Raw genomic sequence first — 51694 nt, forward strand, 5'->3', positions numbered from 1 at the left:
CCATGCTCATAGGCGTACCCGCCGAAACACTGGCGGGCGAGACCCGTGTGGCCGTCACGCCCGAGACGGCGAAGAAGCTGGTGGCCCAAGGCCACGTGGTGCGCGTGCAGGCCGGTGCCGGCCTGGCGGCCAGCGCCACCGACGCCGCGTACGAGGCGGCCGGCGCGCAGATCACCGACGCCGCCGGCGCCCTGGGTGCCGACCTGGTGCTCAAGGTGCGCAGCCCCCAGGCCAGCGAACTGCCCTTGATGAAGGCCGGCGCCACCCTCGTCGGCATGCTCAACCCCTTCGACGCCGAGGGCCTGCAGGCCCTGGCCGCGGCCGGGCTCACCAGCTTCGCGCTGGAAGCCGCGCCGCGCACCACGCGCGCGCAGAGCATGGACGTGCTCTCCTCGCAGGCCAACATCGCCGGCTACAAGGCCGTGATGCTCGCGGCCAACGCCTACCCCAAGTTCTTCCCCATGCTCATGACGGCCGCCGGCACCGTGAAGGCCGCGCGCGTGGTCATCCTCGGCGTGGGCGTGGCCGGCCTGCAGGCCATCGCCACGGCCAAGCGCCTGGGCGCGGTCATCGAGGCTTCCGACGTGCGCCCCAGCGTGAAGGAGCAGATCGAGTCGCTGGGTGGCAAGTTCATCGACGTGCCCTACGAGACGGCCGAGGAGAAGGAAGCGGCCGAGGGCGTGGGCGGTTATGCCAAGCCCATGCCGCCGAGCTGGCTGCAGCGCCAGGCCGCCGAGGTGGCCAAGCGCGTGGCGCTGGCCGACGTGGTGATCTCCACCGCGCTGATCCCGGGGCGCGCGGCGCCCACGCTGATCACCGAAGAGATGGTCAAGAGCATGAAGCCGGGCTCGGTGATCGTGGACATCGCGGCGGGCAAGGGGCCTGTCCGCGCCGATGGGGGCGTGGGCGGCAACTGCCCGCTCACCGAAGCGGACCAGACTGTCGTCAAGCACGGCGTAACGATCATCGGCGAGACCAACCTGCCCGCGCGGGTGGCGGCCGATGCCTCCGCGCTGTACGCGCGAAACGTGCTCGACTTCCTCAAGCTCGTGCTGCCCAAGGATGCGGCGGCCGTGCAGGTGCCGATGGACGACGACATCGTGGTCGCCTGCCTGATGACCCAAGCCGGCGAGGTCAAGCGCAAATGAGCGACACCGCCAGCCGCGTGATGCTGCGCGCCAAGCTGCACCGCGCCACCGTGACCGAGGCCGACCTGCACTACGAAGGCTCCTGCGGCATCGACGAAGACCTGCTGGACGCGGCCGACATGCGCGAGTTCGAGAAGATCGAGCTCTACAACGTCAACAACGGCGAGCGCTTCTCCACCTACATCATCAAGGCGGCGCGCGGCTCGGGCGCCATCTCGCTCAACGGTGCGGCCGCGCGCAAGGCGCACGTGGGCGACCTGCTCATCATCTGCACCTACTCGCCCGTGGCCGACAGCGCGGTGCCGACCTGGAAGCCGCGCGTGGTGTTGCTGGGTGAAGGCAACCGCATCAACGAGATCAAGAAAACCTAGGAGCCGCCCATGGACGCCGTCTCTCCGACCCTCATCAACCTGATCATCTTCGTGCTGGCCATCTACGTGGGCTACCACGTGGTGTGGACGGTGACGCCCGCGCTGCACACGCCCCTGATGGCGGTGACCAACGCCATCTCGGCCATCGTGATCGTGGGCGCCATGCTGGCCGCCGCGCTCACCGAGACACCGCTGGGCAAGACCATGGGCGTGCTGGCCGTGGCGCTGGCGGCGGTCAACGTCTTCGGCGGCTTCCTCGTCACGCGGCGCATGCTGGAGATGTTCAAGAAGAAAGAGAAGAAGGCGCCGCTCGCCGAGGGGAGCGCCAAATGAGCATGAACCTCGTCGTCCTGTTGTATCTCGTCGCCTCGGTCTGCTTCATCCAGGCCCTGAAGGGCCTCTCCCACCCCACCACCTCCATCCGCGGCAACGTCTTCGGCATGACGGGCATGGCCATCGCCGTGCTCACCACCGCCGCGCTGATCGTCGAACTCTCGGGCGGCAAGGCCCAGGGCATGGTCTACGTGCTGGGCGGCCTGGTGGTCGGCGGCGGCGTGGGCGCCTACATGGCCAAGAAGGTCGAGATGACCAAGATGCCCGAGCTGGTGGCCTTCATGCACAGCATGATCGGCCTGGCCGCGGTGTGCATCGCCGTGGCCGTGGTGGCCGAGCCCTGGGCTTTCGGCATCGTGACCCGTGGCGAAGGCATCCCCGGCGGCAACCGCATCGAACTGGCCCTGGGTGCCTTCATCGGCGCGGTCACCTTCAGCGGCTCGGTCATCGCCTTCGGCAAGCTCAGCGGCAAATACAAGTTCCGCCTGTTCCAGGGCGCGCCCGTCACCTTCGCCGGCCAGCACAAGCTCAACCTGGTGCTGGGCCTGGCCACGGCCTTCTTCGTCTTCGGCTTCTGGCACTCGCAGAGCTGGATCGACATCGTGCTGGTCATCGCCCTGGGCTTCATCCTGGGCGTGCTCATCATCATCCCCATCGGCGGGGCGGACATGCCGGTGGTGGTGTCCATGCTCAACAGCTACTCGGGCTGGGCGGCCGCGGGCATCGGCTTCAGCCTGAACAACCCCATGTTGATCATCGCGGGCTCGCTGGTGGGCAGCTCGGGCGCGATCCTGAGCTACATCATGTGCAAGGCCATGAACCGCTCGTTCATCAGCGTGATCCTGGGCGGCTTCGGCGGCGAGGCCGGCGCGGCGGCCACCAGCGGCGTGCAGCGCACGGCCAAGAGCGGCAGCGCCGACGACGTGGCCTTCATCCTGGGCAACGCCGAGACGGTGGTGATCGTGCCCGGCTACGGCCTGGCGGTGGCGCGTGCGCAGCACGCGGTGAAGGAGCTCGCGCACAAGCTGGGCGAGAAGGGCATCACCGTGAAGTACGCCATCCACCCGGTGGCCGGGCGCATGCCGGGGCACATGAACGTGCTGCTGGCCGAGGCGGAGGTGCCCTATGACCAGGTGTTCGAGATGGAAGACATCAATGGCGAGTTCGGCCAGGCCGACGTGGCCATCGTGCTGGGCGCCAACGACGTGGTGAACCCGCTGGCGCTGCAAAAGGGCAGCCCCATCTACGGCATGCCGATCCTGGAGGCCTACAAGGCCAAGACCGTGATCGTGAACAAGCGCTCCATGGCCGCGGGCTACGCGGGTCTGGACAACGAGCTGTTCTACATGGACAAGACCATGATGGTCTTCGGCGACGCCAAGAAGGTGGTGGAGGACATCACCAAGGCGGTGGAGTGAGGGCCTCCTTGTGAGCCGTCGCCCGCTCGGCGAGCGTTTGCGCAAGGCCTGGGACGATCCCCGGGCCGTGGGCGTGAAGCTGCTGCAGGGGGCCATCGACAGCCTGCGGGGTTACTCCTACGACTTCGACAAGAACGGCGAACGCCGCCTGCTGGAGGTGCTGTCCGCCCTGCCGGTGAACACGGTGTTCGACGTCGGCGCCAACGTGGGCGACTGGTCGCTGGCGGCGGCGCGGGCGCTGCCGGCGGCCGACATCCACTGCTTCGAACTCTCGCCGCGCACCTTCGAGACCCTGAGCGCACGCGTGCAGGGGCCGCGCTTTCACCTCAACAACTGCGGCATGGGCCGCGAGAGCGGCAGCGTTGGCTTCAAGGACTATGGAGAGAACTCCACGGTCAACACCCTCCTGACCACCGCCACCTACCACGACGCCCGCCTGAGCGCTGTCACCTCCACGGCGCGCATCGTCAGCGGCGACGACTATTGTCGCGAGCGTGGCATCCAGGCCATCGACCTGCTCAAGATCGACGTGGAAGGCGCCGACCATTGGGTGCTCGAAGGCTTCACGCCGCAGTTGCGCGCGAAGGCCATCCGCGTGGTGCAGTTCGAGTACGGCTACACGCATGGCGACGCGAAGTTCCTCATGCGCGACTTCCACGAGCTGTTCGCGGGCCACGGCTACAGTGTGGGCCGGCTCTCGCGCCGCGGCGTGGCGTTCGCGCCCTGGAACTACAAGATGAACGACTTTCGCTCCGGCCCCAATTACGTGGCCGTGCGGCAGAACGACGCCGAGATCCTCCGACTGCTCGAACGCTTCCACTGACAAGATCCCAGATCTGCTGACACAGGAGACATCGCATGCCGACCGCCACCGCCGACCGCCCCTGGCTCGCCGCCTATCCCGAGGGGGTGCCCGCCGACATCGACGTGAACCAGTACCCCTCGCTGGTGCACCTGATGGAGGAGAGCTTCCACCGCTTCGGCGATCGCACCGCCTACAGCTTCATGGGCAAGGACGTGAGCTTCGCGCAGACCGACGCGCTGTCGCAGGCCTTCGCGGCTTACCTGCAAGGCCTGGGCCTGGTGAAGGGCGACCGCGTGGCGATCATGATGCCCAACGTGCCGCAATACCCGGCGGTGGTTGCAGGCATCCTGCGCGCGGGGCTGGTGGTGGTCAACGTCAACCCGCTCTACACCGCGCGCGAGCTGGAGCATCAGCTCAAGGACTCGGGGTCCAAGGCCATCGTCATCATCGAGAACTTCGCGCACACGCTGGAGCAGTGCATCGCAGCCACGCCGGTCAAGCACGTGGTGCTCGCCGCCATGGGGGACCTGCTCGGCTTCCTCAAGGGTGGCCTCGTCAACTACGTGGTGCGCAAGGTCAAGAAGATGGTCCCGCCCTTCAACCTGCCGCAGGCGGTGCGCTTCAATGACGCCATCGCGCGCGGCTCGCGTGGCTCGTTCAAGAAGCCCGAGATCCGCGCCGACGACATGGCAGTGCTGCAGTACACCGGCGGCACCACTGGCGTCAGCAAGGGGGCCGTGCTCCTGCACCGCAACATCGTCGCCAACGTGCTGCAGTCCGAGGCCTGGAACGACCCGGTGATGCAAAAAGTGCCGGCCGGCGAGCAGCCCACCTGCGTGTGCGCGCTGCCGCTGTACCACATCTTCGCGTTCACCGTGAACATGATGCTGAGCCTGCGCGTGGGCGGCAAGACCATCCTCATCCCCAACCCGCGCGACTTGCCCGCGGTCCTGAAGGAACTGAGCAAGCACCGCTTCCACAGCTTCCCCGCGGTGAATACGCTGTTCAATGGCCTGGCCAACCACCCCGACTTCAACACCGTGGACTGGAGCCACCTGAAGGTCTCCGTGGGCGGTGGCATGGCCGTGCAAGGCGCGGTGGCCAAGCGCTGGCTCGAAAAAACCGGTTGCCCGATCTGCGAGGGCTACGGCCTGTCCGAGACCAGTCCCTCGGCCACGTGCAACCCCACCACCAGTACCGAGTACACCGGCACCATCGGCGTGCCGCTGCCGAACACACGCCTGAAGTGCCTGGACGACGACGGCAACGAGGTGCCCCTGGGCCAGCCCGGCGAGATCGCCATCCACGGCCCGCAGGTGATGGCGGGCTACTGGCAGCGCCCCGATGAGACCGCCAAGGTCATGACGCCCGACGGCTACTTCAAGAGCGGCGACATCGGCATCATGGACGCGCGCGGCTACTTCAAGATCGTGGACCGCAAGAAGGACATGGTGCTGGTCAGCGGTTTCAACGTCTACCCGAACGAGGTGGAGGACGTGGTGGCGCAACTGGCCGGCGTGCTGGAGTGCGCGGTGGTGGGCGTGCCCGACGAGAAGACCGGCGAGGCCGTGAAGCTCGTGATCGTGAAGAAGGACCCGGCGCTCACCGAGGAGCAGGTGCGCGAGTACTGCCGCGCCAACCTCACGGGTTACAAGCAGCCGCGCGTGATCGAGTTCCGCACCGAACTGCCCAAGACGCCCGTGGGCAAGATCCTGCGCCGCGAGCTGCGCGACAAGTGAGGAACTGAGGCGCCCATGACGCTCGCGCTGGTCAGCGCCATGCCCGAGGAGCTGCAGGCCGTGCTGGACCTGCTGCCCGACGAGCAGCGCATCAGCCTGGGCGGGCGCAGCTACTGGCAGGGCCATCTGCACGGGCAGACCGTGGTGGCCGTCCTCTCGGGCATCGGCAAGGTCGCCGCGGCCACCACCACCGCGCTGCTGATCCAGCGCTTTCGCGTGAGCCGCGTGCTGATGACAGGCGTGGCGGGTGGCATCGGCCCGGGCGTGAAGGTGGGCGACGTGGTGGTGGCGAGCGAGCTGCTGCAACACGACCTGGACGCCTCGCCGATCTTTCCGCGCCACGAGGTGCCGGGATACGGCCTCTCGCGCTTCAAGACCGACGCCGCCCTCAGCGGCCAACTGGCGCGCGCCTGCGAGGCCACGGTGCGCGAGGCGGCGGCCACGCTGGGCGCCGAAGCGATCGAGACCTTCGGCCTGCAATCGTCGCGCGTGCACCGCGGCCTGTTGGTCACGGGCGACCGCTTCGTCTCGCGCACCACCGAGAGCGAGGCCCTGCAGCGCGAACTGCCCGACGCCCTGGCGGTGGACATGGAGAGCGCGGCCGTGGCCCAGGTGTGCGCCGACTTCGGCGTGCCGCTGGCGGTGGTGCGCACCATCTCCGACCGGGCCGACGACGCGGCCCACGTGGACTTCCCGCGTTTCCTCACGCAAGTGGCCAGCCGCTACAGCGTGGCCATCGTCGAGCGCCTGCTCGGCGGCTCAGCGTAGCCAACCCCTTTTCCTGAAGTAGAGCATCGGCACCACGGCCGACAGCACCATCAGCCCGATCGCCAGCGGGTAGCCGAAGCGCCAGTTGAGCTCGGGCATGAACTGGAAGTTCATGCCGTAGCTGCTGGCCACCAGCGTGGGGGGCAGCAGCGACACACTCGCCACCGAGAAGATCTTGATGATCTTGTTCTGGTTGATGTTGATGAAGCCGACCGTGGCGTCCATCAGGAAGTTGATCTTGTCGAACAGGAAGGCGGTGTGGCCGTCAAGCGAGTCCAGGTCGCGCAGGATCTGGCGCGCGTCCTCGAACTGCTCGGCGCTCAGCAGCCGGCTGCGCATCATGAAGCTCACCGCGCGGCGCGTGTCCATCACGTTGCGGCGGATGCGGCCCGACATGTCTTCGTGCTGCGCGATGGCCGACAGAGCCTCGCCAAGGGCCGAGTCGCTGGCCTCGCTGGAGAGCACCTTGGCGCTGACGGTCTCGAGGTCGTCGTAGATGTTCTCCAGCGTGTCGGCGCAGTACTCGGCGTCAGCGTCGAACAGCATCAGCAGCACGTCCTTGGCGTCATCGATCAGGCCCGGCATGCGCCGCGCGCGCATGCGCAGCAGCCGGAACACGGGCACGTCCTCGTCGTGGATGGAGAACAGCACGCCGCGGCTCTTGAGCGTGTCGTTGTGCTCGTTGAGGATGAAGGCCACGCGCACCGCGCGCGGGTCCTCGTCATCGTCGATGAGGAAGTCGCTGCGCACGTGCAGCTCGCCGTTGTCTTCCTCGAAGAAGCGCGCGGACTCCTCGATGTCCTCGTCCATCGCGTCTTCCGGGATGGACAGGCCGAAGTGCTGCTTGACCCAGCGCCGCTCCTCGGGCGTGGGGTCTTCCAGGTCCACCCAGATGGGCTTGAACTGGGCGAGTTCCTCCAGGGACTCGATTTCTTCCTGGAAGAGGCGGCCGTTGGCCAGGGTGAAGACGTTGAGCATGGCGCGCTCCTGCGTGTCGATGGCGGTCTGGCGGTGGCCGGGTGATCCGGCCGGCGGGTTCGGTGGCGCTTTCAGCCAGCCGCCCGTCCAGGCCGCAGCGGCAAGGCGCTGCTCAGACGGTCGCGGAGAGGGCTGAAAGCACACGACTGGGGGGTGTGCTGTCCATCAAGGGCTCCGTGTGAAAACGGGAGCGATTATCGCACCGGGTCCGCGGCGGCGGTCGCGCCCGCAGGGGCGAGAAAGGCCTTCAATTCGTCCTGTCTTCGCCAGGCGTCGTGCTCGCCCAGAGCCATCAAGGCGTGCACGAATCCGGGCTCGAACAGCAAGTAGCTGGCCAGCGCGGCGGCGCTGGCGTTGGCGCCGCGCCGCGTGTCCAGCGCGCCCAGGCCGATGAGCGTGTGCCGCGTGGTCACGGGCAGCTCGTTGACGTGCTTGAGCGCGAGTTCGTCGAGCGACACGCTGGGCTGGATGGCCATCACCTCCACCGGGTGATAGGGCAGCAGGGTCGACACCTCCGGCGGCAGACGCGCGAGCGTCTGGCTCACGCGCAGGGTCTGCTCCACGTCGGCCTGCAGGGTGTCGTGGAACACGCTGGCCATGGCGTGGCCGGCGATGGTGCCGGCCGTGAGTTCGGCGGTGTCGTGCCGCCCGGTGAGGCCGGCGCGCTGCGGCTGGCCCACGCCGACGACGAGGATGCGGCGCGCGCCGAACTGGATGGCGGGCGACAGCGGCGAGAGCTGGCGCATGGAGCCGTCGCCGAAGTGCTCGCGGTGGCCGCTCACCCACAGCGGCACCGCGGGGAACAGAAAGGGGATGGCGCTGGAGGCCATCAGGTGCTCGATGGTGATGGGCTGGAACTCGGCGCGCCGGCCAGGCCGATGCCAGGCCGGCACGGTGCTGTCGGCGCGGGTCTGGCAGAAGGTCCAGTGCTCGCCCGTGGAGTAGCTCGAGGCGGTGACGCCCAGGGCGTCGATCGCGCCGCGCTCCAGCGCCGCCTCCAGCCCCTGCAGGTGGATGTGGCGGTGCAGGGTGTTCACCAGCGGCAGGGTGTCGAGCAGGGCGCGGTGGCGCTTGACCTGGCGCGTCAGCGTCCAGCCCGCCAACACCCGGCTGGCGCGCACCCAGGTGGGCGCCTCCAGCCGGTAAACGTGCTCGGAGCGCAGCTTGAGCCAGAACTCGCCGAGCGCGGGCAGCGCGGCCACTCCATCGCCCGCGCGGCAGGCCAGGAAGCTGGCGTTGAGCGCGCCGGCCGAGGTGCCGAACAGCCAACGAAACGGAAAGGCCGTGGCGCTGGCGGGCAGCATGGCGGCCACGGCCTTGAGCACGCCGGCCTGGTAGGCGGTGCGCGCGCCGCCACCCATGAGCACGAGGGCGCAGCCATCGGCCGGGGTGGCGCCCGGGTCGCGCAGCTGGATGCTGTGACTGAGGACGGTGTCGAGCGACATGCGGGTGGGCGTGATGGGTGTTGCCGAGGCCCGTGACGCTATCACGCCGGCCCGGGGCCGGTGGGCGTGGGGCTGCCGTCGATGAAGCGCAGCAGGCGCTCAGGGTCCACGGGCTTGTGCAGGCCCGTCACGCCTGCGGCGCAAATGGACGCGAGCGCCTCGGGTCCGGTGTCTCCCGTGACGACGGCCAGGCGGATCCGTGGGCCGAGCCGCTCGCGCAGGCACTCCGCGACCTGCAGGCCGTGCTCGTTGCTGGCCAGGTGCAGGTCGATCAGGGCGAGTTCGGGCACCGCGCCGGCGTCGAGGTGGGTCAGCACCTCGTCCAGGGTACCCGCCAGCAGCGGCTCGTGGCCCCAGCCGCGCAGCAGGTAGGACATGGCGGCAAGGATCTGCTCGTCGTTGTCCACCACCAGCACGCGGCGGCCTGGCCGGTGTCGAGCCGTCCCGGCCGGGCCACAGGCGTCCTGCGACGCGCCGGGATGGGCCAGCGGCAGCTCGATCGCGAACACCGATCCCCGGCCCGGACGCGAGCGCACGCGCAGCGGGCTGCCCAGCAGATCGGCCGAGCGCTTGACGATGGCCAGGCCCAGGCCGAAGCCGCGCGACTGACTGGCGTCGCGCTGGCCGCCTTCGGCCTGGAAGAATTCGTCGGTGATGCGCGGCAGGTCTTCGGCCGAAATGCCGATGCCACTGTCCCAGACCTCCAGCCGCACGCGATCGCCGCGGCGGCGCGCGGCCAGCAACACGCCGCCGCGCTCGGTGTAGCGCACCGCGTTGCTCGCCAGGTTGCTGAGGATGGTGTGCAGGATGGCGGGGTCGGTCTGCACCATCAGCGCGGCGTGGTCGCGCACGCGCAGCTTCAGGCCTTTGGCCAAGGCCTGCTGCGCCACCTCGTCGGACACCTTGTGCAGCAGCGCGTGCAGGCTCACCGGCTGCGGGCTGGGTTGCAGCGCCCCGGCGTCCAGCCGAGAGATGTCCAGCAGGCGGTTGAGCAACTGGGCCATGGTGTCCAGGGCGGCCTGCAGGCGCTCGGCGATGTTGCCCACCACGCGCGGGTTCATCGTGGCCTGGGTGGCGAGCGCCTTGAGCGCCGGCACGAACAGGCTCATGGCGTGGATGGGCTGGCGCAGGTCGTGACTGGCCGTGGCGAGAAAGCGCGTTTTGGCCAGACTGGCCGTGGCCGCGCGCTCGTTCTCCATCGTGAGCCGCGCCACCAGCGACTCGTTCTCGAAGCGCAGCCGCAGGGCGTCTTCGATCGCGCGGGCGATGCGCAGCGCGAACAGCTCGGTCATGAGGAGGTAAACCAGTGTGAGTGCGCCCAGCGTGATCAGTGAGCCCTGCCCCGACCACAGGCAGCGCGCAGCAAACGGCAGGACGCAGGGCAGCGCGAAGGCCAGGTGGGCGGGAAAGAACGGCCCCAGCGACTGCGTGGCACTCGACAGGATGGACATGAGCACGATGGCCACGATGGCCAGCATGAGCGGTGCATCGGGCGTGAAGAACAGCCAGGCCAGCGCGCCCCAGCACAGGCCTGCGACCGCGGAGGCGAGCACGAACGCGGGGGCCCAGCGCTCCGGTGTCTTGCTGGCCGCGCGGCGGAACCGGCGCAGCAAGCCCAGGCGCGCCGCGCACAGCAGCACCATGGCCACCAGCCAGCCGGCCACCGGCCAGGGCGCCTGCCCATGGGCCCACAGCAGCGCGCCCGTGCCCGTGGCCAGGATAAGCGTGCCCACGATCAACGCGGGCACGTTGTTCGCGAGCAGCCGAACCTGTTCGCCGCGCAAACGCTCGGCCGGCGCAAGGGAATGTTCCATCCGCACAAGCATAGGGGCGCCCCGGCGGGGGCAAGCGCGATCGGCGACACTCGGCCTCCCCGATTCGATCGCCGCTCCGTGACCACTCCCATCACGTTCAGTCCCTCGCGCGAACGCTGGCTGCTGCTGACCGTGGCGGGCATCCAGTTCACCCACATCCTCGACTTCATGATCATGATGCCGCTGGGGCCGCAGTTCACGCGGCTCTTCGGCATCAGCGACGCGCAGTTCGGGCTGCTCGTCTCGGCCTACACCCTGTCGGCCGGTGCCTCGGGTCTGCTGGCGGCCACCTACGTCGACCGCTTCGACCGCCGCACCCTGCTGCTCTGGCTCTACGCCCTGTTCGCGCTCGCCACGCTGGCCTGCGGCCTGGCACCGGGCTATGGCTTCCTCATGGGCGCGCGCATCGCGGCGGGCGTCTTCGGTGGCGTGCTCTCGGCGCTGGCACAGACCATCGTGGCCGACGTCGTCCCGTTCGAACGCCGTGGCCGTGCCATGGGCATCGTCATGTCGGCCTTCTCCTTCGCCACGGTGGCCGGCGTGCCGCTGGGCCTGTGGCTGGCCAGCGCGCTGGGGTGGCACGCCACCTTCATCGGCATCGCGCTGCTCTGCGGGGTGTTCCTGGTGGGCGCCACGCTCACCCTGCCACCGCTGCGCGGGCACCTGCAGGCTGGTGCGCCCGCCATCTGGCGCGGCCTGGTCGAGGTGCTGGCCGAGCGCAACCACTGGCGCGCCTTCGCCATGTCGGCGCTCATGATGTTCACCGGCTTCACGGTGATTCCCTTCATCACCATCTACATGCAGGCCAACGTGGGCCTGGGCGACGCCGACATCCCGTTCCTGTATCTGGTGGGCGGGGCGGTCACGCTGCTCACGGCGCGCTGGGTCGGCCGTTTGACCGACCGGCACGGCAAGGTGCCCACCTTCAGCCGGCTGGCCCTGCTGGTGGTGCTTCCCATCATGGCCACCACCCTCATGCCGCCGATTCCACTATGGGCGGTGCTGATCGTGTCCACCAGCTTCTTCGCCATCATGTCGGGCCGCATGATCCCCGGCATGGCCATCATCACCTCGGCCGCCGAGCCACGCCTGCGTGGCACGTTCATGGTGCTCAACGCCGCGGTGCAGTCGGCGGCCATGGGACTGGCCTCCCTCGTCGGTGGCCTCATCATCGCGCGCGACGCCGCCGGTCGGGTCGAGCACTACTGGGTGGCGGGCCTCATCGGCGTGGTGGCCAGCTTCGCCAGCATCGCCATGGCCCGGCGACTGCACCTGCACGGCGCACCCGGGCCGAGCCGTCAATCCTGAGCGGGTGCGAGCGCACTTGTTGACGCTGGTCAGATCGTCACGATTTCTGACGCTTTCGGCTTGCGTGGGCCGGGCATCGTCGGCATAGTGGGTCGCAAGCCATCCCGTGGTCGCCGGATGGTTTTGCCACCGGCGGCCTGTGTCAACCCGGAGCAAATGGAGGCTCTCTCATGAACCTGACGATCAACGGTCACGACCTCGAGGTCACCCCCGCGCTGCGCGGCTACGTCACCAGCAAGCTCGAACGTATTTCCCGGCATTTCGACCAGGTCGTCGACATCCGGGTGCTGTTGAAAGTGGACAACCTCAAGGAAAAAGACCTGCGACAACGCGCGGAATGCAACATCCACGTCAAGGGCCGCGACCTGTTCGCCGAGAGCGCCCATGCCGATCTGTACGCCGCCGTTGACGACCTCGCCGACAAGCTCGACCGCCAGGTGCTGCGTTACAAGACCAAGACGCAGGAGCACAACCACGAAGCCGTGAAACGCCTGATGTGAAAACGGTCACAACCCGCGCCGTTCGTGGGTTTGCGACCGTGCTGCACTGCAACAAGCCGCTTGAGTTGTCAAGCGGCTTTTTTGTCTTTTTCATCTAGGCGTGGGAGATCAGAAGCGCATAATTCGCGCCCGAAAGGGCCCCCATGAACCGACTGTCTGCCATATTGCCCGCCGCGCAGGTGCTCGTCCGCGTTGACGCCACCAGCAAGAAGCGCGCCTTCGAGGAAGCGGGCCTGTTGTTCGAAACCCTGCACGGCCTCAATCGCGCCCTCATCACCGACAGCCTGTTCGCGCGTGAGCGTCTGGGCTCCACCGGCCTGGGCCATGGCGTGGCCATTCCGCACGGTCGCATCAAAGGCCTGAAGCAGCCGCTGGCGGCGGTCTTCCAGCTCGACAGCGCCATCGGGTTCGACGCACCGGACGAGTTGCCCGTTCAGCTCATGATCTTCCTGCTGGTGCCCGAGGCGGCCACGCAGAAGCACCTGGAAATCCTGTCGGAAATCGCCGAGTTGCTCAGCGACAGCGCGTTGCGCGAGCGCATGAAGGGCTCGACGGACGCCGCCGCCCTGCACGGGCTGATTTCCAACTGGCAGTCGGCGCACGCCGCAGCCTGAACACCGTTTTCCATTGAAACCCACCGTCGTCAGCGCCGACGTCCTCTTCGAGGACCACCGGGACACGCTGAAGTGGCAGTGGATTGCCGGCCTGGGCGCCTCCGAGCGCCGCTTCGACGAAGTGGCGATCCGCGCGGCGCGTTCGGGCGCCGACCTGGTCGGCTACCTCAACTACATCCACCCCTACCGCCTGCAGGTCATCGGCGAGCGTGAGGTCGCCTACCTCACCAGCCCCAGCGTCGAAGACAACAAGCGCCGCGTGGCGCGCATCGTGACGCTGGAGCCGCCGGTGCTGGTGGTGGCCGACGACAAACCTGCGCCCGACGAGTTGCTCGCCATGTGCGAGCGCGCCCAGATCCCGATGTTCGCGACCCACGAGTCCGCGGCCTTCGTGATCGACGTGCTGCGCGCCTACCTGTCGCGCCACTTCGCCGACCGCGCCACCATGCACGGCGTGTTCATGGACATCCTCGGCATGGGGGTGCTGATCACCGGCGAATCGGGCCTGGGCAAGAGCGAACTGGGGCTGGAACTCATCTCGCGCGGCCACGGCCTGGTGGCCGACGACGCGGTGGACCTGTACCGCATCAACCAGACCAGCGTGGAAGGCCGCTGCCCCGAGCTGCTGCAGAACCTGCTCGAGGTGCGCGGCATCGGCCTGCTCGACATCAAGGCCATCTTTGGCGAGACGGCGGTGCGCCGCAAGATGCGGCTGCAGCTCATCGTGCACCTGGTGCGCCGCGAGACCATGGAGCGCGACTACGAGCGCATGCCCTACGAGCCGCTGTACCAGGATGTATTGGGTGTACCTGTTCGCAAGGCGGTGATCCAGGTGGTGGCGGGGCGCAACATCGCCGTGCTGGTCGAGGCCGCGGTGCGCAACACCATCCTGCAGCTGCGCGGTATCGACACCTATCAGGAATTCGTGCAGCGCCACCGCGCGGCGATGTCCCGCGACGAGTAAAAGGCCCCCACGCTCCGCCGCTGCGCGGGTCGCTGCCCCCCGAGGGGGCTGATCCGGCTTGGGGCGGCCCGGCGCCGGATCCGGCCGCGCGCGGCTGCTTTACTTGAGGTGACCGCCCCTGCCGGGCACGCGATGCGGGCAGTCGCCCTTGGTGCAGTTGGCGTAGAGCGACAGCGCGTGTTCCTGCAGCGCGAAACCGCGCGACTTGGCCACCATCTGCTGGCGTTTCTCGATCTCGGGGTCGAAGAACTCCTCGACGCGCCCGCAGTCCAGGCAGACCAGGTGGTCGTGGTGCTGGCCTTCGTTGAGTTCGTAGACGGCCTTGCCCGATTCGAAATTGCTGCGCGTGAGCAGACCGGCCTGTTCGAACTGCATCAGCACGCGGTAGACCGTGGCCAGGCCGATGTCGCTGCGCTCGTCGAGCAGCACGCGGAACACGTCCTCGGCGGTCATGTGGCGCTGCGTGGCATTCTGGAAGACCTCAAGGATCTTCAGGCGCGGCAGCGTGGCCTTCAGGCCGGTGCTCTTGAGGTCTTCGATGTTGGACATGGTGCTGGCGTCGGGCTCACTACAATGGCCGACCGATTATCGTCCGCCTTGCGCCGGCCGCGCCAGCGCAAGGCCAGCAGGCCCATCCGGGTTTTCGCCATGTTTCTCTTCAAGCTCCGAATCCCCCTCGCACCGGCGGTCCTGCTCGTCGCCGTGCTGGCGCTGGGCGGCTGCAGCACGGTGGCCAGCTGGGTCACGCCCTACAAGATCGACATCCTCCAAGGCAACGTGATCACCCGCGAGCAGGTCCAGGCGCTGCAGCCCGGCATGCCGCGCGAGCAGGTGCGCGACATCATGGGTTCGCCCCTGTTGGCCAGTGTGTTCCACGCCGACCGCTGGGACTACATCTTCACTCTGCAGCGCCAGGGCCAGGAGCCGCAGAGCCGCCGCGTGTCGGTGTTCTTCAAGGACGGCGTGCTGGCCCGCCACGAGGCCGACGACCTGCCGAGCGAAGCCGAGTTCGTGGCCTCGCTCGACGCGCGCCGCGGCCAGACGGGCAAGGTGCCCCCGCTGGAGGCCACCGAAGAGCAGCTCAAGAACTTCGCCGAACGCAACAAGCCGCAGGCCCCGCCGCTGCCCGCCAGCGCCGCGCCCGCGCCGTCCACCACCCAATTCCCGCCCCTGGAGCCCGCGCGATGAGCCATGTTGGCACCGGTCCCCGCGTCTGCGTCGCGGGCGCCAGCGGTCGCATGGGGCGCATGCTCATCGAGGCCGTGCAGGCCAGCGGTGATTGCGTGCTCGGTGGCGCGCTCGACATCGCCGCCAGTCCCGCCATCGGCCAGGACGCTGGCGCCTACGCTGGCCAGTCCACCGGCGTCATCATTACTGCCGACCTTGCCGAAGGCCTCAAGAGCAGCGACTGCCTGATCGACTTCACGCGCCCCGAGGGCACCATGGCCCACCTGCGCGCCTGCGTCGAGCACGGCGTGCAACTCGTCATCGGCACCACCGGCTTTTCCGATGAGCAGAAGGCCGAGATCGCCGAGGCCGCGAAGCGCATCGCCATCGTCATGGCGCCCAACATGAGCGTGGGCGTCAACGTCACGCTCAAGCTGCTGGAGATGGCGGCCAAGGCCCTGTCCACCGGTTACGACATCGAGATCATCGAGGCCCACCACCGCCACAAGGTGGACGCGCCCAGCGGCACCGCGCTCAGGATGGGTGAGGTCATCGCCGGCGCGCTGGGCCGCGACCTGAAGGACTGCGCGGTCTACGCGCGCGAAGGCGTCACCGGCGAGCGCGACCCGTCCAGCATCGGCTTCGCCACCATCCGCGGCGGCGACATCGTGGGCGACCACACCGTGCTGTTCGCCGGCACGGGCGAGCGCATCGAGATCACGCACAAGTCCGCCAGCCGCAGCACCTACGCGCAAGGCAGCCTGCGCGCGGTGCGCTTCCTCGCGGGCCGTCGCAACGGCCTGTTCGACATGTTCGACGTGCTGGGGCTGCGCACCTAGCATGTGGCAGGTGTTCCTCCAGGCCGACCCCTTCGGCCAGGCCATCGGAACCCTGCTGCTCACCATGTCCGTCGCCACCTGGGTGGTGATGATTTGGAAATATTGGCTGCTGCGCCGTGGCGCCCTGGCGCTGCCGCGCGCCACGGCGGCTTTCTGGCTCGCCCCGGACATCGACGAGGCCGAGCGCCGCCTGGCCCAGGCCGACACCGCCGCGCTCGCGCTGCCGCTGTTGCAGGCCGCGCGATCGCTCGACGCGGTGGACACCGCCAGCCTCGCGCGCCAGGGTGAGCGGGCGGCGCAGGTCACGCGCTTGCTGCGCGGTGCGCTGGATGGCCGCCGCGCGCACCTGCAGTTCGGCCAGACCCTGCTCGCCAGCGTGGCCGCCACCGCGCCCTTCGTGGGCCTGCTGGGCACGGTCTGGGGCGTGCACCACGCGCTGGCCGCGGTGGGCTTCGGCGATGGCTTCCAGATCGAGCGCGTGGCCGGCCCGGTGGGCGAGGCCCTGGTCATGACGGCCGCCGGCCTGGCCGTGGCCATTCCCGCCGTGCTGGGCCACAACGCGCTCGGCAGGCACATCGCGCGCCTGGAGGCCGAGCTCGAAGGCTTTGCGCACGACCTGCGCGAGTGGTTCGCGGCGGGGGCACATCCATGAGCTTCGGCCGCCTGCCTGCCGCGCAGCCAGCACGCGCCATCGGCGACATCAACGTCACGCCCCTGGTCGACGTGGTGCTGGTGTTACTGGTCATCTTCATCGTGGCCGCGCCGCTGATGGCCCGGCAGATGGCGCTGGAGCTGCCGCCGGCGAAGGCTGCCACGCCCGCGCCCACCGCGTCGCCCGTGGTCACGCTCGAGTTCGACGCCCGATCGGGCCTGCGCTGGAACGGCGAGCCCCTGCCCGAGGCGGCGCTGCCCGATCGCCTGCGCGAGGCCGCGCAACGCGACCCGGCGACCGAGCTGCAACTGCGCGCCGACGCATCCGCGCCCTACGGCCGGGTGCTCGCGCTCATCGGCGCCGCGCAGGCCGCGGGGCTGCGGCGCGTCGGTTTCACGGCCCGCCAGCCCGCTTCCCCGCGCTGACGGCGCGCCGCCGGGGCCCCGGCCTAAAATCCCCGCTCCCACGGGCGCGCCACGCCCGTCCGGCCCCCTGGTCTTCCCCGTCCCCATGCAAGACAAATACGCCCACCAAGACGTCGAGCGCGCCGCTCAGGCCCACTGGACCGCCCGCGACGCCTACCGCGTCACCGAAGACGCCGGCAAGAAGAAGTTCTACGCCTGCTCCATGCTGCCCTACCCCAGCGGCAAGCTGCACATGGGCCACGTGCGCAACTACACCATCAACGACATGCTCACGCGCCAGCTGCGCATGAAGGGCTACAACGTCCTCATGCCCATGGGCTGGGACGCCTTCGGCCTGCCGGCGGAGAACGCGGCCATCAAGAACCAGGTGCCGCCCGCGAAGTGGACCTACGACAACATTGCCTACATGAAGCGGCAGATGCAGGCCATGGGCCTGGCCATCGACTGGAGCCGCGAGGTCGCCACCTGCTCGCCCGACTACTACCACTGGAACCAGTGGCTGTTCCTCAAGATGCTCGAGAAGGGCATCGCCTACCGCAAGACCCAGGTGGTGAACTGGGACCCGGTGGACCAGACCGTGCTCGCCAACGAACAGGTCATCGACGGCCGCGGCTGGCGCACCGGCGCGCTGGTCGAGAAGCGCGAGATCCCGGGCTACTACCTCAACATCACCGCCTACGCGGGCGAGCTGCTCGACCACGTGCAGATCGGCAACCCCAAGGCCACGCTCAGCGGCTGGCCCGACAAGGTGCGCCTGATGCAGGAGAACTGGATCGGCAAGAGCGAGGGCCTGCGCTTCGCCTTCCCGCACCAGATCAAGGATTCGAGCGGCGCGCTCATCGGTGACGGCAAGCTCTACGTCTTCACCACGCGCGCCGACACCATCATGGGCGTCACCTTCTGCGCCGTGGCGCCGGAGCACCCGCTGGCCACGCACGCCGCCGCCAGCGATGCGAAGCTCGCCGCCTTCATCGAGGAGTGCAAGAAGGGCGGCACCACCGAGGCCGAGCTCGCGCTCAAAGAGAAGGAAGGCCTGCCCACGGGCCTGAGCGTCACGCACCCCATCACCGGCGAGTCCGTGCCCGTGTGGGTCGGCAACTACGTGCTCATGAGCTACGGCGACGGCGCCGTCATGGGCGTGCCCGCGCACGACGAGCGCGACTTCGCGTTCGCGAAGAAGTACGGCTTGGCCATCCAGCAGGTGGTCGCCGTCGAAGGCGAAACCTTCAGCACCGACGCCTGGGCCGAGTGGTACGGCGACAAGCAGCGCGGCGTCTGCGTCAACAGCGGCTTCATCGACGGCCTGGGCTATGCCGATGCGGTGAACAAGGTCGCCGAGGCCCTGGCCGCCAAGGGCCTGGGCGAGAAGAAGACCACCTGGCGCCTGCGCGACTGGGGCGTGAGCCGCCAGCGCTACTGGGGCACGCCCATTCCCATCATCCACTGCCCCGAACACGGCGCCGTGCCCGTGCCCGAGAAGGACCTGCCCGTGGTGCTGCCCGAGGACTGCGTGCCCGACGGCAGCGGCAACCCGCTCAATCACCACGAGGGCTTCCACGCGGGCGTGGTCTGCCCCGTGTGCGGCGCCAAGGCGCGGCGCGAAACCGACACCATGGACACCTTCGTGGACTCGTCCTGGTACTTCATGCGCTACTGCGACCCGACCAACCGCGAGCGCATGGTGGCCGACGGCACCGACTACTGGATGCCGATGGACCAGTACATCGGCGGCATCGAACACGCCATCCTGCACCTGCTCTACGCGCGCTTCTGGACGAAGGTCATGCGCGACCTGGGCCTGGTGAAGGTGGACGAGCCCTTCACCCACCTGCTCACCCAGGGCATGGTGCTCAACCACATCTACAGCCGCCGCAACGAGAAGGGTGGCAAGGAATACTTCTGGCCGCACGACGTGGACAACGTGCTCGACGAGGGCGGCAAGGTCATCGGCGCGAAGCTCAAGAACGCCGTGGGTGACCTGCCCGTGGGCGCGCCCATCGACTACGAGGGCGTGGGCACCATGTCCAAGTCCAAGAACAACGGCGTCGACCCACAGGACCTGATCGAGAAGTACGGTGCCGACACCGCGCGCCTGTACACCATGTTCACCGCGCCGCCCGAGGCCACGCTGGAGTGGAACGACGCGGCCGTGGAGGGCAGCTACCGCTTCCTGCGCCGCGTCTGGGGCTTCGGCCACAAGCGCCACGCGCTGGGGGCTCAGCAGGGCGTGCTGGCCGCCGGCGTGGGCCAGGCCAGCTTGTCCAAGGCCGCCAAGGCGCTGCGCCTGGAGGTGCACACCGTGCTCAAGCAGGTGGAGTACGACTACCAGCGCATGCAATACAACACCGTGGTGTCGGGCGCCATGAAGATGCTCAACGCGCTGGAGGGCTTCACGCCCGAGGGCGCGGGCGACGAGGCCGCCGCCGCCGAGGGCTTCGGCATCCTGCTGCGCTGCCTGTACCCGGCCACGCCGCACATTGCGCACACGCTGTGGAGCGAGTTGGGCTACGCCGCGCAAGGCGGCGAATTGCTCGACGCCCCCTGGCCGCAAGTCGACGAGGCCGCGCTGCAGCGCGACGAGATCGAACTCGTGCTGCAGATCAACGGCAAGCTGCGCGGCAGCGTCACCGTGCCCGCCAGCGCCGACAAGGCCGCCATCGAGGCCGCCGCGCTCGCCAGCGAGGCGTTCATCAAGCAGGCCGCCGGCGCCGCGCCCAAGAAGGTGGTGGTGGTGCCCGGTCGTCTCGTCAACGTGGTGGTGTGATCATGCAAAGGCGCCTTCTGCTGGGTGGTTCGCTCGGTGGTTCGGCGGCGCTGGCCCTGTCGGCCTGCGGCTTCAAGCTGCGCGAGGCGCCGACCTTCGCCTTCGACGCCGTGCAACTGAACGGCATCCCGAACGGCTACGTCACGTCCCAGTTGTACCGGGAGATGCAGGTCAACGACCTGCGCGTGAACGGCACGCCGCTGCCACCCGTGATCCTCACCGTGCAGGTGGACCAGCGCGAGCGCGTGGTCGTGGGGCAGACGGCCGCCGGCCAGGTGCGCGAACTGCAGCTGCGCCAACGCTTTCGCTTCAACCTGCGCACGCGCGACGAGCGCATCCTCATCGACGACACCGAACTGCTGCTCGAGCGCGACCTGAGCTTCAACGAGACCCAGGTGCTCTCCAAGGACGCCGAGGAGCAGTTGCTCTACCGCGACATGACCAACGACATCGCGCAGCAGGTGGTGCGCCGCCTCGCCGCCGTGCGGCAGATCTGACGACGGCATGCAGGTCGCCGCGAACCAGCTCGCCGCCCAGCTCCAGAAGGGGCTGCGCAGCCTCTACACCCTGCACGGTGACGAGCCGCTGCTGATCCAGGAAGCGGGCGACGCCATCCGCGCCGCCGCGCGCGAGCAGGGCCACACCGAACGCACCGTGCACACCATGGCCGGCGCGCACGCCGATTGGTCGTCCGTGCTGGCCAGCGGCGCCTCGCTCAGCCTGTTCGCCGACAAGCAGATCGTGGAAGTGCGCGTGCCCTCGGGCAAGCCCGGCAAGGACGGCTCGGCCGCGCTGCAGCAACTGGCCGAGGCCGCCGACGGCAACGACAGCACGCTCACCCTGGTGGTGCTGCCGCGCCTGGACATGGCCACACAAAAGAGCGCCTGGTTCGCCGCGCTCGACGCCCACGGCGTGACGGTGCGCGTGGACCCGGTGGACCGCAAGGCCCTGCCGCAGTGGATCGCCCTGCGCCTGCAGGCCCAGGGCCAGCGCGTGCGCGCGGGCGAAGAGGGGCAGCGCACGCTCGCCTTCTTCGCTGACCGCGTGGAGGGCAACCTGCTCGCCGCGCACCAGGAAATCCAGAAGCTCGCGCTGCTGCACCCGCAGGGCGAGCTGAGCTTCGAGCAGGTCGAGTCCGCCGTGCTCAACGTCGCGCGCTTCGACGCCTTCAAGCTCGCCGAGGCCGTGCTGGGCGGCCAGGTGGCGCGCGTGCAGCGCATGCTCGACGGTCTGCAGGCCGAGGGCGAGGCGCCCGTGCTGGTGCACTGGGCCCTGGCGGAGGACATCCGCACCCTCAACCGCGTGCGCGGCGCGGTGGACGACGGCCGCCCACTGCCCATCGCCCTGCGCGAAAGCCGCGTGTGGGGCGTGAAGGAAAAGCTGGTGGAGCGCGTGCTGCCCACCCTGGGCACCGCGCAACTGGCGCGCTGGCTCGACGACGCGCACACCGTGGACGGCATCGTCAAGGGCTTGAAGTTCCCCGACTGGCCCACCGAGCCCTGGCAGGCCCTGCACCAACTGGCGATGAAGGTGGCGCGCGCCTGCGCGCCGCGCTGAGGTCTCCCCTCAGGTCCGCTCAGCCCGCCGTCTGCGCGGCGGCGCGGTAGTCCGACGGCGTGCGCCCCGTGTGCTCGCGAAACACCCGGCTGAAGTGCGCCGTGTTGTTGAAGCCCCAGGAGAACGCGATCTCGGTGATGGTGCGCGCCGCGCTCGCCGGGTCGCCCAGCTCGCGCATGCAGCCCTGCAGGCGTTGGCGCAGGATGTACTGCGCCAGCGTGTCGTCCTCGGCGCTGAAGGCCTTGTGCAGGTGGCGCTTGCTGCAGTTCATCGCGCTGGCGATGTGGTCCAGCGACAGATCCGGGTCGCGCAGGTGGCGGCCGATGTGCACGCGGATGCGGTCGCGAAACGCCTCGAGCTGCGTGCGCCCGTCGCCGCGCCCCGCCAGCTCCAGCAGCGACAAGCGCACCAGCTCCACGATCGCCTCGCCTGCGCCGCGCGCGGCCGACTCGCTCATGCCCGGCAGCTCCTGGTAGGTGGCGCGCATCGTCTCCAGCGCCACGCGCGCGATGCCGCTCACCCCGCCGATCTGCCGCGCCATCAGCGGCTCCAGCGACAGCCCGCGCTCGGCCAGTTGCGCCTTCGGCAGCATCACGATCAGGTGCTCCACGCGCTCGGGGTTGGCCACCGCGTAGTCGTGCGTCGTGTCGTAGATGGCCCAGCCGCCCGGGCGCACCCAGGCCTCGCGGCCGGCCTGCTGCACGCCCGCGCTGCCGCGCCAGGGCGCCACGATCTTCAGGTACGCGCGCTCGCCGGCCCGCGCCAGCCGGTCGCTCTTGATCACGCGGTGCCGGTTCGCCTCCAGCCGCGTCAGCACCACCTCGCCCGCCTGCGACGCGCTCATGTGGCCCTCGAACTCGGTGTCGCCGTACAGGTCGGAGTCCAGCCCGCCGAAGTGCGTCCACACCCACTCGCGCCAGATCGCGGCGCGCTCGTTGGGCGCCACGGCGTCGGTGCTCATCGGTGAAAGCTCGCTCATGGCGCCGATTGTCCGGCGCGGCCCGCGCGCCTGGGGCACCGGCGGCTTGCGGGTAAACCCGCATCGCCATGCGCGATTGGTCAAGCGGACAGTGCGCCATCGGCACAGCGGCGCGCGGGCGTCCTTCCTACGATCGTCGCGTCCGAGGACACCCCCAACACCAGGAGACAAACCATGGCCAAGAGCAACCGCCGAGTGATGATCCAGCAGACCGCCGCCGCCGTGGGCGCCATGGCGGTCGCCCCGCAGCTGATGGCGCAGAGCGCGCCCGTGCGCGTGGGCTACAGCATGTCGCGCACCGGCCCGTGGACGGGCGGCGCCCAGACCAGCCAGGAACCCAACTTCCTGCTCTGGGCCGAGCAGCAGAACGCCGCCGGCGGCCTGGACGTGAAGGGCGTGCGCCGCAAGATCGAGCTCATCAGCAGCGACGACCGCAGCGACGTGGAAACCGTGGTGCGCACCTACGAAAAACTCATGGGCAGTGACAAGGTCGACCTCATCCTGCCGCCCTGGGGCTCCAACGCCAACTTCGCCGTCGCGCCGCTGGCCAACCGCTTCCAGTACCCCTTCCTCGCGCCCACCGCGCTGTCCAAGCGCCTCATCGACCTGAAGCTGCCCTACTTCTTCCTGCTGCTGCAGCAGCCCAAGCCCATGTGCGACGCGCTCGTCGACATGCTCAAGGCCAACGGTGCCAAGACGGTGGCCTGCATCTACGTGGACGACCTCTTCGGTCTGGAGAACTACGCCGCGCTGAAGGTGGCGTTGCAGGGCAGTGGCATCCAGCTCGTGCAGGACACCAGCTACCCCGGCGGCGTGAAGGACCTCGGCCCCACGCTGCGCAGCATCAAGGACAAGAACCCCGACGCCTTCGTCGGCTTCACCTACCCGCCCGACACCATCCTCGCCAGCCGCCAGAGCAAGGAAATCGGCTTCAACCCCAAGTTCTTCTACGCCTCGGTGGGCACCGCCTTCCCGCTCTACAAGAACGTCATCACCGCCGCCGGTGCCGAAGGCGTGCTGGGCATGGGCTCGTGGAACAGCAAGACCAGCCCCGGCGCCAAGGCCTACTTCGACGCCCACGTGGCCAGCCAGAAGAAGGAACCCGACCGCTGGGCCAGCGGCGCCTGCTGGGCCGGGCTGGAGATCCTCACCAACGCGGTGAAGCAGCACGGCCTGGACCGCAAGGCCATTCGCGACTACGTGGCCAACACCACGCACAAAACCATCCTGGGCGACATCAAGTTCCAGGGCAGCGAAAACGTGGGCACGCCCGGCACCGTGGGCCAGTGGCAGAACGGCGAGTTCGAGGTGGTGTGGCCACAGAAGGTTGCCACGGCCAAGCTCAACCCGAACAAGCCCGCCTGGAAGTGACGCACCGGTGATGTCGTTTTCTTCCTGGATCGAGCTCATCGCCTCCGGTCTCATCACCGGGGGCATCTACGCGCTCGTCGCGCTGGGCCTGAACCTGCAGTACGGGCTCATGCGCATCCTCAACATCGCGCACGGCGAGTTTTTGATGGTGGGCGCCTTCATCACCTGGATGGCGGCGGCCACCTTCGGCCTGTCGCCGTTGTGGATGATCCCGGTCTCCTTCGCGCTGCTCATGGGCATCGGCATTGCCGTGCACTGGCTGTGCTTTCGCCGCCTCACCGCCACCTCGCCCAACCTCGACGTGTTCGAGGCGCGCGGCCTCATGGTGGCCTTCGGCCTCATGTTCTTCGTGCAGAACGCCATCTCCTGGATCTGGGGCGGCGACCTGCGCGGCTACGACTTCCTCACCCAGCCCTTCGCCATCCCCCTGCCCGACGGCCACGCGCAGTTCGCGGTGAACAAGCTGCTGGTGTTCGGCCTGTCGCTGCTGTTCGCGGGCGCGCTCATCGTGCTGCTGCGCACCACCCTGCTGGGCAAGGGCGTGCGCGCGCTCATGCAATCGCCCACCGGCGCGCAGCTCGTGGGCATCGACACCAAGCGCCTGCACCCGCTCATGTTCGGCATCGGCCTGGGCCTCTCGGGCGTGGCCGGTTGCCTGCTGTCCATGGCCTACACCATCAGCCCTTCCATGGGCGAGCCCTACACCGTCACCGCGCTCATCGTCATCACCCTGGGTGGCTTCGGCAGCATGGGTGGCGCGCTCGCGGGCGGGCTGCTGCTCGGCGTCATCGAAGCCATCGGCATGCACTTCACTAACCCCTCGCTCAAGGCCTTGCTCAGCTACATCGTGTTCATCGGCGTGCTCCTGCTGCGCCCTGAAGGTCTGTTCTCGCGCAAAACCAGAAAAGCATGAATTCGAGACAGTTCCTCATCCGCGATTTGCTCGTGCTCTTCGGCCTCACCGGCTGGGCCGTGGCCCTGCCCGGCTTCGCCAGCGAGTTCGTCGTCTCCATGGCGCTCACCTGCCTCATGTACATCGCCCTCTCGTCGAGCTGGGCGCTGTTCTGCGGCACCACGCGCTACCTCTCGCTCGCCACCTCGGCCTTCTTCGGCATCGGCGCCTACACCAGCGCCATCGGCCTGGAGACGCTGAGCTGGCCCGTCGCCATCGCGGCGGGCGCGGGCATCGCCGCCGTGGTGGCGGTGGTGATGGGCGCGGCCGTGCTGCACCTGCGTGGCACCTACTTCGCCGTGCTCACCTTCGGCATGACGGAACTCATCCGCCACGCCATCAGCTACTTCGAAAAGAGCGTCACCGGCACCGTGGGCCGCGTGCTCATGGTGGTGCCCGATCGCGACACCATCTACTTCACCGTGCTGCTGCTGGCGGTGGTGGCGGTGTTCCTCTCCATCTGGATCCGCCGCACCCGCTTCGGCCTGGCCATGCAGGGCATCGGCGCCGACGAGCAGCGCGCGCAGACCCTGGGCGTGAACACCCGCCTCGTCAAGACCGCCGGCTTCGCCCTCACCGCCGCAATAGCCGGTGCCGTGGGCGCGGCCATGAGCGTGCGCTGGACATACATCGACCCGCACACCGTCTTCAACCCCTTCATCGGTTTTCAAACGGTGCTCATCGCGCTCATCGGCGGCGCCATGACGCTGTGGGGCCCGCTCATCGCGGCCATCGTCTTCAGCGTGCTGGCCGAGACCTTGCGCCTGCAGGTGCCGCAGGTCTACATGATGTCGCTGGGCCTCTTGCTCATCCTCTCGGTGCTGTACCTGCCAGGCGGGCTCGCCTCGGTGCGCACCGACACCTTCAAGGGCTGGTGGCGCGACGGGAAAGCCTGGTGGAAGGAAACCAGGGACGACCTGAGCGGCGAGACCGAGCGCCGCAAACAACGCGAGAAAAAGCAGCGGGAGGCCAGGCATGTCTACTGACGTGAACCAGCAACCCCTGCTCCAGGCAAAAGACATCACCGTCCGCTTCGGTGGCCTCACCGCCGTCGACAACGTCAGCGCCACCTTCATGCCCGGTGAACTCGTCGGCATCATCGGCCCCAACGGCGCCGGCAAGACGACCTTCTTCAACGCCATCTCCGGCGTCACCAAACCCACCAGCGGCCGGCTGGACCTGCGCGGCCATTCCCTGGCCGGCCAGGCGCCGCACCGCTTCGCGGCCCACGGCCTGGCGCGCACCTTTCAAACCCCGCGCACCTTCGGCGACATGCTCGTGCGCGACAACATCGCCTTCGGCCTCAAGTTCGCCGGCAAGCGGCGGCGCGAATACATCTTCTGGGGCGACGAGATCGGCGTGCCCTGGGTGCTGCGCACGCCCGACAGCATCCTCGGCCTCATCGGCCTGAGCGCGCAGGCCGACCTGCCTGCCGCCGCCATCACGCCCTCGCAACAACGCCTGCTGGAGATCGGCATGGCCCTGGCCACGCGCCCCAAGCTCTTGCTGCTGGACGAAGTGGCCGCCGGCCTCACCGAAAACGAGGTGGAAGAAATGGCCCGCCTCATCCGCCGCCTGCGCGACGAGCTGGACCTCACCGTCGTCTGGATCGAGCACGCCGTGAGCACCCTGCTGCGCCACGTCGAGCGCGTCATCGTGCTGCACCAGGGCCGCAAGATCGCCGACGACGTGCCGCGCGCCGTCATCCGCAACCCCGAGGTCATCGAGGCCTACCTGGGCGACGAGATGGGCGAAGCAGAAGCAGCGCAAGAACAAGAGGCCACCGCATGATGTGGTACCGCCAAGACCCCTTCCGCCTCGGCGGCGCCAACCAGGCGCACCTCAAGATCGACAACCTCAGCGCCGGCTACGGCGCCTTCCTGGTGCTGCGCAACCTCACCCTGGAAGCCCGCCCCGGCCTCACCGTGGTGCTGGGCCCCAACGGCGCCGGCAAGACCACGTTGCTCAAGGCCATCAACGGCCTCATCCCGCGCCAGGGCACCGTGCTGCTCAATGGTGAGGAACTGGCCGAGAAAACGCATGAGATCGTTCAGGCCGGCGTTGCCCTGGTGCCCGAGGGCCGGCAACTCTTCCCGCAGATGAGCGTGACCGAGAACCTGGAACTGGGCGGATGGCTCGTGCCCAAGGCCGAACGCGCGCGCCGCATCGAACAGGCCTTCAACGACTTCCCCAAACTGCGCGAACGCGCGAACCAACTGGCCGGCACCATGAGCGGCGGCGAACAGCAGATGGTGGCCGTGGCCCGCGCCATGATGTGCGCGCCGCGCTTGCTGATGTTGGACGAACCCTCGCTCGGCCTGGCGCCCAAGATGGTGGACGAGCTGCTCGGCATCGCCCGCCGCATTGCCGACGCCGGCACCACCGTGCTGATGGTGGAGCAGAACGTGAAGAAGGCCCTGGCCGTGGCCGACCGCGGCTACGTGCTCGAACGCGGCGCCATCGTCGCCAGCGGCCCCGCGAAGTTGCTCGCCCGCTCCACCGTTATCCGCGAGGCCTACCTCGGCGCCGACAAGGACCCCGCCCCCGGCACCCCCACCGCCGCCGCCGCCGTGGCCCGCCGCAAGGCCGTGGCCACCACCGCCTGACACCACACACCACCGCACAAGCTCAAGGAGAACCCATGTCCGATTTGTCCATGCTCATCAACGGCCTCAAGGTCACCGCCGAAAAAGGCGCCACCTTCGAACGCCGCAACCCGCTTGACGGCAGCGTGGCCACCCGCGCCCCCGCCGCCAGCCCCGCCGACGCCGTGATGGCCGTGGAAGCCGCCGCCGAAGCCTTCAAGACCTGGAGCGAAACCGGCCCCGGCGAACGCCGCGCCCTGCTGCTCAAGGCCGCCGACGCGCTGGAAGCCAAAACGCCCAAGTTCATCGAAGCCGTGGCGGCCGAGACCGGTGGCACCGCCATGTGGGCCGGCTTCAACTGCTTCCTGGCCGCCGGCATGATCCGCGAGGCCGCCGCCCTCACCACGCAGATCTCGGGTGAGTTGATCCCTTCTGACGTGCCCGGCAGCCTGGCCATGGGCGTACGCCAGCCGGCGGGCGTGGTGCTCGGCATCGCGCCCTGGAACGCGCCCATCATCCTCGGCGTGCGCGCCATCTGCGTGCCCCTGGCCTGCGGCAACACCGTCATCTTCAAAGGCAGCGAGAACTGCCCCCGCACCCACCAGCTCATCGTCGAATCGTTTCAAGACGCCGGCTTCCCCGCCGGCGTGGTGAACTACATCACCAACGCCCCGGCCGACGCGGGCGCCGTCGTCGAAGCCATCGTGGCCCACCCCGCCGTGCGGCGCGTCAACTTCACCGGCAGCACCAAGGTCGGCAAGATCATCGCCATGACCTGCGCCAAGTACCTGAAGCCCGTGGTGCTGGAACTGGGCGGCAAGGCGCCCATGGTCATCCTTGACGATGCCGACATCGACGACGCCGTCAACGGCGCCGCCTTCGGCGCCTTCGCCAACAGCGGCCAGATCTGCATGAGCACCGAGCGAATCATCGTGGACGACAAGATCGCCGACGAATTCGTGAAGAAGTTCGGCGACAAGGCCCGCAACCTGCCCGTGGGCGACCCGCGCAAGCCCGAGCCCGTGGTGCTCGGCTCCGTCATCGGCATGAACACGGTGAACTTCTGCAACGAACTCATCGACGACGCCCTGGCCAAGGGTGCCAAGCTCATCTGCGGCGGCAAAAGCACCGACACCCTGATGCCCGCCACCGTGCTCGACCACGTGACGCCCGACATGCGCATCTACCGCGAAGAAACCTTCGGCCCTGTGAAGTGCGTGGTGCGCGTGAAGAACACCGAAGAAGCCATCGCCTGCGCCAACGACAACGAATACGGCCTCAGCTCATCCGTCTTCGGCAAAGACATCGCGCGCGCCTACAACGTGGCCCGCAAGATCGACAGCGGCATCTGCCACGTGAACGGCCCCACCGTGCACGACGAAGCGCAAATGCCCTTCGGCGGGGTGAAGGGCTCGGGCATCGGCCGCTTCGGCGGCAAGGCCGGCATCGCGGAGTTCACCGAGCTGCGCTGGATCACGGTGCAGACCACGCCGCGGCATTACCCGTTCTGAGGGGGAGAGGGAGGGGAGGCGAAGGCCCTGGGGCGGGAGCTCCAGGGCCTTTGGTTTGCCGTTGTGGATGACTCTCTGCAGTCGGCCTTCGTAACGCTGGTGACAGTCCTTTGTTTCAAGCTGTTTCTAGAATTTCGAATCATCAATAGGGGAGGATGCTGTGATGCTCGTGAGCCGTGTGATATCGGTGATGACGTTGACCGTCGCCTTGGTGGGGTGTGGAAACCTGCAAGGCATGAAGTTGGCGTCGCCGCCATCGGGCGTGGCAGGGCGCACCGTGGCGCTCGCCGCTGAGCCGCCTGTGTTGTCTTCCACTGAAAACTGACCCAGTTAGAGCATCAATTTCCATTGAAAGCTGACCCACGTAAGAACCCTATCCTGCTGCTTTTAGCAGCAGGAGATTTCAGGAGTGATAGACGTGGCGACACTGAGTGTCATAAGACGCTGGGCACTGCGCGAGCAGATGTCCATTCGCGAGATCTCCAGGCGTACAGGCCTGGCTCGCAACACCGTTAAGAAGTACCTGCGGGCGGGCGATGAAGAGCCCCGCTACGCCAGGCGTGCGAGCTCCAGCAAGCTCGATCCATACGCCGACAAACTTTCAACCTGGCTATCGATCGAGGCAACAAAGTCGCGCAAACAGCGGCGCACTTTGCTGCAGCTCCACACACCAAGTCCGAAAAGGAGAAAACGAAGCACTTATCCACAACGTGAGCTGCTTTGCTCACACAAGCGGGTGGGTCAGCATTCGATGGAAATCTCGGGTCAGAGATCAGTGGAACTCAACACCCTGCCGACGGCTATCGCTGCAGAGCAGCCGTTGATCACCCTCAAGCCTTGATCCGAGCGTCACCCGCAGCTCGCCGGCTGACAAGCGCACCCACACCCCCGCGCCTGATGGCAATGGCACTCTCCGGTTTTCCGGTTGAAGTGGCAGCCACAAGCATTCAGCCCACCGCCGTGAGCGACGAGGGCGGGCGCCGCGCACGCGGATGTGACCCAAGGCGTGGACGCCGAGGCGCCACCCAAGGCGACAAGGGCAAGCAGCGCAGCAAGGGCCAAACAACGCATGGCTCGAACCTTAGGCGGCCCGCCGCAATCCGCGTATCGGGGGAACCCGGGGCAGTGGCCTCTCAGACAGGGCGTAGTGCCATCGCCGCGCGACGTCGCCCCACGGGCTTGGCGTGGCGGCTTCTGGGGCGGCGGTCTTCAGCTTGCGGCTTGCGCGTGCAAGCGCACACCCAGTGCCTTCGCCACCTTGAGCACGGTCGCAAAGCTGGGATTGCCCTCAGGGCTCAGTGCGCGGTACAGACTTTCTCGGCTGAGCCCCGCGTCTTTGGCCACTTGCGTCATGCCCTTGGCGCGGGCAATGTCGCCCAGCGCGCGCGCAATGCCGGCCGCGTCGTCGGGGGCTTCGGTCAACCAAGCATCCAGGTAGGCCGCCATGTCTTCGGGGCTGCTCAGATAGGAGGCCACGTCGTATGGCGTGGTTTTGGTGGCGCGTTTGCTGGCGGGCTTCGTGCTGGTGCTCTTGCGCATGGCGTTCACTCCTCGTATCCCCGGGCCAAGGCAATGGCCTTGGCGATGTCTTTGGTCTGGGTGGATTTGTCACCGCCCGCCAACAGCAGGAGCAGCACCTTGCCGCGCTGCGCGTAGTAGACCCGGTAGCCTGGACCGACGTCGATCTTGAGTTCGCTCACGCCGTCTGTGAGCTGACGGTGATCTCCGGGGTTGCCGTGGATCAGACGATCAACGCGGACCAGAATCCGGGCGCGCCCCGCGCGGTCGCGCAGGCCAAGAATCCACTGTCTGTATTCATGGGTCTCTACGATGCGCGGGAACGTAATGTAGCTCATGAGCTACATTTGACGCGATCCTTTTCTTGCCTGAGGGAGGGGGTATCACAACAGGCGGCTTGCGGCGTCGGAACCGACCAAGCCAGTCTCGCCCTCAAACCTTCATCGCCCCCCAAGTCGTCGTCTTCGCGTGCACCGCAAACTCCCGCTTCGTTGCCCCCACCTTGCTCTTGCGGCTCCACGTCTCCCCCGTGGGCAACTGGTAGGTCACGCCGATCTCGGGTGGATTGCCCTCGCTGTCCAGGTCCCCGCGCTCCTTGGCCCGTCGGGGGCTGGTGAAGCCCGCGCCTTCCGCCAGCTCGGTCAGCGTCTCCTTCGCCTCGTGGCTCTTCATCATCTTGATCAGGTGGATGACGGCGTCCTTCTTCGTCTTGCCCATGTGCGTGAGCTTGTCCGACAGGAAATTGAGGGTGGACTCGAATTCCTTCGTCGACTGCTCCTCGGCCTGTCTCATGAGCTGCTCCGCATATTCGCGCAGTTCGGTGGAGCTCATTTTGGTCGTGTCTTTGGCGGGGTTGATCACCACGGGTTCTCCTACGACGATGTGTGGGGTGAGTGCGGGAAAGCAGAATTCCGCAGAGTCTATTCGTTTGGGCATGCTGGCCCGGTTGCCGCCCACCCCCGCCATCCACCCGCTCAGGAGCCCCCATGCGCCCCCTTCATTACTCCATCAACATCTCCCTGGACGGCTGTTACGACCACCAGGCCATGGGCCCCGATGAGGAGCTGCACCGCCACGCCGCCGAGACGCTGGCGCGGGCCGACGCTCTGCTGTTCGGCCGGGTCATCTACGGCCTGATGGAGGACGCCTGGCGGCCCATGGCCGAGACGGGCGTGCGGCCCGACGGCATGCCCGAGTGGACGGTGCCCTTCGCGCAGACGATCCACGCGGCGAAGAAGTACGTCGTGTCCAGCACGCTTGAACGGGTCGACTGGAACGCGGAGTTCTTGCGCGGCGACCTGGGGGCGGAAGTTCAGCGCCTCAAGCAGGAGCCGGGCAAGGGCCTGTACGTGGCGGGCGTGCAGTTGCCCATGGCCCTGGCGCAACTGGGCCTCATCGACGAATACGAGTTCATCGTGCACCCCCGCCTGGTGGGGCATGGGCCCACGCTGTTCGCCGGGCTGCCCAAGCACGTGGACCTGCGGCTGGTGGGGCAGAAGGCGTTTCGCTCGGGGGCGGTGGCGCTGCGGTATGAGCCGGTGCGGTAGATGAATTCAGGGTTTGCGCTCGATAGGCGCCGATGAACTCGGTGGCGTCGCGTCATCGTCCTCGTTCACGCCACCTTCGCCCTCATCCTCGTCCCCGGCCGGCGGATCCTGAGCTTTGACCTCGTCCGTGAACGCCAGGTCAGGGTCCTCGTCTTCGTCGGTGGCCTCTGTCCCTTCGGGCGAGATCACCCGGTCCGTGCCGATGTCCCAGCCATCGTCCTTGCCACCGTCGCCGCCCGCGCTGCGGCTCTCGCCGGTGCCGGTGGCGTCGGTGGACGAGTCCAGCGCGTCGGGCGGCAGCAGCGCGGGGCGCTGTTCGTCGGGAGAGAAATCGGCGGGCGCGCTGGGGTCGCCCCCCGCGCTGTCGGCAATGCCCATCATGTCGCTGCCGCTGTCGGATGAATCTCCCGGGCCCAGGGACGCGGTGTCCCGGCCGGCGGGTTGGGCGGGCGCGGGGCTGGCGCCTTGAATGCTGCTGCGTGCCATGGCGTGTCCTTTCTGCAGTGTGGGTCTTGCGTGGGGCACGCCGCGTGCCTGCCTGCCGCCGCCGCCGCTGGGCCGAAGCGTTTGGTCAAACAATCGGGCTTGCCGCCGTGGTATTTTTTCGCCCGGCCCACGTGGGCCACAACCCGGGAGACGGCTCGATGCAGCCTGAAGAAAATTGCGATGTCCTCGTCGTCGGCGGCGGCCCCGCCGGTTCCACCATCGCGGCCCTGCTGGCGCGCGAAGGCCGCCAGGTGGTGCTGCTGGAGAAAGAGCACCACCCGCGCTTTCACATCGGTGAGTCGCTGTTGCCCGGCAACGTGGCCCTGTTCGATCAGCTCGGCGTGCGCGACGAGGTCGAGAAGATCGGCATGCCCAAGTACGGCATCGAGTTCGTGCCGCCCGATCTGGACTATTGCAGCTACGTCGATTTCGCCGAGGGCTGGGACCCATCGAAGTCGTCGGCCTGGCAGGTGCGCCGCTCCGAACTGGACGAGCTGCTGTTTCGCCACGCCGCCCGTTCGGGCGCGCAGGCGCTGGAGGGCGCCAAGGTCACGCAGGTGGCGTTCGACAAGGAGGGCGCCAACGTGGAGGCCCGGCTGGACAGCGGGGAAGCCCGCCGCTGGCGCGCGCGTTTCGTGGTGGACGCCACGGGCCGCGACACGCTGCTGGCGAACCAGTTCAAGTGCAAGCAGAAGAACAAGGCCCACAACAGCACGGCCTTGTTCGGCCACTTCCGCGGCGCCCGCCGGCTGCAAGGCAAGCGCGAGGGCAACATCAGCATCTGCTGGTTCGAGCACGGCTGGTTCTGGTTCATCCCCCTGGCCGACGGCACCACCAGCGTGGGCGCGGTGTGCTGGGCCTACTACCTGAAGGCGCGCGACAAACCGCTGAAGGACTACTTCTTCGACACCATCGCCCTGTGCCCCGAGCTGCACGACCGGCTCAAGCACGCCACGCTGGTGGACGACCAGGTGCACGCCACCGGCAACTTCTCGTACTCCAGCACGCACGCCACGGGCGAGCGTTACCTGATGGTGGGCGACGCCTTCACCTTCATCGACCCGATGTTCTCTTCAGGGGTGTTTCTGGCGATGCAGAGCGCCTTCGACGGCGCGCAGTTGGTGGCCACCGCGCTGGACGAGCCGAAGCGCCTGCCCGCGGCCCGCGCCGCGTTCGAGAAGCGCGTGCGGGTGGGCCCGCGCGACTATTCCTGGTTCATCTACCGCGTCACCAACCCCACCATCCGCGACATGTTCATGCACCCGCAGAACGTGTTCAAGGTGAAGCAGGGGCTGATGTCGCTGCTGGCGGCGGACATCCACCACGGGCCGGCGTACCGGGCCTCGCTGACGATGTTCAAGTTTCTGTACTACGTCGTCTCGGTGACGAACTGGCGGCGCACCTACGCGGGCTGGAAGCGCCACCGCTTCAACATCCGCGACATGGGACCCTTGAAGGGCGAGACGGTGATGAAGGCGGAGTAGGGCCGGCCGGCCCTACCCCTGCGGCGGACCCGGCCTGTTCACGGCCGAACGGCCGTGTACTCCGAGAAGACGCCCAGGTCGGTGTGGCGCTTCACCTGCTGGAAGCCCGCGCGCTCCATCGCCTGCATGATCTCCTCGGGCGGGATGCAGGCCTCGATGGTGTCCCAGTAGTAGCGCCACAGCTCGGCGCTGCCGCGTTCGCGGGCGACGACGCGCGCCAGCGTGGGCACGACGCGGCGCATGTAGAACTTCATGAAGGCGCGCGACCACCGGCCCGCCGGCTGGCTGATCTCCAGGATCAGCAGCCGCCCGCCGGGCCGCAGCACACGCAGAAACTCGCCCAGCGCGGCGTCCACGTCCGACACGTGGCGGAACGCGTAACCAAAGCTCAGGAAGTCGGCCTCGCCCGTGGCGCAGGGCAGTTCTTCCGCCCGGCCGGCGCGCAGTTCAACGCCCGGCAGGTCCACCTGCGCCAGCATGCCGGGGCTGGGGTCCACGCCGATCAGGCGGCCTTGCTCGCCGATGAGTTCGCAGGCCTGGCGCGCCAGCAGGCCGGTGCCGATGCCCACGTCGACCACCGTGTCACCCGCCGCCAGACCGGCCCGGGCCAGCGCCTGCCGCCGGTACCAGCCGCCCGATCCGAACGCCATGGCGCGTTCGATGCGGTCGTAGTCGACGGCGGTCTCGTCGAAGATGCGGCGCACGTAGCGCGCATGGTCCGCCTCGTCGCGGTAGTAGGCGGGCAGGGGGGCGTGCGGCAGTTGGAGAGGCGGCTCGATCAAGTACGGCTCCTGTGGCCATGGGCCAGACAAAGGTGGTCGGGGTTGTCGTTGCGGCCATGAGCATATCGGCACCCGCCGGCTCAATCCGCCACGACCGACCACGCTAACAGCAACTGGGCCCCGAAGTACGTGGGCCATCCCCACAATTGATTGGTCGGTGACGACTGAACGAAGCGCTCCCGCGCCACCGCGAGGTCGGACACCGCGAACAGCAGCGCGCCCAGCAGAACGATCCACCGCCCCGTGCTGGCCGCATGCCCCGCCGCCGTGACGCACATGGCCAGGATCACCACCACGTACGCCAGCACCGGCCCCTTGAACGCGGCCGGCGTGTGTGGCAGCAACCAGCGCAGCACCACCGCACCGGTGGCCAGGGCAGCGATCAGCGCCACCCCCAGGGCCAGCGAGCTCAACGGCCCGCTCGCGAAGGCCGCGGCGTACAGCCCATGCGACAGCAGGAACGCCGCCAGCCCCGCCATGAATGCGGCCGTTCGGTGCGAGAGCAGCAGCGCGTCGCCCACCCAGCCCAACAGCAGGGCGCCCAGCACCAGTTGCCCGTAGCGCGACTCCATCGCACCCAAGGCATACGCCAACAGCACGAAGCAGGTGCTGGCGCCGAGCTTGGTGACCACGCGCATCAGCGGCCATGGCAGGCGGTCCACCACCAGCAGGGCAACAACGAAGGCCAGGCAGGCAAGGGTCAGGGCGATGGGCAGCAACATCTGGCGAGGGTATCAACCCGAAGCAGGGGGCGAAGGCAAGGTCTTCACCACCTCCACCACCCAATCGATGAACACGCGCACCTTCGCGCTCTGGTACCGGTTGGGCGGGTAGGCCAGGTACATCGGCATGGGGTCGAAGCGCCAGCCATCGAACAGCGGCACCAGTTCGCCGCGCGCGGCGTGCGCGTCGGCCATGTAGGTAGGCAGCCACAGCAAGCCCAGCCCCGCCACGCCGGCGGCCAGGTAGGCGTTGCCGTCGTCCACCGCCAGCGCGTGCCGGCCTTGCAGGCTCAATTGCTCGCCGTCGCGGCGCAGGGTCAGCCGCAGCACCTTGCCCGTGCGCCCGCTGATGTAGCCCACGGTGCGGTGGGGCGCGCTGTCCAGTTCGCGCGGGTGCGTGGGCGTGCCGGCGCGTTGCAGGTACGCCGGTGCGGCGTACGCGCCGATCGACAAGTCCCCCACGCGCCGCGCCACGAGCGAGGGGTTGGTGATCTCGCCACCGCGGATCACGCAGTCCACCTTGTCCTCGATGAGGTCGACCATGCGGTCGCTCGCGCCCATGTCGATCTGGATGTCCGGGTACTTCGCGCAAAAGTCCGGCAGCGCGGGCATCAGCACCAGGCGCGCCAGCGGGCTGGGCACGTCCACGCGGATGCGCCCGCGTGGCGAGGCCTGGGCGCTGGACACGCTGGTCTCGGCGTCGTCCAGCTCGGCCAGCAGGCGCAGCACGCGCTCGTAGTAGGCGGCGCCGTCGGCGGTGACCTGCACCTTGCGGGTGGTGCGGTGCAGCAGCTTCACGCGCAGGTGCGCTTCCAGTTGCTGCACCAGTTGGGTCACGCTGGTCTTGTTCAGGCGCAGTGTCTCAGCGGCGCGGGTGAAGCTGCCGGCCTCCACCACGCGGGCAAAGGCCTGCATTGCATCGAATCGGTCCATGGGTGCCTCCGCCCCGGTTCAGGGATTGTTTGGGTTTGCCAAACAGTGATTGTTGGCCTGGCCGGTTTATCCGCGTGGGGTGCGTCCCTAGATTCCCTGCTCCTTCAAGCAATTTGTGGAGCTCCCGACATGACCCCCAAGACCCAGACCAACACCCGCGACGTGGTGTCCCCGCCCAGCCGTCACGCCCTGTACGACGCGCACCGCTATTCCCCCGCCATCCGCGCCAACGGCCTGCTGTTCGTGTCCGGCCAGGTGGGCAGCCGGGCCGATGGCTCGCCCGAGCCCGACCTGGACGAACAGGTGCGCCTGGCGTTCAGGAACCTCAACGCCATCCTGGCCGAGGCCGGCCTCAGCTTCGACGACGTCATCGATGTGACCGTGTTCATGGTGGACCCGCACACCCACTTCGAGCGCGCCTGGGCCGTGGCGGCGGAGTTCTGGGGACAGGCGCCCTACCCCACGGCCACCGCCATCGGCGTCACCTGGCTGTCGGGCTTCCAGTTCGAGATCAAGGTGATCGCGAAGCTGCCCGAGTGAGCGCGTACCGGCTGGGCGGCTGCCCCACGTGGCGGCTGAAGGCCGTGCTGAAGGTGCTGGCCGAGCCGTAACCCACGCGCTCGGCCACCGCGCCGATGGGCAGGCCGCCCTGATCGAGCAAGTCCTTGGCCAGGGCCATGCGCCAGGTCAGCAGGTATTCCATGGGCGGCACGCCCAACGCGCGCGTGAAGCGCTCGAAGAAGGTGGAGCGCGAGAGCGCGGCTTCCTTCGCCAGGGCAGGCACCGTCCACGCGCGTTCGGGTGCGCCGTGCAGGCGGCGCAGGGCCACGGCCACGCGCTCGTCGGCCAGGCCGCGCAGCAGGCCGGGCGGGGCCGCCTCGTTCGCGGCGCCGCGCAGCGCCTCGATGAGCAGCAGCTCCACCAGCCGCGCCAGCACCAGGTGGCGGCCCGCGCGCTCGGCCAGGGATTCGTCGCGCACCAGTTGCACCAGCACGGGCAGGCGATCGACGCCGCGCACGTGCAGCAGCGTGGGCAGCAGCGACACCAGCAGCGCCGCGTCCAGCGACTGGAACTGGAAGTAGCCGCCGAGCATGCGCATCTCGGGCGGGCCCTTGCGGCGGCCGTGGCGCAGCTCGCCTTGCTGCTGTTGCCCGGCGGTGCGGGCCGGGTCCATGTGCACGGGCACGGCGGGTTCCGGGCCGCGCAGCGTGAAGCCGGGCGTGCTGGGCATCAGCACGAAGTCGCCCGCCTGCAGGGTGAGCGGCCGCTGCCCGTCCACCGCCAGCACGCAATCGCCTTCCATCATGGTGCAGAAGCTGGGTTGCCCGAAGGCCGGGTAGCGCACGGCCCAGGCGCCCGCGCCGCTGATGACCTTGGAGTACACCGCGCGCGGGCGCAGCAGGGCGATGACGTCGGCCAGCGGGTCCACCATGATCGGACGATTCCGGATGATTCCGGACGATTGCCAAAGTGATTCGGATTCCGGATTGTAGATAGTCCGGGTGATGGCGCCTATCGTTGCGACACCTTCAACGCAAACCACAGGACCTCTCATGAAAACCATCCTCATCACCGGCTGCTCCTCCGGCTATGGCCTGGAAACCGCGCGCCATTTCCACGCCAAGGGCTGGAACGTCATCGCCACCATGCGCACGCCGCGCGACGGCCTGCTGCCGCTCTCGCCCCGGCTGCGCGTGCTGCCGCTGGACGTGACCCGGCCCGACAGCATCGCCCGCGCGCTGGACGCGGCGGGCCCCATCGACGTGCTCGTGAACAACGCGGGCCTGGGCCTGTTCGGCGCCTTCGAGGCCACGCCCATGGCCACGGTGCGCGAGATCTTCGAGACCAACACCTTCGGCAGCATGGCGATGGCGCAGGCGGTGCTGCCGGCCTGGCGCGCGCGCCGCTCGGGCCTGCTGATCAACGTCACCTCCAGCGCCACGCTGGCGCCGTTCCCGCTGGTGGCGGCCTACACGGCCAGCAAGACGGCAATCGAGGGCTTCACCGAATCGCTGGCGCTGGAGCTGCAGGCCTTCGGTGTGCGCGTGAAGCTGGTGGAGCCGGGCTACGGCCCCGGCACGCGCTTCACCGCCAACGGCGCCGAGCGCATGCAAGGCCTGATCCCCGAGGCCTACGCGCCCTATGCCCACGAGGTGTTCGCCTCGTTTGCGCAGCCGGCGGCGGTGACGAGCGAGCTCGATGTGGCCGAGGCCATCTGGCAAGCGGTGAACGACGAATCTCCCCGGCTGCGCTACGCGGCGGGGGCGGATGCGGTGGCGCTGGCCACCCGTGCGCCGGTGCCGGCGGCGCACTGAGGGCGGCGCGCCTCAACCCGCGATGGGCAGCGGCGCCTCCCGGCTGACCAGGTCCGCCGCGCGCAGCTCGCGCCAGAAGTCCGCCGGCACGGTCTCGTCGAGCGCCGCGCGGTCTTCCGCAATGCGCTTCGGCTGGCTCGCCCCGGGGATGACCGCTGCCACCGCCGGGTGCGCCAGTGCGAACTGCAGCCCCGCCGCTTTCATGCTCACGCCATGGCGGTCGGCGATGCCCTTGATGCGCGCCACCTTGGCCAGGATCTCGGGCGTGGCCGGCGCGTACTCGAAGTTCGGCCCACCCACCAGCGCGCCGGAGCTGTAGGGCCCGCCGACGACGATGCCCAGCCCGCGCTGCGCCACCAGTGGCATCACGCGCTGCAGCGCGCGCTCGTGGTCGAGCAGGGTGTAGCGGCCCGCGAGCAGGAAGCCGTCGGGGCGCGGGCCTTCCAGGCCCAGCAGCAGTTCGATGGGCTCGACGCGGTTGACACCCAGGCCCCAGGCCTTGATCACGCCCTCGTCGCGCAGCCGGTCCAGCGCCTTGAAGGCGCCCTTGCGCGCGGTCTCGAACACGCCCAGCCATTCGTCGCCGTAGAAGTCCTGCGCCACGTCGTGCACCCAGACGATCTCGATGCGGTCGGTGCGCAGGCGCTTCAGGCTGTCCTCGATGGAGCGCAGCGTCGCGTCTTCCGAGTAGTCGTTGACGATGCGGTTCGGGCGGCCGTGCTTGAACACATCGCCCTTCTCGCCCAGGTCGCGCGCGGTGACGTCCTCCACTTCGTCCAGGATGAGCCGGCCGGCCTTGGTGCTGATGACGTAGTCGTCGCGCGGGCGCCCGGCCAGCGCCTCGCCCATGCGCAGTTCGGCCAGGCCCGCGCCGTAGAAGGGCGCGTTGTCGAAGTAGCGGATGCCGTCGTTCCAGGCGGCGTCCACCGTGGCGCGCGCCTCGGCCTCGGGGATGTCGCGGAACATGTTGCCCAGGGGCGCGGTGCCGAAGCCGAGCGCGCCGGGAAGGATGTCTTTCAGTGCCATGGTGCGGTCCTTGGTGAAGGGTGAGAGGGAGAGGTGATGGGCCGAATCATGGGCGCCGCCAACCATTTCCACCACTTTATTTGCTGGATTCCAGATATTCATGTGACATGATGACTGGATGCGCTACGACCTGAACCTGCTGCCCGTCTTCCTGGTGCTGATGGAGGAGCGCAGCGTGACGCGGGCCGCGCAGCGCCTGGGCATCACGCAGCCCGCGCTGTCCAACGCGCTCACACGCCTGCGCACCATGCTGCAAGACCCGCTCTTCGTGCGGCAGCGCTACGGCATGGAGCCGACGCAGAAGGCGCAGGAACTGGCGCCCGTGCTGGCGGCGGCGCTGGCCAGCGTGGACGAGGTGGTGCTGGGCCAGCAGGCCTTCGACCCCGCCAAGGCCCGCCAGCGCATCACCATCGCCTCCAACAGTTATGTGGAATTCGTGTTGATGCCGCGTGTGGTGGCGCGGTTGCAGGAACGCGCGCCAGGCGTGCAGTTGCGGCTGATTCCCTATGGCGCCGACCTGGCCGACACGGGCGTGATGTCGGGCGACACGGCCATGGTGCTGGGCCGTGTGGTCAATGCACCGGACAACCTGGTGGTGCAGCACCTGATGGACGAAAGCCTGGCCTGCGTGGTGCGGGCCGACCACCCCACGGTGCACAAACGCCTGTCGCGCCAGCAGTTCGAGCGGCTCAAGCACGTGAACCTGGTGCCGCCCGGGGGGCGCCTGCGCGTAGGCCTGTTCCAGGCATTGGAGAAGCAGGGCTTGCAGCGCGAGGTGGCGGTCTCGGTCACGCACTTCCTCGCCATCCCGGAAATGATCGCCGTGTCCGACCACTGCGCGACGCTGCCGTCGCTGATCTGCCGCCGCCTGGCGCAAGACCCGCGCCTGAAGGTGCTGCCCGCGCCCGTGGACCTGGGCACTTTTCCGGTGGAGATGGCCTGGCACGCGCGCCACCGACACGACCCGGCGCACCGCTGGCTGCGGGCCCTGGTGGTGGAGGTGGCGAAGGAGTTGTGCGCAGCGGGCTAGGCGCGCCCTGCGCGCTGCGCCATGCGCGTGGGCGCGAACACACTGCGCCCCAGCCAGCGCCACAGGCGCTGCCCGTTGCGCCCCGCGCCCTGAACGCTCAGGCCGCCCGCGCGGATGGCCTGCTCCGGGTCGCTGTCGCCGGTCCAGATCTCGGTGAGGGCGCGCACGGTCGAGTCGACCAGCACGCTGATGTCATGGCCCGGGTCGTCGCGGCACAGATCGGCTTCGTGGTGCTGCACCACCAGCCACCATTGCCGCTCGGCCGCGGGCGCGTCGCGAAACCGGAAGTGCACCACCGTGCGTTCGTCAGCCGGGAACTCGTCGAGGCGCGCGAAGCGGCGGATGTCCCACATCAGAAAGCCCGCGTCCAGTTGATCGGCCCGCAGCCGGCTGCCGATCCATCGCGCGCCCCAGTGGCCGATGCCCACCACGATGGGCCGCAGCTCTTCGCCGGCGGTCGTCAGGTGGTATTCCCAGCCCTTCTCTGCGCGCCGCCGCTCCACCACACCGATCTCTTCCAGCTTGCGCAGGCGCTGCGTCAGCAGCGTGGCCGACATGCGTGGCACGCCGCGGTGGATGTCGTTGAAGCGGTGGCTGCCGCAGAGCAGTTCGCGCACCACCAGGGGCGTCCACAGCTCGCCCAGCACTTCCGCGCCACGGGCGACGGTGCAGAACTGCAGGTAGTCGATCATGCGGGCCAGTCTAGCGACGCGTCGCTGGCCTGCCTACTCCAGATTCTGGACTTGAGAGGTCCTGGCGCCAGGCCTAACTTGCGGGCCGACCGTGCACGTCGCACCGGTCTTCCTCCAGGAGAACCGCCATGACCGAGACCCTTGTTTCTTCTCCCGCACCGGCCGTATTCGACGCCGGGAAGTTCCGCCAGACCACGCGCGCGCAATGGGAGAGCGCCGCCGAGGCCTGGGACCGATGGGGCCCCTTGCTGGCGCGCTGGCTGGGCCCGGCCACCGAGGCCATGCTGGACATGGCGGCCGTGGGTCCGGGCTCGCGCGTGCTCGACGTGGCCGCCGGTGCGGGCGAGCAGACCCTGACGGCGGCGCGCCGCGTGGGTGCGCGGGGGCACGTGCTGGCCACCGACATCTCGCCCACGATCCTGCGCTACGCCAAGGCGGCGGCCGATGCGGCTGGCCTGTCCCACGTGGAGACGCTGGAACTGGATGGCGAGCGCCACGACCGCTTGCCCGTCGCGTCGTTCGACGCGGCGGTGTCGCGCGTGGGCCTGATCTATTTCCCCGACCAGCAGCGCGCGCTGGCCGGCATCCGCCATGCGTTGAAACCCGGTGGGCGTTTCGCCGCCGTGGTGTATTCCACCGCCGACCGCAACCCGTTCTTCTCGGTGCCGGTCGGCATCATCCGCCGCCGCGCGCAATTGCCGCCGCCGCTGCCTGGCCAACCGGGGCCCTTCTCGCTGGGCGGTGAGGGGGTGCTGGCCAAGGCGCTGGAACAGGCGGGCTTTCGCGACGTGGCGGTGCGCAAGATCGAGTCCCCTGTGCACCTGCCCACGGCCGCCGAGTGCGTGCGCTTCGAGCGCGAATCCTTCGGCGCGCTGCACCAGATGATGGCCAGCTTGAGCGAAGACGAGCGCGCCGACACCTGGCAAGAGATCGAGCAGGCGCTGTTGCGCTTCGAGAGCCCGGCGGACGGCTTCGTGGGGCCGTGCGAGATGCTGGTGGGCGCGGGCACGCGCTGACGCGGTGGCCCGTGCGGCGGCGCCCGGTCAGGCGGCCGCGCGGCGCGGTGGGAACAGGCGCCGCGTCAGGTCCGCGTTGCTTTCCTTCACCAGGTCCTTGTCGAGCGTGCCGATCACCGCGGCGGATACCTCGCCGTTCAGCGCCTTGCGCAGGTAACCCAGCAGGCGCGGCGCCGCCACCACGTGCAGCGCGTCGAAGCGCTTCTCGCGGTGGCATTCGGCCAGGCGCTGCGCGATGCGCGCCGCGAACACCTGCGCGTGCTGGTGGCGCTCCGAATCACCGGCCGACACGGTGGCCTGCGACGGGCCGCCGTTGCCGCCCGCGCGGCGGCCGTGGGGTCCGTTGTGCATCTCGCCTTCGCGCGCGTGGGCGCCGGGGTCGGTGAGTTCTTCCACTGGCTCCAGGTCCGCGCCTGTCGGCTTCTCCAGGATCCGCGCGATGGCTTCGTCGGCCACCAGGGCCCATGTGGTCTTCATTGGCTGCTCCTTTCTTGGGTGCGGGCCGCAGCCCGGGAAAGGCCCATGCTGAGGGCATGGGAAGCGCACCGCTGTAGGACAAGACCGTGCCCGCTCGCCCGCAGAGCCTCACTTCGTGATATCGAGCCTGTAGACCCGCTCGTCCGGGTTCTGGTCCGACCGGGTGCCGTAGTAGGCGTCGCCCGAGCGCACGATGAAACGGCACCAATCCTCAGGCTCCACCGAGCGCCATTCGATGCGCACGCAATAGCGGCCGTCGTCCGAGATGCTCCACTCACTGGCCGCGCGCGGTGGTGGGCATGGTGCTGCCACGGTCCCTGTTGTCGGACGAGGCGACGAAGCCGCCGCCCGGCTCGTTCTTCCAGATGTTGCGGTTGCCGCGGTTGGTTACACGACTGATGGTGGCGCCTGGCAGCAGTTGTTGCAGCTCGTCCTTGCTCAGGGTCGCGCGGCTGGCGGCGTCCAGATCACGCAAGTGCGTGGCCTGCTGGGCGATGGCGGGGGCGGCGGCCACGAGGCCGGCGGCAATCAGATGGAGATGGGCAAGGCGCTTCATGTTCCCTCCTCGGGCTCGGCGACCGCACGGCGAATGCTAGCGCCGGGCGGGCCGAACGCAAGCACCGTCGCGCGGGCCACCGCCACACCTCACTGCGCCACACTGCGCCGAACGGCCCATGGACTGGCGGGCGTCGCGTCGCGCAGTGGCAATGGCCCGCGTGCAGGATGAGTGCCAGACGCGCCGCTTCACGGCCACCCCACGAACCGATTGCCCCCGAGGATCCGCCCATGCCTTCCGATTCGTTCTCGCCCGCCCGCCGCCGCCTGCTGCAAGGTTCCGGCGCGCTGGCCGCCGCCCGCTTTACCGGTGTGATGGGCGCGCTCTACGCGCAAAACGCCCTGGCCGCCACCGGCAAGCAGACCGTCTCCGCCGCCTCGCCCTACGGCGCCATCGCGCCCGTGAACGACCTGGCCACCGGCCTGCCGCTGCTGCAACTGCCGCCCGGCTTCAGCTACCGCAGCCACGGTTGGACGGGCGACGCCATGGACGACGGCGCCCCCACCCCCGGCAGCCACGACGGCATGGCCGCCGTGCTGTCGCGCCGCGTGGGCCGCGGCAGCGAGCTGGTGCTGGTGCGCAACCACGAGCGCGGCCTGGTGGCCACGTCCGCCGAGGCCATCCCGGCGCCGCACAGCTACGCCAGCACGATGGTCGACGGCATCATCACTGTGCTTTACGGCAGCCTGCCCATCCGCATCGGTGCGGGCGGCATCGTCACCAATCCTTCGGCCCCCGCGCCCGCGCCCTTCGTGGGCTACCCGGCCGGCGGCACCAGCAACCTCGTGTTCCGCGACAACCAGTGGGCCGGCTCGATGGGCTCCCTGGGCGGCACGCTGGGCAATTGCGCGGGCGGCCCCACGCCCTGGGGCTCCTGGCTCACCTGCGAAGAGACCATCTACGACTTCTCCACCATCGGCGGCAAGAAGCACGGCTACGTGTTCGAGGTGGCGGCCGATCCGACGCAGACCATCGCCGAGCCCATCGTCGGCATGGGCCGCTTCATCCACGAAGCGGTGGCCGTCGATCCCGCCACGGGCATCGTCTACGAGACCGAAGACAACCGCAACATCGCGGCCTTCTTCCGCTACGTGCCCGCCGACACCTCGGGCGCCGTGGGCAGCCTGCACCGCGGTGGCACGCTGCAGGCCGCGCGCATCAAGACCCTGGTGCGCCAGGCGCGCCCCTCCACGCTGGCCCAGGCCAACGACCAGGGCCTGCTCAACCCCGACATCGGCGACGAGTACGAGCTCGAGTGGGTCAACATCGCCGACCCGGACGCCGACCCCGTGGTGGTGGCGGGCCAGCCCGGGGGCGTGAGCCTGGGCTTCGCGGCCGGCCCCACCTACCAGGCGCTGACGCAGGGCTGCGCCCGCATGAGCCGGGGCGAAGGCATCTGGTATTCGGCCGGCAAGATGTTCATCGTGGACACGGCCGCTGGCGTGAACGGCAGCGGCAGCGTGGGCAACGGCGAGGGCGCGGTGTGGGAGCTGACGCTGGCCACCATGCGCCTGCGCGCCATCTTCGTGAGCGGCCACCAGACGGCGGGCAACAACCCCGACAACGTGACCGTGAGCCCGCGCGGCGGCGTGGTGCTGTGCGAGGACGGTGGCGGCTCCACCGACGCCTTCGGCACCGGCGCGCGCCTGCTGGGCCTGAACCCGGCGGGCGAGGCCTACATCTTCTGCAAGAACAACGTGAACCTGAGCGCGCAGCAGGTGGCGGGCGCCGGCAAGACGGTGAGCGCGGCCGACCACCGTGGCTCGGAGTTCTGCGGCGCCACCTTCGACCCGACGGGCCGCGTGCTGTTCGCGAACATTCAGACGCCGGGCATCACGGTGGCCATCACGGGGCCGTGGAGCAAGGGCAACCTCTGAACGGAAGCCTCAGGCGCGCGCGCCGCGCCGGGGCTTCAGGCTCGCCACCAGAAAATCCGCCAGGGCACGCACCCGCAAGGGCATGTGCCGGTTGGCGGGGTAGATGAGCGAGAACGGCCGCGAGGCGCCACCCAACGGGCGCAGCACCTCCACCAGGGCGCCGCTCTCCAGGTCCTTCTCGACCATGAAGCGGTAGATCTGCGCCAGGCCAGCGCCGGCGCGCGCCAGCGTGGCCACGCCGACGATGTCCTCGGACACGGAGTAGCCGCCCTGTGTGGGCACGTCGCGTTCCACGCCGTCCACGCGCAGCCGCCACGACACGTGCTGCCCGGTGCGCGGCAATACGAACTGGATGCAGTCGTGCGCCGCCAGGTCGTCCACCGACTTCGGCGTGCCGCGCTGGCGCAGGTAGGCCTTGGTGGCCACCACCACCAGCTCCGCGTCCATCAACTGGCGCGCAATGAGGCCGGAGTCGGCCTGCGCCCGCCCGCGCACCGCCAGGTCGAAGCCATCGGCGGTGAAGTCGATGTTGCGGTTGCTGAGCTGCACGTCCACCTCCACCTGCGGGTGGCGCGCGCGAAACGCCGGCAGCAGCGGCAGCAGCCGGTGGTGCCCGAACGAGGTGGGCGCGCTGATGCGCACCACGCCCGCCGGCTGCGCCTGGTGGCCGGTGAGCTGGCGCTCGGCCTCCGCCAGTTGCCCCAGGGCCTGCTTGCACTGCTGGTGGTAGGCGCGCCCCGCGTCGGTGAGGCGAATGCGTCGCGTGGTCCGCACGAACAGGCGCACCTGCAGACGCTCTTCCAGGCGGCCGATGGCGCGGCTCACGGCGGCCGGCGTGAGCGCCGCCTGCTGCGCGGCGGCGGTGAAGCTCTCCAGGTCGGCCGCCAGGCAGAACAGCTCGATGCCGCCCAGGGACGTGACGCCGAATTCGCGGGTCATGGTTTACATCGGGTAATGAATGAAGTTCAAGTCTATGTGTTTATCAATCGTAGGGCGATGAATACCATGCCTCCATCGTTTTTCAACCGCCGTTTGGTCGGCAAGAGGCACACCATGACGTCCCGCATCAGCATCGTTTTTCACAGTGGCTACGGCCACACGCGCCAGGTGGCGCAGGCCGTGGCCGACGGCAGCGGCGCGGACCTGATCGAGATCGACCAGGAAGGCCGCGTCAGCGATCAGGACTGGGCGCGCCTGGCCGCGTCCGATGCCATCGTCTTCGGCACGCCCACCTACATGGGCAACGTGAGCTGGCAGTTCAAGCGCTTCCAGGACACCACCACCGGTGTGTGGATGAACCAGCAGTGGAAGAACAAGCTGGCCGCGGGCTTCACCAACTCCGCCGGCATCAATGGCGACAAGCTGGCCACGCTGAATTCGCTGTTCACTTTCACGCAGCAACACGGCATGTTGTGGGTGGGCACGGGCATGCTGCCGGCCAATGCCAAGGCTTCGGTGCGCGACGACGTGAACTACCTGGCCTCGTTCAGCGGCCTCATGGCCGCCACGCCGTCAGATGCCTCGGCCGACGAACTGGTGGCCGGCGACCTGCGCACCGCGCGCCTGTTCGGCGAGCGCATTCGCGACGTCGTGCAGCGCCTGCACTGAAGAGCCACCATGCCTTACGTGAACATTCAGGTGACGCGTGAGAACGTGAGCGCGCCACAGAAAGCCGAACTCATCGCCGGTGTCACCGAACTGCTGCAGCGCGTGCTCGGCAAGGACCCGGCGCTCACGCACGTGGTGATCGACGAGATCGATCCCGACAACTGGGGCGTGGGCGGTCTGCCCGCCTTGCAATACCGCCAGCGGGGCGCCAGGTGAGCGCCGCGGCGGACTTCGCGCGTGAGAGCGCGGCCGTGGCCCAGGCGCTGGGCCGCTACTTCGACGGTCTGCACCACAGCGACGTGGCCTTGCTGGACCAGGTCTTCCACCCCGAGGCGCACTACTTCAGCGCCACCGAAGGCCGCCTGTTGCACCTGGACATGGCCAGCTACTTCCCGCGCGTGGCGCAACGCCCCTCACCGGCGAGCCAGGGCCATGCCCGCACGGATCGCATCCTCGCGATCGAGTTCGCGGGGCCGGTGACGGCGTTCGCCAAGCTCGAGTGCTCGATTCCACCCAAGGCCTTCACCGACTTCCTGACGCTGGTGAAGCTGGACGGCGACTGGCGCATCGTCAGCAAGGTATTCCATTACGACGCCTTGCCCTGAGGCGCCTTGTCGCCGGGCAGGCGCGCGTACACGCAGGTGTTGCGCAGGCTGCCATCGGGCGCGCGCTGCGCGTGGCGCAGCACGCCTTCCAGCGCGAAGTCGCAGCCCTCGGCCACGCGGCGCGAGGCGGTGTTGGCCTCGTCGGTGATCAGCTCCACGCGCTGGGCCTTCAGGTGTTCGAAGGCCCAGTCCACCAGCGCGTTCACGCCCTCGCGCGCGAAGCCCTGGCCGGTGGCGCTGGTGCGCAGCCAGTAGCCCACCTCGGTTCGGGGCACCTGCCAGTCGGTGCGGTGCAGGCCGAAGGAGCCGACGAGGCGGCCGGTGGCGGTCTCGAAGGCCAGGTAGGGCAGGTCGGCGCGCGAGAAGAAGTAGGCCTCGCAGCGGCGGCAGCGCAGCTCGGCCGAGTCCTGCGTCAGTTCTTCGGCCACCCAGGGCAGGTGCCCCAGAAAGCGGCGCAGCTCGGCCTGCGATTCAGCCACCGCCTCGTACAGCCGGAGGCCGTCGCCCGCGCGGAAGGTGCGCAGGTGCAGCCGCGGCGTGAGGAAGCTGTGGGGGATGTCGAGCAGGAGCGGGTCGGGCATGATGGCCTGGCTGCGGTGGTTCGTCCGAGAGGGCGGATCATGCACCGACCCTGGCCAACACCTTGCCGAAAGCCCACCCATGCGCCGCCTCACCTGCTTCCTGTTGATGGTCTTCGCCACGCTCGCCCAGGCCGACGAGATCGGCTCTGTCGACACCGTGTTCAAGTTCATCGGCCCCGACCACAAGATCGTGGTGGAGGCGCACGACGACCCGGGTGTCAACGGCGTGACCTGCTACATGTCGCGCGCCCGCACGGGCGGCATCAGCGGGGCGCTGGGGCTGGCGGAAGACAAGGCCGAGGCCTCCATCGCCTGCCGCCAGACCGGGCCCATCAGCATCCCCAAACCCATCAAGGCGCAGGAAGAGGTCTTCAGCGAGCGCATCAGCCTGGTCTTCAAGCGCCTGCGCATCGTGCGCATGGTCGATGCGAAGCGGCATTCGCTGGTGTACCTCACCTACTCGGACCGGTTGATCGAGGGCTCGCCGCAGAACTCGGTGGCGGTGGTGGCGGTGGACCGCGCCACGCCGATTCCGCTGCGCTGAGGGAGGGCCGCCGCGCGCGCTACAGCAGGCCGGGGTTGCGCTGCCAGACCGAGAACGTGAGGGCCGTGGCGAAACAGACCCAGGCCAGGTAGGGCGCGAGCAGCCAGGCCGCCAGCGGGCGGATGCGCCTGAACTGGATCATGGTGGCGATGATGAGCGCGATGAGGACCAGGATCTCGACAAAGGCCCACTGGCCTTGCCGCCAGGCGAAGAAGAGCCAGGTCCACAGCGCATTGGCCGCGAGCTGGGCGCCGAACAGCGCGTACGGCGCGAACCCCTGTTCGAGTCTCCGCTCGCGCCAGACCATCCATGCCGACAGCGCGATCAGCACGTACAGCACCGTCCACACCGGGCCGAACAGCCAGGCCGGCGGCGCCCAGGCCGGGCGGTTCAACTGGCCATAGAAGTCCGGCGCGTTGGCGGAAGCGACCGCCCCGATGGCGGCGGCCGCGAAGCTGAGCAGCAGCCAGAAGGCGAGGCTGGGCCAGGGAGAGGGCGGCGATGTGAACAGGGTGCGTGTCATGGGCGGTGAATGGGCATGCCTTGGTCGGCAGGACGATAGCGCCGAAGCGGCGCGCGACCGGGGGCGAGTGCCCATGACGCGGCCTTGGCCTACACGCCAGCCGCCGAACGGTCGCCGACAATCGCCGCATTCGAAACGCTCAGGAGATCGCCGCGATGGACGAGACCACCCCCCGAATGACCAACCTGTTTCTGCAACTGGGCCTCGATGCCGGCGAGCAGGACATCGCGCGCTTCATCCTGGACCACCAGATCCCCGCCGACGTGCACATCTGCGACGCGCCGCACTGGAACGACGCCCAGCGCCAGTTCCTGGTCGAGCAGATCAAGGCCGACGCGCCCTGGGCGTTGGTGGTGGACCAGCTGAACGAGGCGCTGCACGCGGACGCGATGGGGCATGAGGCCGGCCCGCGCTGAACAGCGCGGCCGATGCGCGCCGGCGCAGTTACGCCACCCGGACCTCGGCCTGCACGCTCAGGGCCCGGCGCAGGGCATCGCCCACAGGCGAGTGGGCCTCGGCCCAATGCACCAGATCGCGTAGCGCCTGTTCGGGCACGCCGGGGGCGGCAATGCGCACGGTGAGCTGAACGTCGAGCGGTCCGGCGGGCGCGCCATCGAAGTCGCCCAGCAGGCCACGGTTGTCGGAGCGGCTGCCGACCGTTACCTCCAGTTCGGTCAGCTCGATGCCGAGTTGCGCCGCGCGCATGGCGATCATGGTGGCGTCGCAGTTGGCCAGCGCGGCGCGCAGGTACCAGCCCGGCGTGGGTGCACTGCCTCCACCGCCGATGGGCGCCGGCATGTCGGTGATCAGTGTTTCACCCTTGGGGCCGACGGCCTTGCAGCGAAGGCCCGACTCCAGGGTGGCCACGGCCGGCTTGTCCCGCGAGATCGCATCCTGCGGGTGGGCCGCGAGGTGCTTCGCGAGCTGGTCCATGGATTGGCGGATGTGCGCTGCGCTCATGGGGGGCTCCTGGCGGCGCGGGCGCGCCGGCGCCGCGAATGATGGCAGCAAGCGGGCTATGAGCCAAGGCTGCGGTGTGTCGAGCATAGCGCGACTCTTTGCAGTCAGTTTGTCCAAAAATATGGACAATTAGGTATTGATTGCTTAGTATTCCGCACAAATGATTGCCCTGGAAGCCACAGCCGTCTTGGAGCGCCAGTTGTTGCTGCAACTGGGCGACCGGCTCAAACGACTGCGCAAGGCACAGGGCCTGGGCACGGTCGAGATGGCCGGGCGCGTGGGAATCTCCCGCACGACGCTCAGTGCGGTCGAGGCGGGCGATCCCGGGCCGTCCATCGGCACCTACCTCAAAGTCATGTCGGTGCTAGGCATCAGTGGTGAACTGGCGCTGCTGGCGGGCGATACCCTGCAACCAGCGCCGCCGGGATCAGCAGCGGCCCGATCGCGTCGAGGAAAACCCGTCGTGCAACTGATGGTCTCCACTGACGAGTCCCGCCACCGTGTTCAAGACCTGCAAAGCCTCGCATTGCACGAAGAAGCGGTTCGTCTGGTGCGCGCCGATGAGTCGCTGCGGCGGCGGGCGCAGGACACGCTGGCCCGCTGGCAGAGCGCGGGGCACTCGCGTTCCGCGAGCCTGTGGCACGAGTGGGACGACATCCTTACTTACGGCAAGTGGCGCAAGGTACTCGGCAGGACCCGCCGAGCCCAGGAGTTGCGTCAAGCTTCGCCGCTGATCACGGTGCTGCCAGACGATGTTCGCCAGGGCATTCTGGATCAGGTGAACCGTCTCAGGAGAGGCGTGGTGTTGGGTGACACGGAAGACGGGCAGGCTTCATGACCCGCGACGAACTCGAGCACATCATCCGGGCTTGCGGCGACGTGACGGATCAGTACGAATTCATCATCGTCGGCAGCCAATCGATCCTGGGACCGATTCCTCACCCGGAGGCGGTCTTCACCATGTCGGCCGAAGCGGACATCTATCCTTTGAACGCCCCCGAACTCGCGGAGCGGATCGAGGGTGCGCTGGGCGAAGGCTCGTGGTTCCACGAGACGCATGGCTACTACGCGCAGGGTGTGGGTCCGGAGACCGCCGTCCTGCCCGCAGGCTGGTTGCATCGGGTGCACCGCGTGCAGAGCGCCGCCACCAACGACCGGGTGGGTTACTGCCTCGCCGTGGTCGATCTCTTCCTCGCCAAAGCCGTGGCCTTGCGCGAAAAGGACCGCGAGTTCTGCATGGCACTGCTGGTCCATGGCCATGTGAAGGCCGCAGAGGCCATCAATCTGGTGGACACCATGCCGCTGGATGAGCAGCAGCGGCGCCGATTGCTGGCGACCATTCGCCGTTGGGTGAAGATTTTGCGCGATGCAGGACACGCCCTGCCCGACCCGCCCGCCTCATCTC

At 68.7% G+C, this 51694-nt stretch carries 62 protein-coding genes and 1 pseudogene; 40 read left to right on the forward strand and 23 right to left on the reverse strand.

What is annotated here, in order from left to right; translation table 11 throughout:
- Positions 1–2 precede the first annotated feature (2 nt).
- The 7 genes from BN948_RS17730 to BN948_RS17760 are packed head-to-tail and all read left to right on the forward strand — an operon-like array spanning position 3 to position 6582.
- Complete coding sequence (locus tag BN948_RS17730; RefSeq protein WP_035623036.1) at positions 3–1148, forward strand: Re/Si-specific NAD(P)(+) transhydrogenase subunit alpha; 1146 nt, start codon at positions 3–5, stop codon at positions 1146–1148.
- Positions 1145–1519, forward strand: coding sequence for an aspartate 1-decarboxylase (gene panD, locus BN948_RS17735; protein ID WP_009516299.1), 375 nt, complete (start codon positions 1145–1147; stop codon positions 1517–1519). Before BN948_RS17730 ends, panD begins: the two co-directional genes overlap by 4 nt.
- Before the next feature lie 9 nt (positions 1520–1528).
- On the forward strand, positions 1529–1852 hold the full coding sequence (locus BN948_RS17740) for an NAD(P) transhydrogenase subunit alpha part 2 (protein ID WP_009516297.1): 324 nt from the start codon (positions 1529–1531) through the stop codon (positions 1850–1852).
- Complete coding sequence (locus BN948_RS17745; RefSeq protein WP_009516295.1) at positions 1849–3270, forward strand: NAD(P)(+) transhydrogenase (Re/Si-specific) subunit beta; 1422 nt, start codon at positions 1849–1851, stop codon at positions 3268–3270. Before BN948_RS17740 ends, BN948_RS17745 begins: the two co-directional genes overlap by 4 nt.
- Before the next feature lie 10 nt (positions 3271–3280).
- Entirely contained in the window at positions 3281–4093 is an 813-nt protein-coding gene (locus BN948_RS17750) for an FkbM family methyltransferase (protein WP_035623038.1), read from the forward strand.
- Between the two features lie 35 nt (positions 4094–4128).
- Positions 4129–5814, forward strand: coding sequence for a long-chain-fatty-acid--CoA ligase (locus BN948_RS17755; protein WP_009516282.1), 1686 nt, complete (start codon positions 4129–4131; stop codon positions 5812–5814).
- A gap of 15 nt (positions 5815–5829) precedes the next feature.
- Entirely contained in the window at positions 5830–6582 is a 753-nt protein-coding gene (locus tag BN948_RS17760; RefSeq protein ID WP_009516281.1) for a 5'-methylthioadenosine/adenosylhomocysteine nucleosidase, read from the forward strand.
- Here the strand turns inward: BN948_RS17760 and corA are convergent.
- The 3 genes from corA to BN948_RS17775 form a co-directional block, all read right to left on the reverse strand.
- On the reverse strand, positions 6574–7560 hold the full coding sequence (gene corA, locus BN948_RS17765) for a magnesium/cobalt transporter CorA (RefSeq protein WP_009516280.1): 987 nt from the start codon (positions 7558–7560) through the stop codon (positions 6574–6576). The genes BN948_RS17760 and corA overlap by 9 nt on opposite strands.
- A gap of 194 nt (positions 7561–7754) precedes the next feature.
- Positions 7755–9005, reverse strand: a complete 1251-nt coding sequence (locus BN948_RS17770; protein WP_009516279.1) for a patatin-like phospholipase family protein — start codon at positions 9003–9005, stop codon at positions 7755–7757.
- Between the two features lie 41 nt (positions 9006–9046).
- Entirely contained in the window at positions 9047–10819 is a 1773-nt protein-coding gene (locus BN948_RS17775; RefSeq protein WP_051756206.1) for an ATP-binding response regulator, read from the reverse strand.
- Positions 10820–10897: 78 nt separating this feature from the next.
- Between BN948_RS17775 and BN948_RS17780 the strand changes: the two genes are divergently transcribed.
- From BN948_RS17780 to hprK, 4 genes are all read left to right on the forward strand, one after another.
- Positions 10898–12127, forward strand: coding sequence for an MFS transporter (locus BN948_RS17780; RefSeq protein ID WP_009516277.1), 1230 nt, complete (start codon positions 10898–10900; stop codon positions 12125–12127).
- Between the two features lie 170 nt (positions 12128–12297).
- Positions 12298–12627: a ribosome hibernation-promoting factor, HPF/YfiA family gene (hpf, locus tag BN948_RS17785; RefSeq protein WP_009516276.1), complete on the forward strand. Its 330-nt coding sequence runs from the start codon at positions 12298–12300 to the stop codon at positions 12625–12627.
- A 143-nt stretch (positions 12628–12770) separates the two neighbouring features.
- A complete protein-coding gene (locus tag BN948_RS17790; protein ID WP_009516275.1) occupies positions 12771–13241 on the forward strand; it encodes a PTS sugar transporter subunit IIA in 471 nt (156 codons plus the stop codon).
- Positions 13242–13254: 13 nt separating this feature from the next.
- Complete coding sequence (hprK, locus tag BN948_RS17795; RefSeq protein WP_009516274.1) at positions 13255–14205, forward strand: HPr(Ser) kinase/phosphatase; 951 nt, start codon at positions 13255–13257, stop codon at positions 14203–14205.
- A gap of 99 nt (positions 14206–14304) precedes the next feature.
- Here hprK and fur read toward each other — a convergent pair whose 3' ends face one another.
- On the reverse strand, positions 14305–14754 hold the full coding sequence (gene fur, locus BN948_RS17800; protein WP_009516273.1) for a ferric iron uptake transcriptional regulator: 450 nt from the start codon (positions 14752–14754) through the stop codon (positions 14305–14307).
- A gap of 99 nt (positions 14755–14853) precedes the next feature.
- Between fur and BN948_RS17805 the strand changes: the two genes are divergently transcribed.
- The 7 genes from BN948_RS17805 to holA all read left to right on the forward strand — a co-directional run bounded on the left by BN948_RS17805 (position 14854) and on the right by holA (position 21609).
- Positions 14854–15393 carry an outer membrane protein assembly factor BamE gene (locus BN948_RS17805; protein ID WP_009516272.1) on the forward strand — a complete coding sequence of 180 codons (540 nt, stop codon included), beginning with the start codon at positions 14854–14856 and terminating at the stop codon, positions 15391–15393.
- On the forward strand, positions 15390–16211 hold the full coding sequence (dapB, locus tag BN948_RS17810; RefSeq protein WP_009516271.1) for a 4-hydroxy-tetrahydrodipicolinate reductase: 822 nt from the start codon (positions 15390–15392) through the stop codon (positions 16209–16211). Before BN948_RS17805 ends, dapB begins: the two co-directional genes overlap by 4 nt.
- Before the next feature lies 1 nt (position 16212).
- The gene (locus tag BN948_RS17815; protein WP_009516270.1) at positions 16213–16863 is read left to right on the forward strand and encodes a MotA/TolQ/ExbB proton channel family protein; all 651 of its coding nucleotides are present in this window, start codon (positions 16213–16215) and stop codon (positions 16861–16863) included.
- Positions 16860–17288 (forward strand): ExbD/TolR family protein, encoded by a 429-nt coding sequence (locus BN948_RS17820; protein ID WP_009516269.1) that lies wholly within the window; start codon positions 16860–16862, stop codon positions 17286–17288. The genes BN948_RS17815 and BN948_RS17820 overlap by 4 nt, the downstream gene beginning before the upstream one ends.
- A gap of 85 nt (positions 17289–17373) precedes the next feature.
- Positions 17374–20052, forward strand: coding sequence for a leucine--tRNA ligase (gene leuS, locus BN948_RS17825; RefSeq protein WP_009516268.1), 2679 nt, complete (start codon positions 17374–17376; stop codon positions 20050–20052).
- Between the two features lie 2 nt (positions 20053–20054).
- Positions 20055–20549, forward strand: a complete 495-nt coding sequence (locus BN948_RS17830) for an LPS-assembly lipoprotein LptE (protein WP_009516267.1) — start codon at positions 20055–20057, stop codon at positions 20547–20549.
- Between the two features lie 7 nt (positions 20550–20556).
- Complete coding sequence (holA, locus tag BN948_RS17835; RefSeq protein WP_009516266.1) at positions 20557–21609, forward strand: DNA polymerase III subunit delta; 1053 nt, start codon at positions 20557–20559, stop codon at positions 21607–21609.
- A 19-nt stretch (positions 21610–21628) separates the two neighbouring features.
- Here the strand turns inward: holA and BN948_RS17840 are convergent, their stop codons facing one another.
- Positions 21629–22588, reverse strand: coding sequence for an AraC-like ligand-binding domain-containing protein (locus BN948_RS17840; RefSeq protein WP_035623049.1), 960 nt, complete (start codon positions 22586–22588; stop codon positions 21629–21631).
- A gap of 174 nt (positions 22589–22762) precedes the next feature.
- On the opposite strand from BN948_RS17840, the gene BN948_RS17845 reads away from it, so the two are divergent.
- The 8 genes and pseudogenes from BN948_RS17845 to BN948_RS26260 all read left to right on the forward strand — a co-directional run.
- Complete coding sequence (locus BN948_RS17845) at positions 22763–23959, forward strand: amino acid ABC transporter substrate-binding protein (RefSeq protein ID WP_009516264.1); 1197 nt, start codon at positions 22763–22765, stop codon at positions 23957–23959.
- A gap of 10 nt (positions 23960–23969) precedes the next feature.
- Positions 23970–24872: a branched-chain amino acid ABC transporter permease gene (locus tag BN948_RS17850; RefSeq protein WP_009516263.1), complete on the forward strand. Its 903-nt coding sequence runs from the start codon at positions 23970–23972 to the stop codon at positions 24870–24872.
- Positions 24869–25897: a branched-chain amino acid ABC transporter permease gene (locus BN948_RS17855; protein ID WP_009516262.1), complete on the forward strand. Its 1029-nt coding sequence runs from the start codon at positions 24869–24871 to the stop codon at positions 25895–25897. The genes BN948_RS17850 and BN948_RS17855 overlap by 4 nt, the downstream gene beginning before the upstream one ends.
- Entirely contained in the window at positions 25887–26702 is an 816-nt protein-coding gene (locus BN948_RS17860; protein WP_009516261.1) for an ABC transporter ATP-binding protein, read from the forward strand. The genes BN948_RS17855 and BN948_RS17860 overlap by 11 nt, the downstream gene beginning before the upstream one ends.
- On the forward strand, positions 26699–27517 hold the full coding sequence (locus BN948_RS17865; RefSeq protein ID WP_051756209.1) for an ABC transporter ATP-binding protein: 819 nt from the start codon (positions 26699–26701) through the stop codon (positions 27515–27517). The genes BN948_RS17860 and BN948_RS17865 overlap by 4 nt, the downstream gene beginning before the upstream one ends.
- A gap of 35 nt (positions 27518–27552) precedes the next feature.
- Positions 27553–29007, forward strand: coding sequence for an aldehyde dehydrogenase (locus BN948_RS17870; protein ID WP_009516259.1), 1455 nt, complete (start codon positions 27553–27555; stop codon positions 29005–29007).
- A gap of 163 nt (positions 29008–29170) precedes the next feature.
- On the forward strand, positions 29171–29332 hold the full coding sequence (locus BN948_RS26725) for a hypothetical protein (protein ID WP_009516258.1): 162 nt from the start codon (positions 29171–29173) through the stop codon (positions 29330–29332).
- Positions 29333–29416: 84 nt separating this feature from the next.
- Positions 29417–29674: pseudogene (locus tag BN948_RS26260) on the forward strand (IS21 family transposase); the annotation flags it as partial.
- Between the two features lie 182 nt (positions 29675–29856).
- Here BN948_RS26260 and BN948_RS27575 read toward each other — a convergent pair.
- The 4 genes from BN948_RS27575 to BN948_RS17885 form a co-directional block, all read right to left on the reverse strand.
- Positions 29857–30078 (reverse strand): YHYH domain-containing protein, encoded by a 222-nt coding sequence (locus BN948_RS27575; RefSeq protein WP_081921992.1) that lies wholly within the window; start codon positions 30076–30078, stop codon positions 29857–29859.
- A gap of 138 nt (positions 30079–30216) precedes the next feature.
- The gene (locus BN948_RS17875; protein WP_009517439.1) at positions 30217–30546 is read right to left on the reverse strand and encodes an addiction module antidote protein; all 330 of its coding nucleotides are present in this window, start codon (positions 30544–30546) and stop codon (positions 30217–30219) included.
- Positions 30547–30551: 5 nt separating this feature from the next.
- The gene (locus BN948_RS17880; RefSeq protein ID WP_009517440.1) at positions 30552–30863 is read right to left on the reverse strand and encodes a type II toxin-antitoxin system RelE/ParE family toxin; all 312 of its coding nucleotides are present in this window, start codon (positions 30861–30863) and stop codon (positions 30552–30554) included.
- A 94-nt stretch (positions 30864–30957) separates the two neighbouring features.
- Positions 30958–31386 carry a hypothetical protein gene (locus BN948_RS17885; protein ID WP_138820224.1) on the reverse strand — a complete coding sequence of 143 codons (429 nt, stop codon included), beginning with the start codon at positions 31384–31386 and terminating at the stop codon, positions 30958–30960.
- 125 nt (positions 31387–31511) lie between these two features.
- Here BN948_RS17885 and BN948_RS17890 point away from each other — a divergent pair, with 125 nt between their 5' ends.
- Positions 31512–32072, forward strand: coding sequence for a dihydrofolate reductase family protein (locus BN948_RS17890; RefSeq protein WP_009517442.1), 561 nt, complete (start codon positions 31512–31514; stop codon positions 32070–32072).
- Positions 32073–32078: 6 nt separating this feature from the next.
- Here the strand turns inward: BN948_RS17890 and BN948_RS25790 are convergent, their stop codons facing one another.
- Entirely contained in the window at positions 32079–32558 is a 480-nt protein-coding gene (locus tag BN948_RS25790; RefSeq protein ID WP_009517443.1) for a hypothetical protein, read from the reverse strand.
- Between the two features lie 158 nt (positions 32559–32716).
- On the opposite strand from BN948_RS25790, the gene BN948_RS17900 reads away from it, so the two are divergent.
- Positions 32717–34042, forward strand: a complete 1326-nt coding sequence (locus BN948_RS17900; RefSeq protein WP_009517444.1) for an NAD(P)/FAD-dependent oxidoreductase — start codon at positions 32717–32719, stop codon at positions 34040–34042.
- 38 nt (positions 34043–34080) lie between these two features.
- Here the strand turns inward: BN948_RS17900 and BN948_RS17905 are convergent, their stop codons facing one another.
- The 3 genes from BN948_RS17905 to BN948_RS17915 form a co-directional block, all read right to left on the reverse strand.
- Positions 34081–34824, reverse strand: a complete 744-nt coding sequence (locus BN948_RS17905; RefSeq protein WP_009517445.1) for a class I SAM-dependent methyltransferase — start codon at positions 34822–34824, stop codon at positions 34081–34083.
- 80 nt (positions 34825–34904) lie between these two features.
- Positions 34905–35546 carry a lysoplasmalogenase gene (locus BN948_RS17910; protein WP_009517446.1) on the reverse strand — a complete coding sequence of 214 codons (642 nt, stop codon included), beginning with the start codon at positions 35544–35546 and terminating at the stop codon, positions 34905–34907.
- A 12-nt stretch (positions 35547–35558) separates the two neighbouring features.
- Positions 35559–36479 carry a LysR family transcriptional regulator gene (locus BN948_RS17915; protein ID WP_009517447.1) on the reverse strand — a complete coding sequence of 307 codons (921 nt, stop codon included), beginning with the start codon at positions 36477–36479 and terminating at the stop codon, positions 35559–35561.
- A gap of 129 nt (positions 36480–36608) precedes the next feature.
- Between BN948_RS17915 and BN948_RS17920 the strand changes: the two genes are divergently transcribed.
- Positions 36609–37019 carry a RidA family protein gene (locus BN948_RS17920; RefSeq protein ID WP_009517448.1) on the forward strand — a complete coding sequence of 137 codons (411 nt, stop codon included), beginning with the start codon at positions 36609–36611 and terminating at the stop codon, positions 37017–37019.
- Here BN948_RS17920 and BN948_RS17925 read toward each other — a convergent pair.
- Positions 36991–37911 carry an AraC family transcriptional regulator gene (locus tag BN948_RS17925; RefSeq protein WP_009517449.1) on the reverse strand — a complete coding sequence of 307 codons (921 nt, stop codon included), beginning with the start codon at positions 37909–37911 and terminating at the stop codon, positions 36991–36993. The two genes, BN948_RS17920 and BN948_RS17925, sit on opposite strands and share 29 nt — an antisense overlap.
- 121 nt (positions 37912–38032) lie before the next feature.
- On the opposite strand from BN948_RS17925, the gene BN948_RS17930 reads away from it, so the two are divergent.
- Positions 38033–38794 (forward strand): SDR family oxidoreductase, encoded by a 762-nt coding sequence (locus BN948_RS17930; protein WP_009517450.1) that lies wholly within the window; start codon positions 38033–38035, stop codon positions 38792–38794.
- A gap of 12 nt (positions 38795–38806) precedes the next feature.
- Here BN948_RS17930 and BN948_RS17935 read toward each other — a convergent pair whose 3' ends face one another.
- Positions 38807–39820 carry an aldo/keto reductase gene (locus BN948_RS17935; protein ID WP_009517451.1) on the reverse strand — a complete coding sequence of 338 codons (1014 nt, stop codon included), beginning with the start codon at positions 39818–39820 and terminating at the stop codon, positions 38807–38809.
- 118 nt (positions 39821–39938) lie between these two features.
- Here BN948_RS17935 and BN948_RS17940 point away from each other — a divergent pair, with 118 nt between their 5' ends.
- The gene (locus BN948_RS17940; protein WP_009517452.1) at positions 39939–40850 is read left to right on the forward strand and encodes a LysR family transcriptional regulator; all 912 of its coding nucleotides are present in this window, start codon (positions 39939–39941) and stop codon (positions 40848–40850) included.
- Here the strand turns inward: BN948_RS17940 and BN948_RS17945 are convergent.
- Positions 40847–41542, reverse strand: coding sequence for a winged helix-turn-helix transcriptional regulator (locus tag BN948_RS17945; protein ID WP_009517453.1), 696 nt, complete (start codon positions 41540–41542; stop codon positions 40847–40849). The two genes, BN948_RS17940 and BN948_RS17945, sit on opposite strands and share 4 nt — an antisense overlap.
- A gap of 128 nt (positions 41543–41670) precedes the next feature.
- Between BN948_RS17945 and BN948_RS17950 the strand changes: the two genes are divergently transcribed.
- On the forward strand, positions 41671–42558 hold the full coding sequence (locus BN948_RS17950; protein WP_009517454.1) for a class I SAM-dependent methyltransferase: 888 nt from the start codon (positions 41671–41673) through the stop codon (positions 42556–42558).
- A 27-nt stretch (positions 42559–42585) separates the two neighbouring features.
- Here BN948_RS17950 and BN948_RS17955 read toward each other — a convergent pair whose 3' ends face one another.
- From BN948_RS17955 to BN948_RS17960, 3 genes are all read right to left on the reverse strand, one after another.
- On the reverse strand, positions 42586–43035 hold the full coding sequence (locus tag BN948_RS17955) for a host attachment protein (protein ID WP_009517455.1): 450 nt from the start codon (positions 43033–43035) through the stop codon (positions 42586–42588).
- A gap of 108 nt (positions 43036–43143) precedes the next feature.
- Positions 43144–43347 (reverse strand): hypothetical protein, encoded by a 204-nt coding sequence (locus tag BN948_RS26730; protein ID WP_138820222.1) that lies wholly within the window; start codon positions 43345–43347, stop codon positions 43144–43146.
- The gene (locus BN948_RS17960; RefSeq protein WP_009517456.1) at positions 43310–43591 is read right to left on the reverse strand and encodes a hypothetical protein; all 282 of its coding nucleotides are present in this window, start codon (positions 43589–43591) and stop codon (positions 43310–43312) included. The genes BN948_RS26730 and BN948_RS17960 overlap by 38 nt, the downstream gene beginning before the upstream one ends.
- Before the next feature lie 230 nt (positions 43592–43821).
- On the opposite strand from BN948_RS17960, the gene BN948_RS17965 reads away from it, so the two are divergent.
- Positions 43822–45468 carry a PhoX family protein gene (locus BN948_RS17965; protein ID WP_009517457.1) on the forward strand — a complete coding sequence of 549 codons (1647 nt, stop codon included), beginning with the start codon at positions 43822–43824 and terminating at the stop codon, positions 45466–45468.
- 9 nt (positions 45469–45477) lie between these two features.
- Here BN948_RS17965 and BN948_RS17970 read toward each other — a convergent pair whose 3' ends face one another.
- Positions 45478–46407: a LysR family transcriptional regulator gene (locus tag BN948_RS17970; protein ID WP_009517458.1), complete on the reverse strand. Its 930-nt coding sequence runs from the start codon at positions 46405–46407 to the stop codon at positions 45478–45480.
- 114 nt (positions 46408–46521) lie between these two features.
- Here BN948_RS17970 and BN948_RS17975 point away from each other — a divergent pair, with 114 nt between their 5' ends.
- Genes BN948_RS17975 through BN948_RS17985 form a run of 3 tightly spaced genes read left to right on the forward strand, consistent with a single transcriptional unit; the run spans position 46522 to position 47681 of the window.
- Complete coding sequence (locus BN948_RS17975) at positions 46522–47076, forward strand: flavodoxin family protein (protein WP_009517459.1); 555 nt, start codon at positions 46522–46524, stop codon at positions 47074–47076.
- Positions 47077–47085: 9 nt separating this feature from the next.
- Positions 47086–47292: a tautomerase family protein gene (locus BN948_RS17980; RefSeq protein WP_009517460.1), complete on the forward strand. Its 207-nt coding sequence runs from the start codon at positions 47086–47088 to the stop codon at positions 47290–47292.
- Complete coding sequence (locus BN948_RS17985) at positions 47289–47681, forward strand: nuclear transport factor 2 family protein (RefSeq protein ID WP_035623052.1); 393 nt, start codon at positions 47289–47291, stop codon at positions 47679–47681. Before BN948_RS17980 ends, BN948_RS17985 begins: the two co-directional genes overlap by 4 nt.
- Here the strand turns inward: BN948_RS17985 and BN948_RS17990 are convergent.
- Positions 47663–48262: a GNAT family N-acetyltransferase gene (locus BN948_RS17990; protein WP_009517462.1), complete on the reverse strand. Its 600-nt coding sequence runs from the start codon at positions 48260–48262 to the stop codon at positions 47663–47665. The genes BN948_RS17985 and BN948_RS17990 overlap by 19 nt on opposite strands.
- 79 nt (positions 48263–48341) lie before the next feature.
- Between BN948_RS17990 and BN948_RS17995 the strand changes: the two genes are divergently transcribed.
- Entirely contained in the window at positions 48342–48806 is a 465-nt protein-coding gene (locus tag BN948_RS17995; protein ID WP_009517463.1) for a CreA family protein, read from the forward strand.
- 19 nt (positions 48807–48825) lie between these two features.
- On the opposite strand, the gene BN948_RS18000 is transcribed toward BN948_RS17995, so the two are convergent.
- Positions 48826–49329: a TspO/MBR family protein gene (locus BN948_RS18000; RefSeq protein ID WP_009517464.1), complete on the reverse strand. Its 504-nt coding sequence runs from the start codon at positions 49327–49329 to the stop codon at positions 48826–48828.
- Positions 49330–49484: 155 nt separating this feature from the next.
- On the opposite strand from BN948_RS18000, the gene BN948_RS18005 reads away from it, so the two are divergent.
- Complete coding sequence (locus tag BN948_RS18005; protein ID WP_009517465.1) at positions 49485–49745, forward strand: DUF2789 domain-containing protein; 261 nt, start codon at positions 49485–49487, stop codon at positions 49743–49745.
- 28 nt (positions 49746–49773) lie between these two features.
- On the opposite strand, the gene BN948_RS18010 is transcribed toward BN948_RS18005, so the two are convergent.
- On the reverse strand, positions 49774–50289 hold the full coding sequence (locus tag BN948_RS18010; protein WP_009517466.1) for an OsmC family protein: 516 nt from the start codon (positions 50287–50289) through the stop codon (positions 49774–49776).
- Between the two features lie 160 nt (positions 50290–50449).
- Between BN948_RS18010 and BN948_RS18015 the strand changes: the two genes are divergently transcribed.
- Positions 50450–51127: a helix-turn-helix transcriptional regulator gene (locus BN948_RS18015; protein ID WP_009517467.1), complete on the forward strand. Its 678-nt coding sequence runs from the start codon at positions 50450–50452 to the stop codon at positions 51125–51127.
- Positions 51124–51694 (forward strand): DUF6036 family nucleotidyltransferase (locus tag BN948_RS18020; protein WP_081921994.1); only part of this gene is annotated, 571 nt, incomplete at its 3' end. The genes BN948_RS18015 and BN948_RS18020, both read left to right, overlap by 4 nt.

Source organism: Hydrogenophaga intermedia (genome assembly GCF_000723405.1).
In the GTDB taxonomy this organism is placed as follows: domain Bacteria; phylum Pseudomonadota; class Gammaproteobacteria; order Burkholderiales; family Burkholderiaceae_C; genus Hydrogenophaga; species Hydrogenophaga intermedia.

Coding starts and splice junctions, on each gene's coding strand:
- BN948_RS17830 (WP_009516267.1), top strand. CDS start 20,055: ATGCAAAGGCGCCTTCTGCTGGGTGGTTCGCTCGGTGGTTCGGCGGCG.
- BN948_RS18000 (WP_009517464.1), bottom strand. CDS start 49,329: ATGACACGCACCCTGTTCACATCGCCGCCCTCTCCCTGGCCCAGCCTC.
- BN948_RS17955 (WP_009517455.1), bottom strand. CDS start 43,035: ATGAAGACCACATGGGCCCTGGTGGCCGACGAAGCCATCGCGCGGATC.
- leuS (WP_009516268.1), top strand. CDS start 17,374: ATGCAAGACAAATACGCCCACCAAGACGTCGAGCGCGCCGCTCAGGCC.
- BN948_RS17805 (WP_009516272.1), top strand. CDS start 14,854: ATGTTTCTCTTCAAGCTCCGAATCCCCCTCGCACCGGCGGTCCTGCTC.
- corA (WP_009516280.1), bottom strand. CDS start 7,560: ATGCTCAACGTCTTCACCCTGGCCAACGGCCGCCTCTTCCAGGAAGAA.
- hpf (WP_009516276.1), top strand. CDS start 12,298: ATGAACCTGACGATCAACGGTCACGACCTCGAGGTCACCCCCGCGCTG.
- BN948_RS17970 (WP_009517458.1), bottom strand. CDS start 46,407: ATGACCCGCGAATTCGGCGTCACGTCCCTGGGCGGCATCGAGCTGTTC.
- BN948_RS17760 (WP_009516281.1), top strand. CDS start 5,830: ATGACGCTCGCGCTGGTCAGCGCCATGCCCGAGGAGCTGCAGGCCGTG.
- BN948_RS17960 (WP_009517456.1), bottom strand. CDS start 43,591: ATGAAGCGCCTTGCCCATCTCCATCTGATTGCCGCCGGCCTCGTGGCC.
- BN948_RS17945 (WP_009517453.1), bottom strand. CDS start 41,542: ATGATCGACTACCTGCAGTTCTGCACCGTCGCCCGTGGCGCGGAAGTG.
- BN948_RS25790 (WP_009517443.1), bottom strand. CDS start 32,558: ATGGCACGCAGCAGCATTCAAGGCGCCAGCCCCGCGCCCGCCCAACCC.
- holA (WP_009516266.1), top strand. CDS start 20,557: ATGCAGGTCGCCGCGAACCAGCTCGCCGCCCAGCTCCAGAAGGGGCTG.
- BN948_RS17930 (WP_009517450.1), top strand. CDS start 38,033: ATGAAAACCATCCTCATCACCGGCTGCTCCTCCGGCTATGGCCTGGAA.
- BN948_RS17990 (WP_009517462.1), bottom strand. CDS start 48,262: ATGCCCGACCCGCTCCTGCTCGACATCCCCCACAGCTTCCTCACGCCG.
- BN948_RS17845 (WP_009516264.1), top strand. CDS start 22,763: ATGGCCAAGAGCAACCGCCGAGTGATGATCCAGCAGACCGCCGCCGCC.
- BN948_RS17865 (WP_051756209.1), top strand. CDS start 26,699: ATGATGTGGTACCGCCAAGACCCCTTCCGCCTCGGCGGCGCCAACCAG.
- BN948_RS17820 (WP_009516269.1), top strand. CDS start 16,860: ATGAGCTTCGGCCGCCTGCCTGCCGCGCAGCCAGCACGCGCCATCGGC.
- BN948_RS17850 (WP_009516263.1), top strand. CDS start 23,970: ATGTCGTTTTCTTCCTGGATCGAGCTCATCGCCTCCGGTCTCATCACC.
- BN948_RS17935 (WP_009517451.1), bottom strand. CDS start 39,820: ATGGCACTGAAAGACATCCTTCCCGGCGCGCTCGGCTTCGGCACCGCG.
- BN948_RS17745 (WP_009516295.1), top strand. CDS start 1,849: ATGAGCATGAACCTCGTCGTCCTGTTGTATCTCGTCGCCTCGGTCTGC.
- BN948_RS17950 (WP_009517454.1), top strand. CDS start 41,671: ATGACCGAGACCCTTGTTTCTTCTCCCGCACCGGCCGTATTCGACGCC.
- BN948_RS17840 (WP_035623049.1), bottom strand. CDS start 22,588: ATGAGCGAGCTTTCACCGATGAGCACCGACGCCGTGGCGCCCAACGAG.
- BN948_RS17900 (WP_009517444.1), top strand. CDS start 32,717: ATGCAGCCTGAAGAAAATTGCGATGTCCTCGTCGTCGGCGGCGGCCCC.
- BN948_RS17915 (WP_009517447.1), bottom strand. CDS start 36,479: ATGGACCGATTCGATGCAATGCAGGCCTTTGCCCGCGTGGTGGAGGCC.
- BN948_RS17740 (WP_009516297.1), top strand. CDS start 1,529: ATGGACGCCGTCTCTCCGACCCTCATCAACCTGATCATCTTCGTGCTG.
- BN948_RS17815 (WP_009516270.1), top strand. CDS start 16,213: ATGTGGCAGGTGTTCCTCCAGGCCGACCCCTTCGGCCAGGCCATCGGA.
- BN948_RS17875 (WP_009517439.1), bottom strand. CDS start 30,546: ATGCGCAAGAGCACCAGCACGAAGCCCGCCAGCAAACGCGCCACCAAA.
- BN948_RS17860 (WP_009516261.1), top strand. CDS start 25,887: ATGTCTACTGACGTGAACCAGCAACCCCTGCTCCAGGCAAAAGACATC.
- BN948_RS17975 (WP_009517459.1), top strand. CDS start 46,522: ATGACGTCCCGCATCAGCATCGTTTTTCACAGTGGCTACGGCCACACG.
- BN948_RS17870 (WP_009516259.1), top strand. CDS start 27,553: ATGTCCGATTTGTCCATGCTCATCAACGGCCTCAAGGTCACCGCCGAA.
- BN948_RS17995 (WP_009517463.1), top strand. CDS start 48,342: ATGCGCCGCCTCACCTGCTTCCTGTTGATGGTCTTCGCCACGCTCGCC.
- BN948_RS17855 (WP_009516262.1), top strand. CDS start 24,869: ATGAATTCGAGACAGTTCCTCATCCGCGATTTGCTCGTGCTCTTCGGC.
- BN948_RS17770 (WP_009516279.1), bottom strand. CDS start 9,005: ATGTCGCTCGACACCGTCCTCAGTCACAGCATCCAGCTGCGCGACCCG.
- BN948_RS17980 (WP_009517460.1), top strand. CDS start 47,086: ATGCCTTACGTGAACATTCAGGTGACGCGTGAGAACGTGAGCGCGCCA.
- dapB (WP_009516271.1), top strand. CDS start 15,390: ATGAGCCATGTTGGCACCGGTCCCCGCGTCTGCGTCGCGGGCGCCAGC.
- BN948_RS17790 (WP_009516275.1), top strand. CDS start 12,771: ATGAACCGACTGTCTGCCATATTGCCCGCCGCGCAGGTGCTCGTCCGC.
- BN948_RS27575 (WP_081921992.1), bottom strand. CDS start 30,078: ATGCGTTGTTTGGCCCTTGCTGCGCTGCTTGCCCTTGTCGCCTTGGGT.
- BN948_RS17920 (WP_009517448.1), top strand. CDS start 36,609: ATGACCCCCAAGACCCAGACCAACACCCGCGACGTGGTGTCCCCGCCC.
- BN948_RS26725 (WP_009516258.1), top strand. CDS start 29,171: ATGCTCGTGAGCCGTGTGATATCGGTGATGACGTTGACCGTCGCCTTG.
- fur (WP_009516273.1), bottom strand. CDS start 14,754: ATGTCCAACATCGAAGACCTCAAGAGCACCGGCCTGAAGGCCACGCTG.
- BN948_RS18010 (WP_009517466.1), bottom strand. CDS start 50,289: ATGAGCGCAGCGCACATCCGCCAATCCATGGACCAGCTCGCGAAGCAC.
- BN948_RS17775 (WP_051756206.1), bottom strand. CDS start 10,819: ATGGAACATTCCCTTGCGCCGGCCGAGCGTTTGCGCGGCGAACAGGTT.
- BN948_RS17910 (WP_009517446.1), bottom strand. CDS start 35,546: ATGTTGCTGCCCATCGCCCTGACCCTTGCCTGCCTGGCCTTCGTTGTT.
- panD (WP_009516299.1), top strand. CDS start 1,145: ATGAGCGACACCGCCAGCCGCGTGATGCTGCGCGCCAAGCTGCACCGC.
- BN948_RS17880 (WP_009517440.1), bottom strand. CDS start 30,863: ATGAGCTACATTACGTTCCCGCGCATCGTAGAGACCCATGAATACAGA.
- BN948_RS17730 (WP_035623036.1), top strand. CDS start 3: ATGCTCATAGGCGTACCCGCCGAAACACTGGCGGGCGAGACCCGTGTG.
- BN948_RS18015 (WP_009517467.1), top strand. CDS start 50,450: ATGATTGCCCTGGAAGCCACAGCCGTCTTGGAGCGCCAGTTGTTGCTG.
- BN948_RS17940 (WP_009517452.1), top strand. CDS start 39,939: ATGCGCTACGACCTGAACCTGCTGCCCGTCTTCCTGGTGCTGATGGAG.
- BN948_RS18005 (WP_009517465.1), top strand. CDS start 49,485: ATGGACGAGACCACCCCCCGAATGACCAACCTGTTTCTGCAACTGGGC.
- BN948_RS17965 (WP_009517457.1), top strand. CDS start 43,822: ATGCCTTCCGATTCGTTCTCGCCCGCCCGCCGCCGCCTGCTGCAAGGT.
- BN948_RS17925 (WP_009517449.1), bottom strand. CDS start 37,911: ATGGTGGACCCGCTGGCCGACGTCATCGCCCTGCTGCGCCCGCGCGCG.
- BN948_RS17755 (WP_009516282.1), top strand. CDS start 4,129: ATGCCGACCGCCACCGCCGACCGCCCCTGGCTCGCCGCCTATCCCGAG.
- BN948_RS17890 (WP_009517442.1), top strand. CDS start 31,512: ATGCGCCCCCTTCATTACTCCATCAACATCTCCCTGGACGGCTGTTAC.